The organism is Variovorax soli NBRC 106424, assembly GCF_001591385.1.
Classification (GTDB): domain Bacteria; phylum Pseudomonadota; class Gammaproteobacteria; order Burkholderiales; family Burkholderiaceae_C; genus Variovorax; species Variovorax soli.
This window is the reverse complement of the sequence record NZ_BCUU01000035.1, coordinates 1-47,924: the sequence shown is the minus strand read 5'-3', so window position 1 is coordinate 47,924 and position 47,924 is coordinate 1. Positions and strand designations below refer to the sequence as shown.

Annotated in this window: 51 protein-coding genes and 1 riboswitch; of the genes, 25 read left to right on the top strand and 26 right to left on the bottom strand. The window is 68.5% G+C overall.

The features are described from left to right. From infB to VSO01S_RS12540, 7 genes are all read left to right on the top strand, one after another. Nucleotides 1-2,656, top strand: a 2,656-nt coding sequence (infB, locus tag VSO01S_RS12570; protein ID WP_068642840.1) for a translation initiation factor IF-2, incomplete at its 5' end; no start/stop codon positions are given. A gap of 118 nt (nt 2,657-2,774) precedes the next feature. After that, nucleotides 2,775-3,146, top strand: coding sequence for a 30S ribosome-binding factor RbfA (gene rbfA / locus VSO01S_RS12565; RefSeq protein WP_068642838.1), 372 nt, complete (start codon nt 2,775-2,777; stop codon nt 3,144-3,146). A gap of 2 nt (nt 3,147-3,148) precedes the next feature. Beyond that, nucleotides 3,149-4,132, top strand: a complete 984-nt coding sequence (gene truB, locus VSO01S_RS12560) for a tRNA pseudouridine(55) synthase TruB (RefSeq protein WP_068642836.1) — start codon at nt 3,149-3,151, stop codon at nt 4,130-4,132. Beyond that, nucleotides 4,129-5,955: a translational GTPase TypA gene (gene typA / locus VSO01S_RS12555; protein ID WP_068642834.1), complete on the top strand. Its 1,827-nt coding sequence runs from the start codon at nt 4,129-4,131 to the stop codon at nt 5,953-5,955. The genes truB and typA overlap by 4 nt, the downstream gene beginning before the upstream one ends. Before the next feature lie 11 nt (nt 5,956-5,966). Then, complete coding sequence (locus tag VSO01S_RS12550; RefSeq protein ID WP_068642832.1) at nt 5,967-6,872, top strand: DMT family transporter; 906 nt, start codon at nt 5,967-5,969, stop codon at nt 6,870-6,872. Nucleotides 6,873-6,979: 107 nt separating this feature from the next. After that, a complete protein-coding gene (locus tag VSO01S_RS12545) occupies nt 6,980-7,414 on the top strand; it encodes a YXWGXW repeat-containing protein (protein WP_068642830.1) in 435 nt (144 codons plus the stop codon). Nucleotides 7,415-7,447: 33 nt separating this feature from the next. Next, on the top strand, nt 7,448-7,816 hold the full coding sequence (locus VSO01S_RS12540; protein WP_068642828.1) for a YXWGXW repeat-containing protein: 369 nt from the start codon (nt 7,448-7,450) through the stop codon (nt 7,814-7,816). Between the two features lie 52 nt (nt 7,817-7,868). Here VSO01S_RS12540 and VSO01S_RS12535 read toward each other — a convergent pair whose 3' ends face one another. Further along, on the bottom strand, nt 7,869-8,249 hold the full coding sequence (locus VSO01S_RS12535) for a COG4315 family predicted lipoprotein (RefSeq protein ID WP_068642826.1): 381 nt from the start codon (nt 8,247-8,249) through the stop codon (nt 7,869-7,871). A 138-nt stretch (nt 8,250-8,387) separates the two neighbouring features. Then, nucleotides 8,388-8,870, bottom strand: coding sequence for an SsrA-binding protein SmpB (smpB, locus tag VSO01S_RS12530; protein WP_068642824.1), 483 nt, complete (start codon nt 8,868-8,870; stop codon nt 8,388-8,390). Between the two features lie 61 nt (nt 8,871-8,931). Here smpB and VSO01S_RS12525 point away from each other — a divergent pair, with 61 nt between their 5' ends. Both VSO01S_RS12525 and VSO01S_RS12520 read left to right on the top strand, forming a co-directional pair. Beyond that, nucleotides 8,932-9,381, top strand: a complete 450-nt coding sequence (locus tag VSO01S_RS12525) for a type II toxin-antitoxin system RatA family toxin (RefSeq protein ID WP_068642822.1) — start codon at nt 8,932-8,934, stop codon at nt 9,379-9,381. Further along, nucleotides 9,378-9,713, top strand: a complete 336-nt coding sequence (locus tag VSO01S_RS12520) for an RnfH family protein (RefSeq protein WP_068642820.1) — start codon at nt 9,378-9,380, stop codon at nt 9,711-9,713. The genes VSO01S_RS12525 and VSO01S_RS12520 overlap by 4 nt, the downstream gene beginning before the upstream one ends. Before the next feature lie 16 nt (nt 9,714-9,729). On the opposite strand, the gene VSO01S_RS12515 is transcribed toward VSO01S_RS12520, so the two are convergent. Next, the gene (locus tag VSO01S_RS12515; protein WP_068642818.1) at nt 9,730-10,263 is read right to left on the bottom strand and encodes a DUF4124 domain-containing protein; all 534 of its coding nucleotides are present in this window, start codon (nt 10,261-10,263) and stop codon (nt 9,730-9,732) included. Between the two features lie 177 nt (nt 10,264-10,440). Between VSO01S_RS12515 and guaB the strand changes: the two genes are divergently transcribed. The 6 genes from guaB to VSO01S_RS12485 all read left to right on the top strand — a co-directional run bounded on the left by guaB (nt 10,441) and on the right by VSO01S_RS12485 (nt 16,442). After that, nucleotides 10,441-11,910 carry an IMP dehydrogenase gene (guaB, locus tag VSO01S_RS12510; RefSeq protein WP_068642816.1) on the top strand — a complete coding sequence of 490 codons (1,470 nt, stop codon included), beginning with the start codon at nt 10,441-10,443 and terminating at the stop codon, nt 11,908-11,910. Between the two features lie 30 nt (nt 11,911-11,940). Then, nucleotides 11,941-12,684 carry an STING domain-containing protein gene (locus VSO01S_RS12505; RefSeq protein ID WP_068642814.1) on the top strand — a complete coding sequence of 248 codons (744 nt, stop codon included), beginning with the start codon at nt 11,941-11,943 and terminating at the stop codon, nt 12,682-12,684. Between the two features lie 9 nt (nt 12,685-12,693). Next, a complete protein-coding gene (gene guaA, locus VSO01S_RS12500) occupies nt 12,694-14,340 on the top strand; it encodes a glutamine-hydrolyzing GMP synthase (RefSeq protein WP_068642813.1) in 1,647 nt (548 codons plus the stop codon). Nucleotides 14,341-14,362: 22 nt separating this feature from the next. Further along, nucleotides 14,363-14,920, top strand: coding sequence for a 2'-5' RNA ligase family protein (locus tag VSO01S_RS12495; protein ID WP_068642811.1), 558 nt, complete (start codon nt 14,363-14,365; stop codon nt 14,918-14,920). Between the two features lie 150 nt (nt 14,921-15,070). Beyond that, nucleotides 15,071-15,598 (top strand): RNA polymerase sigma factor, encoded by a 528-nt coding sequence (locus VSO01S_RS12490; protein ID WP_068642810.1) that lies wholly within the window; start codon nt 15,071-15,073, stop codon nt 15,596-15,598. Nucleotide 15,599: 1 nt separating this feature from the next. Beyond that, a complete protein-coding gene (locus tag VSO01S_RS12485; RefSeq protein ID WP_068642808.1) occupies nt 15,600-16,442 on the top strand; it encodes an anti-sigma factor family protein in 843 nt (280 codons plus the stop codon). A gap of 72 nt (nt 16,443-16,514) precedes the next feature. Here the strand turns inward: VSO01S_RS12485 and VSO01S_RS12480 are convergent, their stop codons facing one another. Both VSO01S_RS12480 and sorA read right to left on the bottom strand, forming a co-directional pair. Continuing rightward, nucleotides 16,515-17,180, bottom strand: coding sequence for a c-type cytochrome (locus tag VSO01S_RS12480; protein ID WP_068642806.1), 666 nt, complete (start codon nt 17,178-17,180; stop codon nt 16,515-16,517). 17 nt (nt 17,181-17,197) lie between these two features. Further along, nucleotides 17,198-18,490 carry a SorA family sulfite dehydrogenase catalytic subunit gene (sorA, locus tag VSO01S_RS12475; protein WP_084241842.1) on the bottom strand — a complete coding sequence of 431 codons (1,293 nt, stop codon included), beginning with the start codon at nt 18,488-18,490 and terminating at the stop codon, nt 17,198-17,200. A gap of 235 nt (nt 18,491-18,725) precedes the next feature. Between sorA and VSO01S_RS12470 the strand changes: the two genes are divergently transcribed. Together VSO01S_RS12470 and VSO01S_RS12465 are read left to right on the top strand one after the other, a co-directional pair. Further along, nucleotides 18,726-19,898, top strand: coding sequence for an ABC transporter substrate-binding protein (locus VSO01S_RS12470; protein ID WP_068642804.1), 1,173 nt, complete (start codon nt 18,726-18,728; stop codon nt 19,896-19,898). Between the two features lie 27 nt (nt 19,899-19,925). After that, complete coding sequence (locus VSO01S_RS12465; RefSeq protein ID WP_068642802.1) at nt 19,926-20,171, top strand: hypothetical protein; 246 nt, start codon at nt 19,926-19,928, stop codon at nt 20,169-20,171. 27 nt (nt 20,172-20,198) lie between these two features. On the opposite strand, the gene VSO01S_RS12460 is transcribed toward VSO01S_RS12465, so the two are convergent. Genes VSO01S_RS12460 through VSO01S_RS12445 form a run of 4 tightly spaced genes read right to left on the bottom strand, consistent with a single transcriptional unit; the run spans nt 20,199 to nt 23,317 of the window. Continuing rightward, nucleotides 20,199-21,101, bottom strand: a complete 903-nt coding sequence (locus VSO01S_RS12460) for a thiamine phosphate synthase (RefSeq protein ID WP_373282893.1) — start codon at nt 21,099-21,101, stop codon at nt 20,199-20,201. A gap of 23 nt (nt 21,102-21,124) precedes the next feature. Next, nucleotides 21,125-21,943, bottom strand: coding sequence for a thiazole synthase (locus VSO01S_RS12455; protein WP_068642798.1), 819 nt, complete (start codon nt 21,941-21,943; stop codon nt 21,125-21,127). Between the two features lie 28 nt (nt 21,944-21,971). Then, nucleotides 21,972-22,169, bottom strand: a complete 198-nt coding sequence (gene thiS, locus VSO01S_RS12450) for a sulfur carrier protein ThiS (protein WP_068642796.1) — start codon at nt 22,167-22,169, stop codon at nt 21,972-21,974. Beyond that, a complete protein-coding gene (locus tag VSO01S_RS12445) occupies nt 22,166-23,317 on the bottom strand; it encodes an FAD-dependent oxidoreductase (protein ID WP_068642794.1) in 1,152 nt (383 codons plus the stop codon). Before VSO01S_RS12445 ends, thiS begins: the two co-directional genes overlap by 4 nt. A gap of 44 nt (nt 23,318-23,361) precedes the next feature. Between VSO01S_RS12445 and thiD the strand changes: the two genes are divergently transcribed. Then, nucleotides 23,362-24,243 carry a bifunctional hydroxymethylpyrimidine kinase/phosphomethylpyrimidine kinase gene (gene thiD, locus VSO01S_RS12440; protein ID WP_068642792.1) on the top strand — a complete coding sequence of 294 codons (882 nt, stop codon included), beginning with the start codon at nt 23,362-23,364 and terminating at the stop codon, nt 24,241-24,243. On the opposite strand, the gene VSO01S_RS12435 is transcribed toward thiD, so the two are convergent. Further along, nucleotides 24,182-25,534: a purine-cytosine permease family protein gene (locus VSO01S_RS12435; RefSeq protein ID WP_068642790.1), complete on the bottom strand. Its 1,353-nt coding sequence runs from the start codon at nt 25,532-25,534 to the stop codon at nt 24,182-24,184. The two genes, thiD and VSO01S_RS12435, sit on opposite strands and share 62 nt — an antisense overlap. A gap of 94 nt (nt 25,535-25,628) precedes the next feature. Continuing rightward, nucleotides 25,629-25,730: riboswitch (TPP riboswitch) on the bottom strand. Nucleotides 25,731-25,835: 105 nt separating this feature from the next. Between VSO01S_RS12435 and VSO01S_RS12430 the strand changes: the two genes are divergently transcribed. Together VSO01S_RS12430 and VSO01S_RS12425 are read left to right on the top strand one after the other, a co-directional pair. Next, nucleotides 25,836-26,033, top strand: coding sequence for a hypothetical protein (locus VSO01S_RS12430; RefSeq protein ID WP_068642788.1), 198 nt, complete (start codon nt 25,836-25,838; stop codon nt 26,031-26,033). Between the two features lie 61 nt (nt 26,034-26,094). Then, nucleotides 26,095-27,477, top strand: a complete 1,383-nt coding sequence (locus VSO01S_RS12425; protein WP_068642786.1) for a hypothetical protein — start codon at nt 26,095-26,097, stop codon at nt 27,475-27,477. Between the two features lie 17 nt (nt 27,478-27,494). On the opposite strand, the gene VSO01S_RS12420 is transcribed toward VSO01S_RS12425, so the two are convergent. From VSO01S_RS12420 to VSO01S_RS12385, 8 genes are all read right to left on the bottom strand, one after another. Beyond that, the gene (locus VSO01S_RS12420) at nt 27,495-28,514 is read right to left on the bottom strand and encodes an NAD(P)/FAD-dependent oxidoreductase (RefSeq protein ID WP_068642784.1); all 1,020 of its coding nucleotides are present in this window, start codon (nt 28,512-28,514) and stop codon (nt 27,495-27,497) included. A gap of 6 nt (nt 28,515-28,520) precedes the next feature. Further along, nucleotides 28,521-28,850, bottom strand: coding sequence for a ferredoxin FdxA (gene fdxA, locus VSO01S_RS12415; protein WP_068642782.1), 330 nt, complete (start codon nt 28,848-28,850; stop codon nt 28,521-28,523). 66 nt (nt 28,851-28,916) lie between these two features. Beyond that, nucleotides 28,917-30,245 (bottom strand): sulfate adenylyltransferase subunit 1, encoded by a 1,329-nt coding sequence (locus VSO01S_RS12410; protein WP_068642780.1) that lies wholly within the window; start codon nt 30,243-30,245, stop codon nt 28,917-28,919. Between the two features lies 1 nt (nt 30,246). Beyond that, on the bottom strand, nt 30,247-31,200 hold the full coding sequence (gene cysD / locus VSO01S_RS12405; protein ID WP_068642778.1) for a sulfate adenylyltransferase subunit CysD: 954 nt from the start codon (nt 31,198-31,200) through the stop codon (nt 30,247-30,249). 19 nt (nt 31,201-31,219) lie between these two features. Then, nucleotides 31,220-31,840, bottom strand: a complete 621-nt coding sequence (locus VSO01S_RS12400; RefSeq protein WP_068642776.1) for a phosphoadenosine phosphosulfate reductase domain-containing protein — start codon at nt 31,838-31,840, stop codon at nt 31,220-31,222. Between the two features lie 154 nt (nt 31,841-31,994). After that, nucleotides 31,995-32,837 carry a glycerophosphodiester phosphodiesterase gene (locus VSO01S_RS12395; RefSeq protein ID WP_068642774.1) on the bottom strand — a complete coding sequence of 281 codons (843 nt, stop codon included), beginning with the start codon at nt 32,835-32,837 and terminating at the stop codon, nt 31,995-31,997. Between the two features lie 38 nt (nt 32,838-32,875). Further along, entirely contained in the window at nt 32,876-33,277 is a 402-nt protein-coding gene (locus VSO01S_RS12390) for a DUF934 domain-containing protein (protein WP_068642772.1), read from the bottom strand. Further along, on the bottom strand, nt 33,274-35,070 hold the full coding sequence (locus tag VSO01S_RS12385) for a nitrite/sulfite reductase (protein ID WP_068642770.1): 1,797 nt from the start codon (nt 35,068-35,070) through the stop codon (nt 33,274-33,276). Before VSO01S_RS12385 ends, VSO01S_RS12390 begins: the two co-directional genes overlap by 4 nt. 312 nt (nt 35,071-35,382) lie before the next feature. Here VSO01S_RS12385 and VSO01S_RS12380 point away from each other — a divergent pair, with 312 nt between their 5' ends. Further along, the gene (locus tag VSO01S_RS12380) at nt 35,383-36,546 is read left to right on the top strand and encodes an HPP family protein (protein ID WP_068642768.1); all 1,164 of its coding nucleotides are present in this window, start codon (nt 35,383-35,385) and stop codon (nt 36,544-36,546) included. A 13-nt stretch (nt 36,547-36,559) separates the two neighbouring features. Here VSO01S_RS12380 and phnE read toward each other — a convergent pair whose 3' ends face one another. The 4 genes from phnE to VSO01S_RS12360 are packed head-to-tail and all read right to left on the bottom strand — an operon-like array spanning nt 36,560 to nt 40,030. Next, entirely contained in the window at nt 36,560-37,405 is an 846-nt protein-coding gene (gene phnE / locus VSO01S_RS12375) for a phosphonate ABC transporter, permease protein PhnE (RefSeq protein WP_068642766.1), read from the bottom strand. Further along, nucleotides 37,402-38,259 carry a PhnE/PtxC family ABC transporter permease gene (locus tag VSO01S_RS12370; RefSeq protein ID WP_068642765.1) on the bottom strand — a complete coding sequence of 286 codons (858 nt, stop codon included), beginning with the start codon at nt 38,257-38,259 and terminating at the stop codon, nt 37,402-37,404. The genes phnE and VSO01S_RS12370 overlap by 4 nt, the downstream gene beginning before the upstream one ends. 22 nt (nt 38,260-38,281) lie before the next feature. Further along, nucleotides 38,282-39,121 (bottom strand): phosphonate ABC transporter ATP-binding protein, encoded by an 840-nt coding sequence (locus VSO01S_RS12365; protein WP_068642763.1) that lies wholly within the window; start codon nt 39,119-39,121, stop codon nt 38,282-38,284. Between the two features lie 33 nt (nt 39,122-39,154). After that, nucleotides 39,155-40,030, bottom strand: a complete 876-nt coding sequence (locus VSO01S_RS12360) for a putative selenate ABC transporter substrate-binding protein (RefSeq protein ID WP_068642761.1) — start codon at nt 40,028-40,030, stop codon at nt 39,155-39,157. 11 nt (nt 40,031-40,041) lie between these two features. On the opposite strand from VSO01S_RS12360, the gene VSO01S_RS12355 reads away from it, so the two are divergent. Then, on the top strand, nt 40,042-40,488 hold the full coding sequence (locus tag VSO01S_RS12355; RefSeq protein WP_084241841.1) for a universal stress protein: 447 nt from the start codon (nt 40,042-40,044) through the stop codon (nt 40,486-40,488). 20 nt (nt 40,489-40,508) lie between these two features. Here VSO01S_RS12355 and VSO01S_RS12350 read toward each other — a convergent pair whose 3' ends face one another. Continuing rightward, nucleotides 40,509-41,207, bottom strand: a complete 699-nt coding sequence (locus tag VSO01S_RS12350; protein ID WP_218002346.1) for a winged helix-turn-helix transcriptional regulator — start codon at nt 41,205-41,207, stop codon at nt 40,509-40,511. Nucleotides 41,208-41,322: 115 nt separating this feature from the next. Here VSO01S_RS12350 and VSO01S_RS12345 point away from each other — a divergent pair, with 115 nt between their 5' ends. Beyond that, entirely contained in the window at nt 41,323-42,198 is an 876-nt protein-coding gene (locus VSO01S_RS12345; RefSeq protein ID WP_068642757.1) for a class I SAM-dependent methyltransferase, read from the top strand. Between the two features lie 8 nt (nt 42,199-42,206). Here VSO01S_RS12345 and senA read toward each other — a convergent pair whose 3' ends face one another. Continuing rightward, on the bottom strand, nt 42,207-43,451 hold the full coding sequence (gene senA / locus VSO01S_RS12340; protein ID WP_068642755.1) for a selenoneine synthase SenA: 1,245 nt from the start codon (nt 43,449-43,451) through the stop codon (nt 42,207-42,209). A 30-nt stretch (nt 43,452-43,481) separates the two neighbouring features. Here senA and senB point away from each other — a divergent pair, with 30 nt between their 5' ends. After that, nucleotides 43,482-44,468 (top strand): selenoneine biosynthesis selenosugar synthase SenB, encoded by a 987-nt coding sequence (senB, locus tag VSO01S_RS12335; RefSeq protein WP_153305245.1) that lies wholly within the window; start codon nt 43,482-43,484, stop codon nt 44,466-44,468. Then, nucleotides 44,465-45,532, top strand: coding sequence for a selenide, water dikinase SelD (gene selD / locus VSO01S_RS12330; protein ID WP_068642753.1), 1,068 nt, complete (start codon nt 44,465-44,467; stop codon nt 45,530-45,532). The genes senB and selD overlap by 4 nt, the downstream gene beginning before the upstream one ends. Before the next feature lie 135 nt (nt 45,533-45,667). Here the strand turns inward: selD and VSO01S_RS26705 are convergent, their stop codons facing one another. Both VSO01S_RS26705 and VSO01S_RS12320 read right to left on the bottom strand, forming a co-directional pair. Next, nucleotides 45,668-46,819: a CMD domain-containing protein gene (locus VSO01S_RS26705; RefSeq protein WP_084241839.1), complete on the bottom strand. Its 1,152-nt coding sequence runs from the start codon at nt 46,817-46,819 to the stop codon at nt 45,668-45,670. Then, nucleotides 46,816-47,924 (bottom strand): acyl-CoA thioester hydrolase/BAAT C-terminal domain-containing protein (locus VSO01S_RS12320; protein WP_068642751.1); only part of this gene is annotated, 1,109 nt, incomplete at its 5' end. The genes VSO01S_RS12320 and VSO01S_RS26705, both read right to left, overlap by 4 nt.

Below are 47,924 nucleotides of genomic sequence, written 5' to 3'. Positions count from 1 at the left end.
GGCCGAAGCGCCTGCGCCCGCACCGGCGCCCGCCGCCGCGCCCAGCGCGCCCCTGATCGACGAAGCTGAACTGGCTCGCCGCGAGGAAGAAGCGCGCCGCCAGGCCGAACTGCTGCGCCGCCAGGAAGAAGAGCTGGCAGAAAAGCGCCGTGTGCGCGAAGAAGCCGAAGCCCGCGAGCGCGAGCAGGCCGAGCAAGCCGAGAAGGCGGCCCAGGCCGAGCAACAGGCCGCCAAGGCGGAAGCCGAGCGCAAGAAGGCCGCAGAGGCCGCGGCGGCTGCCGCCGCTCCGGCGCCCGCACCTGCGAAGCCCAGCGCCGACAAGGCAGTGGCGGAAGCCGCAGCGGCCAAGGCTGCTGCCGAGAAGGCCGCCGCAGACAGGGCTGCAGCCGACAAGGCCGCCGCCGACGCTGCGGCTGCGCAGGCCAAGGAAGACGCAAAGGCCAAGGCCGCTGCCGAGTCGAAGGCCCGCGCCGACGAAGAGGCCGCTCGTGCGAAGGACCTCGACGAGCGCCGCCGCAAGGCCCTGGCCGAGGCGGAAGCCATCCGCGCCATGCTGGCCCAGCCGGCCCGTGTGCTGGTGCCCCACAAGGCCCCCGAGAAGGAAGTCGCCAAGCCCGCGACCAAGGGCACGCTGCACAAGCCCGCCACGCCGGGCGCGCGTCCTGGCGCGCCTGCGACCGCCGCGGCCCCCGCTGCCGGCGCACCGGGCAGCAAGGACGTCAAGTCGTCCAAGCTGTCTTCCAGCTGGGCCGGCGATCCGGCCAAGAAGAAGGAAATCAAGACCCGCGGCGACGCCAGCGGCGGTGTCGGCCGTGGCAACTGGCGTGGTGGCCCGCGTGGCCGCCGCGGCAACGACCGGGGCCATGAAGAGCATGTGCAGGCGGCACCGGTGGAGGCGCGCGTGCTCGAAGTGCACGTGCCCGAAACCATCACCGTGTCCGAGCTGGCGCACAAGATGTCGGTCAAGGCCGGCGAAGTCATCAAGCAACTGATGAAGCTAGGCCAGATGGCCACCATCAACCAGTCGCTGGACCAGGACACCGCGATGATCATCGTGGAGGAAATGGGCCACAGCGCGGTGGTTGCCGCGCTGGACGACCCCGAAGCCTTCATCACCGAGGAAGCCGACGCACAAACCGCCGAGGCGCTGCCCCGTGCGCCGGTGGTCACCGTCATGGGCCACGTCGACCACGGCAAGACCTCGCTGCTGGACTACATCCGCCGCTCCAAGGTGGCGGCCGGCGAAGCCGGCGGCATCACGCAGCACATCGGTGCCTACCACGTGGAAACCGAACGCGGCATGGTGTCCTTCCTCGACACCCCCGGCCACGAGGCTTTCACGGCCATGCGTGCCCGCGGTGCACAGGCCACCGACATCGTGATCCTGGTGGTGGCGGCCGACGACGGCGTCATGCCGCAGACCAAGGAAGCCATCAAGCACGCCAAGGCGGCCAACGTGCCGATCGTGGTGGCGATCAACAAGATCGACAAGCCCGATGCCAATGCCGATCGCGTGAAGCAGGAACTGGTGGCCGAGGAAGTCGTGCCGGAAGAGTACGGCGGCGACGTGCCCTTCGTGCCCGTGTCTGCCAAGACCGGCCAGGGCGTCGACGACCTGCTCGAGCAGGTGCTGCTGCAGGCCGAAATCCTGGAGCTGAAGGCGCCCGTCGACGCGCCCGCGAAGGGCCTGGTGGTGGAAGCCCAGCTCGACAAGGGCCGTGGCCCGGTGGCCACGGTGCTGGTGCAGTCGGGCACGCTCAAGACCGGCGACGTGGTGCTGGCCGGCTCGACCTTCGGCCGCGTGCGCGCCATGCTGGACGAAGACGGCAAGGCCATCAAGGCGGCCGGCCCGTCGATTCCGGCCGAGATCCAGGGCCTGACGGAAGTGCCGCAGGCCGGCGACGAGTTCATCGTGCTGGGCGACGAGCGCCGTGCGCGCGAAATCGCCACCTACCGTGCCGGCAAGTTCCGCAACACGAAGCTGGCGAAGGCCCAGGCGGCCAACCTGCAGAACATGTTCAGCGACCTCAATGCGGGTGAAGTGCAGACGCTGCGCATCATCATCAAGGCCGACGTGCAGGGTTCGCAGGAAGCGCTTGCGCAGTCGCTGCTCAAGCTGGCGACCGACGAAGTCAAGGTGCAGATCGTCTACGCAGGCGTGGGCGGCATCAGCGAGTCGGACATCAACCTGGCCATTGCCTCCAAGGCGGTGGTGATCGGCTTCAACGTGCGTGCCGATGCCGGTGCGCGCAAGCTGGCCGACAGCAACGGCGTGCAGCTGAACTACTACAGCATCATCTACGACGCCGTGGATGAGGTGAAGGTGGCCATGTCCGGCATGCTGGCGCCCGAGCGCCGCGAAGAGGTCATCGGCTCGGCCGAGATCCGCACGGTGTTCGTCGCCTCCAAGATCGGCACGGTGGCCGGCTCGTACATCACGTCCGGCCATGTCACCCGCAGTTCGCACTTCCGCCTGCTGCGCGACAACGTGGTGATCTATACGGGCGAGATCGAGTCGCTCAAGCGCATGAAGGACGACGTGCGCGAAGTGCGCGAAGGCTTCGAGTGCGGTATCAAGCTCAAGAACTTCAACGACATCAAGGAACTTGATCAACTGGAGTTCTTCGAGATCAAGGAGATCGCCAGAACTCTTTGACCACCCCCAGGCTACCCTGCTTCGCAGGTCCGCCAACCCCCTTCGAGGGGGCAACACCTGCGGCCCGGCAAAGCCGGTTCCGCGGTGTTCCCCGCGAAGAGGAGGGTGAAACAACCATATGCCAAAGAAGAAAGCTGCAGCTCCCAACCGCGCGTTCAAGGTGGCCGATCAGATCCAGCGCGATCTGACGGAGCTGATCGCGCGCGAGTTGAAGGATCCGCGCGTGGGCATGGTGACCATCCAGGCGGTGGAGGTCACGCCCGACTACGCGCACGCCAAGGTCTTCTTCAGCCTGCTGGTTGGCGACCCGGTGGAGACTACCGAGGCGCTCAACCAGGCGGCGGGTTTCCTGCGCAACGGCCTGTTCAAGCGCCTGCACATCCACACGGTGCCGACGCTGCATTTCCACTTCGACCGCACCACCGAGCGAGCAGCCGACATGAATGCGCTGATCGCCCAGGCCGTCGCTTCCCGCTCGAAAGAAGAGTAGGCATGAACGCGCCACGCACCAGGGTGCAGCGGCGCCCTGTGCATGGGGTGTTGCTGCTCGACAAGCCGCTGGGGTTTTCCAGCAACCAGGCCTTGCAGAAGGCCAAGTGGCTGCTGCGCGCCGAAAAGGCGGGGCATACCGGCACGCTCGACCCGCTGGCCACCGGCGTGCTGCCGCTGTGCTTTGGTGCGGCGACCAAGTTCAGCCAGCTGCACCTGGATGCCGACAAGACCTACGTAGCCGTGGCGCAGCTGGGTGTGCGCACCACCACCGCAGACGCCGAAGGCGAGCGGCTGTCCGAGCGGCCCGTGAACGTGACGCAGGAAGACCTGGCGCGCGTGGCCGCGCAGTTCACCGGGCCGATCCGCCAGGTGCCGCCCATGCACAGCGCCCTCAAGAAAGACGGCAAGGCACTCTACGAGTACGCCCGCGAAGGCGTGGAAGTGGAGCGCGCGCCGCGCGACGTGGTCATCCATGAACTCGCGCTGGCCTTCGAGCCGGACTTCGCGCAATCCAGGCGCATCCGCATCACCGCCCGCGTGAGCAAGGGCACCTACATCCGCACGCTGGGCGAGGACATCGGCGAGGCACTGGGCTGCGGCGCACACCTGGCCAGCCTGCGGCGCACCGAAACCGGCGGCTTCACGCAGGACCAGTGCGTGAGCGTCGAGGCGTTGGAAGCCATGGACGAGGACGAGCGCCTGGCGCACCTGCTGCCGCCGCAGGCCCTGGTGGCCGATCACGCGCGCGTCACGCTCGAGCCCGAAGATGCGGGCCGATTCCTCTCCGGGCTGCGCCGGCGCGGCAGCTGGCCCGATGCCCCGGCGGTCGCCGTGTGGGGCAGCCGGCCCGCCAGCTTCCTGGGCACGGCCCACGTCAAGGCCGGCGAACTCATTCCGGGGCGGCTGCTGAGCCCCATCGAAATCCAGCAAATCCTTCAATTCGATCAGAAGAACGCAACCACCACCTGCGAAACGACACCATGACACAACAGATCCGCAACATCGCCATCATTGCCCACGTCGACCATGGCAAGACCACCATGGTCGACCAGCTGCTGCGCCAGTCCGGCACCTTCGCCGAGCACGAGAAGGTGGTCGACACGGTGATGGACAACAACGCCATCGAAAAGGAACGCGGCATCACCATCCTGGCGAAGAACTGCGCCGTGACCTGGAAGGGCACGCACATCAACATCGTTGACACCCCTGGGCACGCGGACTTCGGCGGCGAGGTGGAGCGTGCGCTGTCGATGGTCGACGGCGTGGTGCTGCTGATCGACGCGCAGGAAGGCCCCATGCCGCAAACGCGCTTCGTCACGAAGAAGGCGCTGGCCCTGGGCCTCAAGCCGATCGTGGTGGTCAACAAGGTGGACAAGCCGGGTGCGAATCCCGACAAGGTGGTGAACGCCGCCTTCGATCTGTTCGACAAGCTGGGCGCCACCAACGAGCAGCTGGACTTCCCGGTGGTGTACGCCTCGGGCATCAACGGCTGGTCGTCGCTGGAAGAAGGCGCACCGGGCGAGCAGTGGGGCCCGGACATGTCGGCGCTGTTCGAGACCGTGCTCAAGCACGTGCCGGCGCACCAGGGCGACGCCTCGGCGCCGCTGCAACTGCAGATCTCGGCACTCGATTTCTCGACCTTCGTCGGCCGCATCGGCGTGGGCCGCGTGAATGCGGGCACCATCAAGCCCGGCATGGACGTGATGGTGATGGACGGCCCTGACGGCCAGTCGCTCAAGGGCCGCGTCAACCAGGTGCTGACCTTCCAGGGCCTGGACCGCGTGCAGGCCACCGAAGCCGGCCCCGGCGAGATCGTGCTGATCAACGGCATTTCCGAGATCAACATCGGCACCACCATCACCGACGTGGCCAACCCGCAGCCGCTGCCCATGCTGCGCGTGGACGAGCCCACGCTGACGATGAACTTCTGCGTGAACACGAGCCCCTTGGCCGGCCGCGAAGGCAAGTTCGTCACCAGCCGCCAGATCTGGGACCGCCTGCAGAAGGAACTGCAGAGCAACGTGGCCCTGCGCGTGAAGGAAACTGACGAGGACGGCATCTTCGAGGTGTCCGGCCGCGGCGAACTGCACCTGACCATCCTGCTGGAGAACATGCGCCGCGAGGGCTACGAGCTGGCCGTCTCCAAGCCGCGCGTGGTGTTCCGCGAAGAAGGCGGCGTGCGCCTGGAGCCGATCGAGCTGGTCACGGCCGACATCGAGGAAGGCCACCAGGGCGGCGTGATGCAGGCACTGGGCGAGCGCAAGGGCGACCTGGTGAACATGGAGCCGGACGGCCGCGGGCGCGTGCGCCTGGAATACCGCATTCCGGCGCGCGGCCTGATCGGCTTCTCCAACGAGTTCCTGAACCTCACGCGCGGCTCGGGCCTGATCGCCAACATCTTCGACGGCTACGAGCCGCACAAGGGCGAGATCGGCAGCCGCAAGAACGGCGTGCTCATCTCCATGGACGACGGCGAGATCTTCACTTACGCCCTGGGCAAGCTGGACGACCGCGGCCGCATGTTCGTGCGTGCGGGCGACCCGGTGTACGAGGGCATGATCGTGGGTATCCACAGCCGCGACAACGACCTGGTGGTGAACGCCACCCGCACCAAGCAGCTGACCAACTTCCGCGTCTCGGGCAAGGAAGATGCGATCAAGATCACGCCGCCGATCGAGCTCACGCTGGAATACGGCGTGGAGTTCATCGAGGACGACGAACTGGTCGAGATCACGCCCAAGAGCGTGCGACTGCGCAAGCGCTTCCTGAAGGAGCACGAGCGCAAGCGGGCCAGCCGCGAAGCCTGATCGGCGGAACCATGACAGGGCTGACGCACGGACGCGCGGTCTGGCTCATGGTGGCCGTGACCCTCATGTGGGCCACGGCCGGCGTGGTGACGCGCCACCTGGAGCACGCACGCAGCTTCGAGGTGACGTTCTGGCGCAGCCTCTTCACCGCCATCTCGCTCGCGGTGATCCTGCCCGTGTGGCAGGGAAGGGCGCAGGTGGTTCGCAAGGTGCGCGAAGGCGGCCGGGAGATCTGGCTGTCGGGTGTGTGCTGGAGCGTGATGTTCACCGCCTTCATGGTGGCGCTCACGCTCACCACCACGGCCAACGTGCTGGTGACCATGGCGCTCGGGCCGCTGTTCACTGCTCTCACGGCGCGCATCTTCATCGGGCACCGCCTGCCGACGCGCACCTGGGCCGCCATCGTCGTGGCCGGGGCGGGCATCGCCTGGATGTATGCCACCAAGCTGGAACAGGGCCAAGGGCTGGGCACGCTCGTGGCGCTGTGCGTGCCGCTGGCGGCCGCCTGCAACTGGACCGTGGTGCAGCATGCCAGCGCGCACGGCCACAAGATCGACCTGGTGCCCGCGGTGCTGATCGGCGCGGTGATCTCCGCCGCCGTCACCTTGCCGCTGGCCTGGCCGCTTCAGGCCAGCGCGCACGACATCTCGCTGCTGGCCTTCCTGGGCCTGGTGCAATTGGCCATCCCCTGCACGCTGTCCGTGATCTGCGCCCGCGTGCTGAAGGCACCCGAGGTGTCGTTGCTCGCCTTGCTCGAAATCATCTTCGGCATTGCCCTGGCATGGCTCGGTGCCGGCGAGGTGCCCGCAACGCAGGTACTGACCGGCGGCGCGCTCGTGATCGGCGCCCTGGTGGTGAACGAGTGGCTCGGCTGGCGCGCACGCGCCAGCGTTTCGCGCGGGCTGATGGCCGAGTGACGGCCCGGTAATGGCCGAGCGATGGCTGATGGATGCGCCTTTGTCTGACAACGCATGGCATGGCTGATGCGTTCCAGTCCAAGGCGTTCAGAAGAAAAGGACAACTGATGCGAACTTTCGTGGTGGGTCTGGCTTGTGCCAGCGCTGCGGCGGCACTGCCGCTGGCAGCGTCGGCGCAGGTGTCGGTCAACATCAACGTTCCCGGCGTCGTGGCGGTGGCACCGCCGGCGCCGCGTGTCGAATACATTCCCGCGCCGCGCCCGGGCCACATCTGGGTGCAGGGCAACTGGTACTGGCGCCAGGGCGACTACGCCTGGCGGCCCGGCTACTGGCAGCCGTCACGGCCCAACTACGCCTGGGCGCCCGGCCGCTGGGTGCCGGTGGGCGGCGGCTACCGCTGGGTCGAGGGCGGCTGGAAGCCGCACAAGGGCGACAAGTACTACAAGCACTACAAGAAGCACGACGACTGGGACGATGACCATCACCATGGCCACAAGAAGGGCCACGGGCATGGACATGGTCATGGCCGTGGCCACGATTGACGCTACAACCCGAACTGTTCGAGGAGAAGTTCCATGCGAGTTTTCGTTCTGACCGCAGCCCTGGCTGCCGCCGTCATCCCGCTGGCCGCGCCGGCCCAGGTGTCGGTGAACATCAACGTGCCGGGCATCATCGCCGTGGCGCCGCCGGCGCCGCGCTACGAACCTGTGCCCGCGCCGCGCTCGGGCCAGATCTGGATCCAGGGCAACTGGTACTGGTCCAACAACAACTACGCCTGGCGCCCCGGGCGCTGGGAGACTGCGCGCCCCGACTACGATTACGCGCCCGGCCGCTGGGTGCGCGCGGACGGCGGCTATCGCTGGGTGGAAGGCGACTGGAAGCCCAAGGGCGGCCACGGCAACGGCCACTGCCCTCCGGGCCAGGCAAAAAAAGGGCGCTGCTGAGCAGCGCCCTTGCGGATTGGAGGGATGACGGCCGCAGCCGTCATCCGGTCGCTCAAGGCCGGGCGATCTTCCAGGCGCCGGCCACGCCGTCGCCGGTGCGGTCACCCGCCTTGGTGTCCTTGACCCAGTAGTACAGCGGCGAGCCCTTGTAGGCCCACTGCTTCTTGCCATCGTCGCGCGTCACGACGGTGTAGCCGCCCATCGGCTTGGCCGACTCGGGCGCGAAGAGCGGGGGCCAGTTGGCGGCGCATTGGCCGTTGCAGGCCGACTTGCCGCTGCCCACCGTGTCCTTGTTGAAGGTGTACAGCGTCATGCCGTTGGGGCCGATCAGCACGCCGTCGACGGTTTTGGTCGGCGTGTCGGGCGCGGTGGACATGCTGCCGCAGCCGGCCAGCAGGGCCGCCGCGAGAATGGAAGCGCTGAGCAGTTTCATGAGGTCTCTCCTTTGTAGACGACGAACAAGAGCTTGACGCCAAAGTGTATGCGCTGATCGACGGCCGGCGCACCGCTTGGCGCTCCTGCATGGACGGATGCCGGCGCGGGACTATTCCGCCTGCTCGAAAAAATTCTGCTAGCGGTTGCGGCTCTTCATCGCCCGCTCCACCTCGCGCTTGCCTTCGCGGTCTTTGATGGTGTCGCGCTTGTCGTGCTCGGCCTTGCCCTTGGCCAGGGCGATCTCGCACTTCACCTTGCCGGCCTTCCAGTGCAGGTTGAGCGGCACCAGCGTGTAGCCCTTCTGCTCGACCTTTCCGATGAGGCGGCGGATCTGCTCCTTGTGCATGAGCAGTTTCTTGGTGCGCACCGAGTCCGGGTTGACGTGCGTGGACGCGCTCTTGAGCGGATTGATCTGGCAGCCCAGCACGAACAGCTCGCCATCGCGGATGACCACGTAGCCGTCGGTGAGCTGCACCTTGCCTTCGCGCAGCGCCTTCACTTCCCAGCCTTCGAGCACCATGCCGGCCTCGAAGCGCTCTTCGAAGAAGTAGTTGAAGGCCGCCTTCTTGTTGTCGGCGATGCGGGAATTGGTGTCGGTTTTCTTGTTGGAGGAGGCCATGGTCTGTGAGATGGGGTCTGCATGGCTTCAATACAATGCTTCGGGCCTGCCACGTGATTCTATGAAAACAGTCCACAAGTCCGTCCTCATCTGGTTCAGCGCCGAAGAGATGTATTCGCTGGTCACCGACGTGGCGCGCTACCCCGAATTTCTCCCCTGGTGCGACAAGGCCCGCGTCATCGAGGAAGACGAGGCGGGCATGACGGCGGAGGTCGGCCTGGCCTTCAGCGGTTTTCACCAGTCCTTCACCACGCGCAACACCCATGTGCCGGGTCGCGAGGTGCACCTGAAGCTGGTCGACGGGCCTTTCTCGCGGCTGGACGGCGTCTGGAAGTTCACGCCCGTGGGCGGCGAAGGCGAGCGCGCCTGCCGGGTCGAGCTCGAACTGCATTACGGCTTCAACAGCGTCACGCTGCAGACGCTGGTGGGGCCGGTGTTCGACAAGGTGGCCTCCACGCTGGTGGATGCCTTCGTGAAGCGCGCCGAACAGGTGTATGCGGAGGTGCCATGAGCATCCAGGTGACGCTGGTGTGCTCGCCGGCGGCGCGGGTGGTTCACGAGGAACTGCTTTCGCTGCCTGACGACGCCAGCGCGCAGGACGCGGTCCTGGCCAGCCGCTTGCCTGCAAGCTATCCGGCGCTCGACTGGCATGCGCTGCAGCCGGGCGTGTGGGGCAGGGCGGTGACGTGGGATGGCGGCCTGAAGAACGGCGACCGGCTCGAGCTGTGCCGCGGCCTCCTGGTCGACCCCAAAGTGGCGCGCCGCGAGCGCTTCGCGCGCCAGGGTGTGCGCGGCACCGGCCTGTTCGCCAAGCGCCGCGCCGGCGCCAAGGCTGGCTACTGAGCTGCCGGGCCTGCCGCTACTTGCAGTCGCTGTCGATCACCGCCTGCAGGCGCTTCGTTTCCTGCGCCCGGATGTTGTCGTCGACGATTTCGCGCTCGCCCTGGGCATTGAGGCGCGCCACGCGGATGCCGCTGTCGTAGGTCGCCTTGGCCTGGCGGGCGCGCGAGCAGTTCTCGGCCCGGGCCTTGGCGACGCGCTGTTCCTCGGCGGCTTTCTTGGCCTTTTCCTCTTCCTCGGCCTTCTTGACCTTTTCGTCCAGTTCCTTGTCGACGCGCGGCTTGGCTTCCGGCGCCGGTGCGGCGACAGCAGGGGCCGCGCCCGGCGCCTTGTCGTCGGCGCCCAGGTTGACGACGCCGGGGTTCGGGCGCGGTGGCGGCAGGTTGCCGCGGCGCAGGATGTTCTTCTCGGGAATGTCGGGGGGCGGCGCGGTGTCGCTGAACACCGGCTTGCCGCTCTTGTCGATCCATTGCCATTGGGCCTGCGCTGCCAGCGGGAGCAGCAGGCAGCAGCCCAGCAGGCAGGGCAACAGACGACGCGGGGCGAAATTCATGGCTGGCAGTTTAGCGCCGGCTTACCTTTTGCAACGTATTTGGGGCGCAGCGCCCGGGGCGGGCGCTGTGATTTCGCCACATACCTTTGTTTGACTGGCGCCGCGTAGGCCCATGCCGCGAACGGGCGCGGGTAAGTACCCATCAATCGTTACAATCCTTCTTTTGGAGCTTCACCCATGCGCCTTCTCGGCAAAGCGCTCACCTTCGACGACGTGTTGCTGGTGCCAGCGTTCTCCCAGGTCCTGCCCAAGGACACCTCCCTCGCCACCCGTCTCTCGCGCAACATCACGCTGAACCTGCCGCTCGTCTCCGCGGCCATGGACACGGTGACCGAAGCGCGCCTCGCGATCGCCATCGCGCAGGAAGGCGGCATGGGCATCGTCCACAAGAACCTCACCGCCCAGCAGCAGGCGGCCGAAGTGGCGAAGGTCAAGCGCTACGAGTCGGGCGTGCTGCGCGACCCGGTGGTCATCACCCCCTCGCACACCGTGCTGCAGGTCATGCAACTGTCGGAGGAACTGGGCATTTCCGGCTTCCCGGTGATCGACGGCGGCAAGGTGGTGGGTATCGTCACCGGCCGCGACCTGCGATTCGAGACCCGCTACGACGTGCCGGTGAGCGAGATCATGACGCCGCGCGAGCGCCTCATCACCGTGGCCGAAGGCACCTCGCCGGCCGAAGCCAAGGCGCTGCTGAACAAGCACAAGCTCGAGCGCCTGCTGGTGATCGACAAGGACAACGTGCTCAAGGGCCTGATCACCGTCAAGGACATCACCAAGCAGACCAGCTTCCCCAACGCGGCACGCGACCCGTCGGGGCGCCTGCGCGTGGGCGCGGCGGTGGGCGTGGGTGCCGGCACCGAGGAGCGCGTCGAGGCGCTGGTGAAGGCCGGCGTCGACGCCATCGTGGTCGACACCGCCCACGGCCACAGCGCCGGCGTGATCGAGCGCGTGCGCTGGGTCAAGCAGAACTACCCGCAGGTGGACGTGATCGGCGGCAACATCGCCACCGGCGATGCCGCCCGCGCGCTGGCCGATGCCGGCGCCGATGCGGTCAAGGTGGGCATCGGTCCCGGCTCCATCTGCACCACCCGCATCGTGGCGGGCGTGGGCGTGCCGCAGATCATGGCCATCGACAACGTGGCCACCGCGCTGCAGGGCACCGACGTGCCGCTGATCGCCGACGGCGGCATCCGCTACTCGGGCGACATCGCCAAGGCCATTGCCGCCGGCGCCAGCACGGTGATGATGGGCGGCATGTTCGCCGGCACCGAAGAGGCGCCGGGCGAGATCGTGCTGTACCAGGGCCGCAGCTACAAGAGCTACCGCGGCATGGGCTCCATCGGCGCCATGCAGCAAGGCAGCGCCGACCGCTACTTCCAGGAAGCGACCACCGGCAACCCCAACGCCGACAAGCTGGTGCCCGAAGGCATCGAAGGCCGCGTGCCCTACAAGGGCTCGATGGTCTCCATCGTCTACCAGATGTCCGGCGGCCTGCGCGCGAGCATGGGCTACTGCGGCTGCGCCACCATCGAAGAGATGAAGAGCAAGGCGGAGTTCGTCGAGATCACCGCCGCCGGCATTCGCGAAAGCCACGTGCACGACGTGCAGATCACCAAGGAAGCGCCCAACTACCGGGCTGAGTAAGGCAAGGCCGCGTGACCAGGGTCTTGCGCCATGTCTTCCGGGCCTTCCTACCGCAACTACCTGAGGCTGCTGTGGAAGCGTTTTCGCGGACGTGGGCTGATAACCGCCATCCTGGCGAGCGCGGCCTTCCTGCTGGCGGTGACCTGGGCCGCGACCGGAGACGGTCGGTACGAGCCCTGGGCCAACCTTGCCACCGTGGGCGCGGCCATTGCCGGCGTGCTGGCCACTGTGTGGGCTTCCATGCAGAACCGCGTGGACACCGGCAACGAACGCGACCGGTATTCGCTCAGCTACGCGCTGGCCTATGGCTACGTGCACAACTTCCTGGCGGGCGCGGTGGATGCCCTGAAGGCAGAGGCGCGGCCGGGCAAGATCTACGTCTACCGCCCGGCCAATCTCGAACAGCTCGATCCGCAGACGCACGAGGCCTTCAAGAAGGAACTGGAGCGTCGCGGCTTTCAGCTCACCACCCGCACACTGGACAAGGCCAGCAACCGGCCGCGCGGCCTCCTGTCGGTCTACCTGCCGGCCAATCCAGGCAGCCCCACACACTTCGTCGACTTCCCCACCACGCTGCTCACGCTGTCCAGCCTCATCGCCTACCAGGCCGCACGTGCCCAGGAAGAGGATGACGAGCCCTGGAGCGACGAATACCGCAACGAGATGGCCCGCACCTACATCGACCACTTCTTCAGGGAACTGAGCACTCAGGCAGACAAGGCCGGCGTGCGCGAGTGGATCGATTTCACCGATACGAACTTCAGAAATCTTTGAGTTGACGCCATGCAGCACCAGAAAATTCTCATCCTCGACTTCGGTTCCCAGGTCACCCAATTGATTGCCCGGCGCGTGCGCGAGGCGCACGTGTTCTCCGAAGTGCATCCCTGCGATGTGAGCGACGAGTGGATCCGCGAATATGCGAAGGACGGCACGCTCAAGGGCGTGATCCTGTCGGGCAGCCATGCCAGCGTATACGAGGAGTCCACCGACAAGGCGCCCGCCGCGGTGTTCGAGCTGGGCGTGCCGGTGCTGGGCATCTGCTACGGCATGCAGACCATGGCGCACCAGCTGGGCGGCAAGGTGGAAGGCGGCCACAAGCGCGAGTTCGGCTTTGCCGCGGTGCGCGCGCACGGCCACACGGCGCTCTTGAAGGACATTGCCGACTTCACCACGCCCGAGGGCCACGGCATGCTCAACGTGTGGATGAGCCACGGCGACAAGGTGACCGAGCTGCCGCCCGGCTTCCGGCTGATGGCCTCCACGCCTTCGTGCCCGATCGCCGGCATGGCCGACGACGAGCGCCACTTCTATGGCGTGCAGTTCCATCCCGAAGTCACGCACACCGTGCAGGGCAAGGCGCTGCTCGAGCGCTTCGTGCTGGGCATCTGCGGCGCCAAGCCCGACTGGGTCATGTGCGACCACATTGCCGAGGCGGTGGAGAAGATCCGCGAGCAGGTGGGCGACGAGGAAGTCATCCTGGGCCTGTCGGGCGGCGTCGATTCCAGCGTGGCCGCGGCGCTGATCCACCGCGCCATCGGCGACCAGCTCACCTGCGTGTTCGTCGACCACGGCCTGCTGCGGCTGAACGAGGGCGACATGGTCATGGACATGTTCGAGGGCAAGCTGCACGCCAAGGTGATCCGCGTGGATGCCAGCGAGCTGTTCCTGGGCAAGCTGGCCGGCGTGAGCGACCCCGAGGCCAAGCGCAAGATCATCGGCGCCGAGTTCGTCACCGTGTTCAAGCAGGAAGCGGCCAAGCTCAAGGCGGGCGGCGCCGGCAGTCAAGGAATTGACGGCCGACCGGCCGTCAAGGGCGCCACCTTCCTGGCCCAGGGCACCATCTACCCCGACGTGATCGAATCGGGCGGCGCCAAGAGCAAGAAGGCCGTCACCATCAAGAGCCACCACAACGTGGGCGGCCTGCCCGAGCAGCTGGGCCTGAAGCTCCTGGAGCCGCTGCGCGACCTGTTCAAGGACGAGGTGCGCGAGCTTGGGGTGGCCCTGGGCCTGCCGCCGGAGATGGTGTATCGCCACCCCTTCCCGGGCCCGGGCCTGGGCGTTCGCATCCTGGGCGAGGTGAAGAAGGAATACGCCGACCTGCTGCGCCGCGCCGACGCGATCTTCATCGAGGAACTGCGCAACTTCCGCGACGAAGCCACGGGCAAGACCTGGTACGACCTCACCAGCCAGGCCTTCACCGTGTTCCTGCCGGTCAAGAGCGTGGGCGTGATGGGCGACGGCCGCACCTACGACTACGTGGTGGCCCTGCGCGCGGTGCAGACCAGCGACTTCATGACGGCCGACTGGGCCGAACTGCCTTATGCGCTGCTCAAGAAGGTGTCGGGGCGGATCATCAACGAGGTGCGCGGCATCAACCGCGTGACCTACGACGTGTCGAGCAAGCCGCCGGCGACCATCGAGTGGGAATAAGTTCAGCCAGAGCGAACGGCACATGGCGTTCGCGGCTGAACGTCTCTTCTTCGCCGTGCGGCCCGACGCCGCGACGGCGCAGCGCATCGAGGTGCTGGCGCAGGAACTTCGCCGCCATCACGGCCTGCGCGGCAAGTCGCTGGGCCCGGAGCGCTTTCATGTCACGCTGCACCTGATCGGCGATTTCGCAGGCGGCATTCCGCAGGACGTGCTGGCCCGCGCGCTCGATGCCGCGCGTCCCGTCGCCCAGAGCGCTTCGCCTTTTCGCATCGGCTTCGATACGGTGGCGAGCTTCACGCGCAAGCGGCGCAACATGCCGCTGGTGCTGCTCGGCCGGGACGGCGTTCAAGGTGTGGCCGCGTTGCAGCAGGCGCTGCTGGCCTCGCTGGTGGCCGCGGGCTTGGCGGGCCGGCCCGAGCCGCACTTCACCCCGCACCTGACGCTGCTCTACGACGACCGGCCGGTGGCCGCGCAATCCGTCGACGCGCTGACCTGGCAGGTCGATGAACTGCTTCTGGTGCGCAGCCTGCTGGGCCGCGGGCGCCACGAGGTGCTGGCCAGGCTGCCGCTCGAGGCGTGAGCCGAGGCTGCGGGGCAGGAAGGCCTCGATCACGAAAAAGGCCACCGAGTTCTTCGCGGCCGGGAATACGGGGCGGGGATGATGCGTCCATGCCGGTGTGTTCAACTCAGGCCCTGATCGTTTCCGCGGGTAGCCGCAGATAACCTCCCCATGCGCAGCCAGGACGAAACAGCCATCGTTGCCTGCATCCCCAGCCTGCGGCGCTACGCGCGCGGGCTGGTCTCCGACGCGCAGCGCGCCGACGACCTGGTGCAGGACACGCTGGAGCGCGCATGGGGCCGGCTGCCGCAGTGGCAGCGGCGAGATGACATCCGGCCATGGTTGTTCGGCATCTTGCACAATCGTTTCATCGACATCGTCCGGGCGACGCGCAGCCGTCCCGAAGACAGTGCGGGCGACGAACTGCCCGACGCGGTGCAGCGCGCCGAGCAGTCGGACCGGCTCGAGGTGCGCGACCTGGACCGGGCCTTGCAGCGCCTGGCCCCCGAGCAGCGCGAAGTGCTGCTGCTGGTGGCCGTCGAGGAAATGAGCTACCAGGAGGCCGCCAGCGTCATCGGCGTGCCCATCGGCACCGTGATGTCCAGGCTTGCGCGGGCACGCGAGCGCCTGCGCCGGGAGCTGCAGAACAGGGCGCCTGCCGAGCAGCAGGGCGCGTCGGCGCTGCATCGGATCAAGTGACATGGATTTCTCGCACATCAAACCCGTACCGGGAAGCAGCGACGGCACCCCGCCGGTGACGGAGGCCGACCTGCATGCCTTTGCCGACGGCTTGCTGCCGCCGGTGCGCCGCGCAGAGATCGAGGCCTACCTGGCACGGCATCCCCATGAACTGCAGCGCGTCAATGACTGGCGGGCGCAGAACATCGCGCTCAAGGGATTGCTCGACCCCGTGCTGGACGAGCCCCTGCCGCTTCGGCTGCCCATGAGCAGGACACGCGTGGCATGGCCCTGGCGCGCCATCGCGGCCGGCGTGAGCATCGCATTCGTCAGCGCGGGCTCGGCCTGGTGGCTTCGCGGCGTGGCCGACGAGCGGGCGCTGCACATGGCACGTGCGCCGTCGATGCCGTCCGCTGCAAGTGCCCAGCCGCTGACCGGGTTCGCGCACCGCGCCGCCGTGGCGCATGCGGTCTACAGCCCGGAGGTGCGCCGGCCTGTCGAAGTCGGCGCGGATGATGAAAAAGGCCTTGTCACCTGGCTGACCAAGCGCATGGGCGCCCAGGTGCGGGCGCCCGATCTGCGGCCGCTGGGCTACACGCTGATCGGCGGCCGCCTGCTGCCGGGCGACAAGGAGCCCGTCGCGCAGTTCATGTTCGACGACTCGAAGGGCCAGCGCCTGACCCTGTACGTCACGCGCGAAGACGCCGGCCGGGAAACCGCCTTCAAGTTCGGGCAGGACGGGCCGGTGAACGTCTTCTACTGGGTCGACAAGGACATGGGTTACGCGATCTCCTCCAGCGCCGGCCGGCAGGAGATGCTTCGCGCGGCCGAGGCGGTCTACAGCCAGCTGAACCAGAAGCGCTGAACCGGAAAGACAGGAAGGAAAAAGGCGCCGCGCAGATCTGATGGTCTGCGCGGCGCCTTTTGCTGATGGAGACTACTGTTCCAGAACGAAGGTCGAGAGCGCCTTGATCTCTTCAGGCTTGAGCGTCGCGAACGGCGGCATCACGCCGCTGCCCCATTTGCCGGAGCTGCCGGTGCGAATGCTGTGCTCCAGCATGGCCTGGCCCTTGGCCTCTGCCTTGTACTTTTTGGCGACGTCGTTGAAGCCCGGGCCGACGATCTGCTGCTGCAGGCCGTGGCAGCTCAGGCAGGCATTGTTGGCCAGCAGTGCCTTCACATCCACCTTGGGACCTTGCTGCGCCGGCGCGGACGATGCCGCGGCTTCTGCCTGGGCGGGGGCCGAGGCGGCCACGATCGCGGCATCCGTGGCCTTGGCCGAGCCGTACGCCACGGCCAGGTAGGCGCCGATCTGCCTGACCTCGATGTCGTTCAGGGGCGCGCCATAGGTGCGCTGCATCTTCTGGACTTCGGCCGTCCATTGCGCCTGGCTGAGGCCCGGCGGCTGATAGCTCACGTAGTCGACGGAATGGCAGATGACGCATTTCTGCGTGGCCACGGCGTAGCCGGCCAGGTCGGAGCGGCGCAGCTTCATCGTGTCTTCGGGCAGCACGATGCCGGGCGATGCCGCCATGGCGCTGGTGCCCACCAGGGTGCCCAGGAGCAGGGCGGTGCAGTGCGAGAGGAGGTTCAGAGGTTTCATGGATCGGCCCTCCATCCTCAGGCGACGACGACGGACGTCGACTCGACCACGTTGCGCCGGTAGCCGGCAGGATTCCAGCTGGCGGTGGCAGGCTGGACCTCGCCCTTGTTGCTGGTGGCGCGCACCATCAGCAGTGCCGGTCCCTTCTTCGGGAAGGACACCGGCGCGCGCCATTCCCTGAAGGAGAAGCGGCCGAGGTCCCGCCCCAGCGTCGCGGCCTTCCAGCTCTGGCCGCCGTCCTGCGACACCTCCACCTGCTTCACGCCCGAGCCGCCGTCGAAGGCAATGCCCTTGAGCTCCACGGTCTTGCCCACCGGCAGCACGCTGCCGTTGTGCACGCTCGTGATGAAGCTGCGCACCGCCAGGGTGGTGATCGGGCGGGTGCTGGCCGGCGCCGTGCCGGGTTCGACGCACTGGCAGTCGTTGTCGGGCACGCGGTAGCCCTTGGTCATGTAGAAGGCGTCATGTCCATCGAAGGCATGGTCGAGCACTTCGATCTCCGACAGGTGCTTGACCCAGTAGGTGCCGAAGTAGCCCGGTACCACCAGCCGCAGCGGATAGCCGTTGAGAAAGGGCAGGTCCTGCCCGTTCATGCCCCAGGCGAGCATCGGCTCGTCCTGCAGCGCATGATTAATTTCAAGCGACTTGCGGAAGTCGGGCGTGGCCGGCAGCACCGGCGCGTCCAGCCCGTTGAAAGTGACCTGCTTCGCCCCGGCGGACACGCCGGCCTTTTCCAGCACCTTGCGCAGCGGAACACCCACCCAGCGCGCATTGCCCATGGCGCCATTGGCGAGCTGGGCGCCGAACACGCGCGGCGACGAAAAGCCGCGGCTGTTGCCGGAGCACTGGTTGACCGCCACCACTTCCACCGGTTCGGCCATCGACTTGAGCTCGGCAAGCGACAGTTCCAGCGGCTGCTTGACATGGCCCTTGACGGCCAGCCGGTACGTGGCCGGGTCGATGGCGCGCGGAAAGTCGGCGAGGTGGTAGCGCACGAAGAAGGCGTCGTTGGGCGTGATCGGCCCTTCGTTGAAGACGCCGAAGGGTGTTTCCAGGTGCGGCGGGCGGGTATGCACGCGGATCATGGGCCGCTTGCCCGGGTACTTCACCAGCGGCCGCGGGCCGTCTGCGAAGGTGACTTCTTCGCTGGAGGACTTCGCGGCCAGCGCCGCGACCGGTGAGGCGGCCAGGGCCAGCGCGGCCGCGTCCTGCACGAATCGCCTTCTGGATGGGGTGCCATGCGCTGGCAGGCTTTCGCCGCTGCGAATCTTCTGGTTCTGGCCGAGCAATGGGCGCTTGCTTCGATTCATCGGGACTCCCTTGATGTTGTTGAGAAGTGCCACGAAGTAGACGCGGGTCTCGTGCTCCTTATTCCACCCGCCTTTCAGGCAGCGCAGGCGTTCGGGCAGAAGTTAACGCTGCGTCGAGAATTCCCATCGGCTTGTAGTTGGTTGGTTCTATTTCTTGCTCGGCTGGAGCGAGAACCTCACCTTCGGATCGGCATCTTGCGTTACATTCCGTCGCAATTTTGATCAAGGTTGCAGCATGAACACGTCGGAAGAAGCGAGCGTCACGTCCAGCCTGCGGGCTGCCCCAGGCAGCACCCGCCGCCAGATACTCACGCGCGCCGCCGGCGCCACGGCCGCCGCCGTGCTGGGCATGCCGGTTCTTGCGCAGGCCAAGGCGATCCGCATTGGCGCCAGCTTCGACAACAGCGGCGTCGAAAAGGCCAACGGCAGCGGCCTGTTCGCCGGCTCCAGTGCCTGCATCAACGCGATCAACAAGGCTGGCGGCATCCACGGCAGCAGGATCGAGCTGGTGATGGCCGACGACCAGTTCAAGCCCGATGTCGCCAAGTCCAACGCGCTGGCCTTCAATGCCGACGCCTCCGTGCTCGCCATGCTGCACCCGCTGGGCACGCGGCAGACGGCGGAGATCATGGACGCGGTGCCGGGCCTGGCGGTGGTGGGTCCCAACACCGGCACGGTGGCGCTGCGCAAGAAGAACGCGCCCAACACCTTCTGGGTGCGCGCGAACTACGACCAGGAAATCGACAAGCTGATCGCCACGGCCGCCGTGCTGGGCATCAACAAGATCGGCATCGTGCATTCCAACGATCCGCTGGGCCAGTCGGTGCTGGCGGCCAGCAAGGCCTCGCTGGCCAGGCACAAGCTGGAGCCGGTGGTGGTGGCCACCACGCCCAGCACCATCAGCCTGGAAGTGGAGCCCGCAGCGGCGGCCATTGCCAAGGCGGCGCCGCAGGTGGTGATCACCGGCCTGGCCGGAACGGCCCCCGCCTTCATCAAGGCCATGCGCAAGGCCGGCGGCAACAGCACGGTGTATGGCCTGTCGATCATGGCCAGCTCGCTCACGCCCATGGGCGACGATGCGCGCGGCATCGGCTTCGCGCTGATCGTGCCGTCGCCGCAGTCCACCCGCTTCGAGGTGGTGCGCCGCTACCAGGCCGACATGGAGGCCAGCGGCAGCAAGCAGTTCTCGCTGCCCAGCCTGGAGGGCTACATGGACGCCTGCGTGCTGGTGGAAGGTCTGCGCCGCGCGGGCCCGGCGCCCACGCGCGCGGGGCTGATGGCCGCACTGGCCAGCATCGAGGCCTTCGACATGGGCGGCATCAAGATCAACTTCGGCCGCAGCAATCGGGAAGGCAACCAGTTCGTCGACGTGGCGGTGATCGGAAGCAACGGGCGTTTGGTGAGCTGAGCGCCGCCCGCTTATAGTGCGCAGGCCATGTCACTGGTCCTGTTGCACAAGCTGTCGCTGGTTGATCTGCCCGTTGCCTTGTCCGTGGGCGACGACGTGGACGGTCTTCGCATCCTGAAGATGGCCGGCCATGTGAAGGCCCAGATTCCGCCGCCCATCCGGACGCTCTCGGGCTACGACCAGCCGCCGGCGGTGGCCCTGGAGATCACGCCGCTGGGGCGCCGCATGCTGGAGCGCTTTCCGATGTCGCCGGGCAGCGCGCTGGCATCCTGATCGGCCCGCGCTCCCTCTCGCTGTTTCTCAAGCCTTGTTGCCGGCGATGGCGGCCTGCCAGCGCGCCGCCGTGCCTTCGGGATCTTGCGCCGTGATGATGGCGCGCACCACCGCCACCGAGCCCACGCCGGTGGCCAGCACCTGGTCCAGCCGCGCTTCGTCGATGCCGCCGATGGCCACTTGCGGGTAGCCGCGGGTCAGGCGGGCATAGGCGTCCAGTCGTGCCACGCCCTGCGGTGCGGTGGCCATCTTCTTGAGCGTGGTCGGAAACACCGCACCCATGGCGATGTAGCTCGGGCTCACCGCATCGGCGCGCAGCATCTCGGCATAGCCATGGGTGCTGACGCCCAGGCGCACGCCGGAGCCGCGCAACTCGCGCAGTTCACCGGCGCTCAGCGCATCCAGGTCTTCCTGGCCCAGGTGCACGCCGTACGCACCGGCGGCGATGCCCATGCGCCAGTGGTCGTTGATGAACAGCAGCGAGCCGGTGCCGCGCACGGCGTCGACCGAGGCGCGCACCTCGCGCTCGATGGCCACCGGGTCGGTGGATTTGAAGCGCAGCTGCACCGTGGGCACGCCGGCACGTGCGCAGCGGCCCACCCAGGCCGCATCCGGCAGCACGGCATAGAGGCCCAGGTTCCTGGGGCAGGCGGCGAACGCATCCGGCCGCTCGCCAAGCGGAAGGCTGCGCATGCCGAAGTCCTGCGGCTCGACCGGCCACGCGGCGGCGTCGAAGCGCCCGGTGCGCTGCGTCTGGGCCTGCCAGGCCCGGCCGAGCACGTCGGCGTCGATGTCGATGAAGCCCAGTTGCAGGGCCGCCAGCTTGGCGGCGCGGTACACCGGATCTTCGCGGCCGAAGGATGGCTGCACATCGGCATCCGCTGCGGCGCCGAAGCGCTGCGCGTGGGCCTGCACGATGGCCCGGGCCATGGCTTGTGTCGATGGCGTGTTGGTCATTGCTGCTGAGCGTGGTGCCAGAAGGGCGTGCCGAGCACGGGCGTGCTGGGCTGGGCGGATTCCTGCGCCGTCATGGCGCCGGCCCGATAGGCGGCGCGGCCTGCCGCCACGGCATCGGCAAAGGCGCCGGCCATGGCCACCGGATCCTGCGCGAGCGCCACCGCGGTGTTGAGCAGCACGCCGTCGTAGCCCCATTCCATGACCTGGCAGGCATGCGAGGGCAGCCCCAGGCCGGCATCGACCAAAAGCGGCACCTTCAGCCGCTCGCGCAGCGTGCGCAGCGCGTACGGGTTGACGGGGCCCTGGCCCGTGCCGATGGGCGCTGCCCACGGCATGACCGCCTGGCAGCCCACGTCCACCAGGCGCTGGCACAGCACCAGGTCCTCGGTGCAGTAGGGCAGCACCTGGAAGCCGTCGCGGATCAGCGTCTCTGCCACGCCGACCAGGTTGAGCGTGTCGGGCTGCAGGGTGTAGTCGTCGCCGATCAGCTCCAGCTTGATCCAGGGCGTGTCAAACAGTTCGCGCGCCATGTGGGCGGTGGCGATGACTTCCTGCGCGTTGTGGCAGCCGGCGGTGTTGGGCAGCACCGGCACCTTCAGCTCGCGCAGCATGTCCCAGAAGCCGTTGTCGCCGCCCGCGCCGCCCGGCTTGGCGGTCTGCCGGCGCAGCGAGGCGGTGAGCATGGCGGGCCTGGCGCGGCGCACCGCGGCTTCCATCACGTCGGGCGAGGGGTAGCGCGCCGTGCCCAGCAGCAGGCGGCTCTCGAAGGTCTGGCCGTACAGGACGAGGGCGTCCGTGGCAGGGGTGTTGCTCATGGCTTGTCTCTTTCTCTCACTGTCTCTCTCAGCCGCCGGTCACGGGGCGGATCACTTCGATGCGGTCGTCCGCCTGCAGCACGCGCTCGGCGTACTGCGAGCGCGGAACGAACTCGCGGTTGACCGCCACCGCGAAAGGCGGCACGGCCTGGATGGCCTGGAGCGCATCGGGCAGCCGGGCGTCCGGCGCCAGCTCGTGCGGGGTGTCGTTGATGAGGACCTTCATGCGGGAGTGCCTGCTTCCTGGCAGTCTTGGCAGGGATGGTGGGGCAGCGCCTGCATGCCCGGCAGGCCGAAGCGCGCCGCCAGCGGCGAGCGGCCGCCGTGCAGCAGTTCGAGCACGATGTCGAGCACCGCGGGCGCGATCATGAATCCGTGGCGGTACAGGCCGTTGACCTGCAGCACGCGCGGCTGCGGCTGCTGCACATCGGGCAGGTTGTCGGGCAGGGTGGGACGGCACTGCGTGGCGATCTCGACGATGCGCGCCTCCGCAAAGCCGCTGTGCACCGCATAGGCGGCCGACAGCAGCTCGAGCGTGGAGCGCACGCTGGCCGGCGACATGTCCTCGGATTCGATTTCGGTGGCGCCGATCACGTACAGGTCGCCCGGCTTGGGCGCGATGTAGAGCGGATAGCGCGGATGCACCAGCCGCGTGGGCCGCGTGAGCTTGACCTCGGGCGCATGCACGCGGATCACCTCGCCGCGCACGCCGCGCAGCGCGCGCCATTGCGGCTTGGCGCCCAGGCCCCGGCAGTCGATCACCCAGTCGGGCTGGCCCGCTGTGCCGGGCCGGAAATCGCCCGGCTCGCGCGGCGACTGCCAATGCAGCCTGACGTTCGGGTGCGCCTGCAGGCTGGCCAGCAGCGAGGCCAGCAGCGCGCGGTTGTCGAGCTGGCCTTCCTGCGGCAGGAACAGGCCCTGCGCGAAGCGCGTGCCCAGCGTGGGCTCCAGCGCCGCGATTTCTGCGCCGTCGACCCGCTGCATGGCGGGAAGCTCGGGCACGACGTCGCAGGTGCCCTGGAGGATGCGCGCCAGGCGCGCGGCCTCCGGCGCGTCCTGCCGGTGCCACAGCACCAGCGTGCCTTCGCGCTGGAAGAACACCGGCTCGGCCAGCGGGGCCAGCAGCTCAGGCCAGCGCGTGAGGGCATAGTGGCCCATGCGCACCAGCGGCGCGGGCGCCACAGCGGATTCGGCCAGCGGCGCCAGCATGGCCGCGGCCACGCGCGCGGCGGCGCCTTCCGCCTGCGCACTGCCAGCCTCGTAGACGTCCACCTGGCAGCCGGCCTGCGCCAGGCTGGCGGCCAGCAGTCGGCCCATCAGCCCGGCACCGAGGATGGCGGCCGATTCGAAGGGCAGGGCACGAGAAGAATTCATGGGCTCAAGCAAACGCGTGCAACGCGTGACAGATAATTTTCAGCATGACGACAACATTTTCCGGCGGCGGCGCCAGCGCTTCGACCGCCACCCGCTATGCGCGGGTGCTCACCATCGCGGGTTCCGACAGCGGCGGCGGCGCCGGCATCCAGGCCGACCTGAAGACCTTCGCCGCCCTGGGCTGCTACGGCATGAGCGCCATCACCGCGCTCACGGCGCAGAACACGCTGGGCGTGAGCGGCATCCACGGCGTGCCGCCGCAGTTCCTGAAGGCGCAGATCCAGGCCGTGGTGGAAGACATCGGCGTGGATGCCGTCAAGCTCGGCATGCTGCATGCGCCGGAGGTCGTCGAGGTCGTGGCCTGGGCCATCGACCACTACCAGCTGCCCAACGTGGTGCTGGACCCGGTGATGGTGGCCACCAGCGGCGACCGCCTGATCGCCGCCGAGACCGTGAACGTGCTGGTGCGCGAGCTGTTTCCGCGCGCCGTCGTGGTCACGCCCAACCTGGACGAGGCCGCGCTGCTGGTGGGGCACCCCATCGAAGCGGCCCATGCGCTGGAGCCGGCGGCTGCCGAGCTGCTGGCCATGGGCGCGCGCGCCGTGCTGGTCAAGGGCGGGCACCTGCCGGGCGACGAGGTGGTCGACCTGCTGGCCCAGCGCACGGGCCACCCGCTGCGCCTGACGTCCGAGCGCATTGCCAGTCGCAACCTGCACGGCACCGGCTGCACCCTGTCGTCGGCCATTGCCGCGCACCTGGCGCTGGGCGCCGAGTTGCCCGAGGCCGTGGCCAGCGCACGCGATTACGTCATCGGCGCGATGCGTGCCGGTGCGCAGGTGCAGGTGGGCCAGGGCCACGGGCCGCTCAACCACGGTTTTGCGCCAGTGCCGACGCACCGCCTGCCGTTGAGGCCGACGGACGCGTAAGCCAGGCCAGCACGAAGGTCGCCACCAGCGCGGGCAGGGCCGCGCCCCATTGGGGCGCGAGCTTGCCGCAAGTGTGGAAGACCACGATGCCGGCCACCCAGATGATGGCCGCGCTCCAGTCGATGCGGCGCTCGCCCTGCTGCTGCGTCCAGCGGGCGCCCAGGCCGAGGCGGCCCAGGATCACGCCGTACAGCGGCACGAACACCGAGCTGAGCAGCAGCAGGAAGGGCTCCAGGCTGTGCATGGGCAGCACCAGCGCAAAGGCGATGCTCACCAGGGCGATCACCAGGCCCCAGCGGCGAACGCTCCAGCGCGGCTGCAGGCTGTGGGCCGACACCGAGCTGGAATACACGTCGCCGTAGGCATTGTCGAGTTCGTCGATGAGGATCAGGCCCAGCGCCACCAGGCCGCCCTGCGCCAGCAGCAGCGCCGTCACCAGCGAGGTGCCCGGCTGCGCCACGCTCACCACCATCACCCCCAGCGCATAGCACCAAATGTTGGCCAGGGCGTAGCCCAGCCAGGTGCCGCTCAGCGCCGCGCGGGCGCCGCGCGCGCCGCTTTGGCCATGGCGGGCATAGTCGGCCACCAGCGGCAGCCACGACACCGGCATGGCGATCACCAGGTCGAGCGCGCTGAACAGGCCCATGCTGCCGTCGCCCTGGCGCGACCAGAAGGCGCTGAAGCCCTGGGCGTTGAGCTGGGCGGCGAATTGCCAGGTCAGCCACAGCAGCGACAGCACCACCAGCGGCAGCCCGAAGCGGCTGACGAAGCGGCGCACCAGCTTCACCATGGAACCCGCCAGCAGGGCCAGCAGCACCGCGCCCCACAGCAGCGTGGTGAGCACGAAGCCCAGGCCGCCGCCCAGTTCGAGGCCGAAGGCCTGCTGGCCGATGGCCTGCGTGCCTTCGCGCATGATCACCAGCTCGAAGGTGGTCCAGCCCACCAGCTGCACGATGTTGAGAATGACCGGCAGCCGCGCAAAGGCGCTGCCGTAGGTGCGGTGCATGAGGCCGGCGCTGGCCAGGCCGCTTTCGCAGCCCACGCGCGCGGTCCAGGCCAGCAGGCCCGCGCCCACCACCGAGCCCAGCACGATGGCGATGACCGCGTCGCGCGTGCCCACCGCCGGCACCAGGTAGGCGCCGACCTGCATCACCAGCAGGCCCACGCCCAGGCTGAACCACAGCGATAGATGGTCGTGCCAATGGAACACGCGGGCGCTGTCGGCCAGGGGCATAAGCGCTTCATTGTCGGCGGTGGTGCCGCCCTGGATGTTGTTGTCTGGAAGTGCCATTCAATTGCTCCGCAAAGCGTCTCAGCCGCAAATGTTTGGCAGGTGGGCGAGGGCCCGGGAGCAAAAGCCGTCAGAGGCGAGAAAAGGCATGACGGCCACCGGACACCAGCTTCCCTGCGCGAGGATGACCTCAATCAGGTTCAAAGGGTTTTTTCTCAGCCAGGCCGCAAGCAGCCCGGCACCCCTAGCAGTTGACATTCTAGGCGCCTTCGGCGCGCCCCCATTGCGTGCGGGTTCCTACGCCGGCGACGCGCCCCGGACGACATGCACCGCGGCCCCGAGCGCGTCCAATGGAACGACCATGAAGCGCCAAGACAACGCACGCTCGCAACGGGTTCGTCCGACCCGTGACGCGAACACTGGCGCGACCGGCGACACCGGCCGCACCGCCGTCAAGGACCACAAGCCGGTGCCCTTCTACAAGGAGGGCGCATCCACCGGCAAATCGGGCAACTCGAAGGCCGGCGGGGCGGCTGGGCAACTGACGCCCAAGGATTGAGCGGCCGGCCCCCGAGTGCACTGCGCCGGCGCGGCAGTGCCCGTTCGGCGAGACTCCCGGCATGGATGACCACCCGGCCGAGTTGCACCGCGTCCTGCGCACCGCGAAGCGCCGCTTTCTCCTGCCGCCGCTGCCGAGCAGCTTGCAGGCAGCGGCCGATGCGGGCGAAGACGTGCTGCTGGCCTTCTGCCTCGAGTCGGCCCGGCTGGCGATGGCGCGGGATGGCGTGCCGTCCGCGTCCGTCGAACAGGCCTTCGGCGATGCGCTGGCGCAATTGATCCGCCGAGCGATGGACGCCACCCATGGAGACCCGACGTTCCAGGCACAAGTCCTGCACTGGCGTGATGCCGGCATCCAAGAGTGGGCAGCCTTGTCGGCAACCGCCGCGGGCGATGCGCGCGAACTGCGCACGGCGCTCGACGCCTTTGCGCATCCGGGCAAGCTGCGCGGGCTGCCGGAAGACGCCCTGCGCGGGGCCCTTTTGCAGCTGCACGACCTGGCACACGCGGCCGATTGGGCTGCGCTGCGGGCCGCGGCCGAGACCGTGGCCGAAGCGCCAGCGGGGCGCGATCCGGCGCTGAGTGCTTGGGTGCGCGCGCTCGTGGCGCACCCCGCGCTGAATCGCCGGCTGCGCGCGCTCGAACTGGATCGCCTGGAGGCGGTGCGGCATTACAAGGCCCTGCGCTTCATGCGCTCGCCCGCGGTCGGCAGCAGCGCAGCCGTCGAAAACGGACGCACTTCCGCACGCGAGGGCACGCGGACAGAGCAGGCGGCTGCCCATGCACTCCAGGACATGGCTGACTGCCTGAACGCGGCCGTGCCCGGCGGCGCTGCGCCCTATCGCGTGCTACGCAGCCTGCTGACGCCGGCCGCGCTGGCAGGCGCCGATCGATCGAAGCTGGAGTGGGATGCGGCCATCGTGCGCAGCGATGGCGCGAAGTCCGGCATCGACGATGTCGTGCTGCTGGCGGAAGCCAAGGCGGCGCCTGCGGCTGCGACCACCGATCTGCCACGGCTGCTGCGAGGCCTGGCGGGCCTGGCTCAGGCGCGGGAAGGCGCTCACCACGACTTTGCCTGTGCCGGGGGCACTGTCCGCGTTTCGGGCACTTCGCTGCGCGCATTGCGGCCGCAAGGCCAGTCGATTCCGGCCCAGGTCATCTACCTGTGCGCGGCGCGGCCGGAGCCACGGCCGGCGCTGCTCGGCGCGGCCGCCAAGGCGCTGCTGCTGGCGCAGCCGCCGAGCCTTGGATTTGCAGCCGAAGTGGCCCAAGGCCAGGTGCCTGCCACCGACATGCTGGCGCCTGTCTGGCACGCCCTGCTCAACGAGGGCAGGCTGCGCGCCGTGCTGAACCAGTACGACACCGCTCGCCGCGCGCGGGAGGCGATGCTGCATCCGGATGATCTGTCCGCCGCCGTGCAGGACCTCCGGCGCGAACGCGCGTAGCCTCCGGCGGCCTGAAGCTAGTGCGAAACCCCGAGCAGCTCGTGCAGCCGGGTGCTGGTGGTGGTGTATTGCAGCGGAATCGCCTTGTCCGGAAACACGACAGCCGTCGCTCCCCAGGCGGCCAGCGTGGCCTCGTGGAAGCCGCACACGATCAGCTTCTTCTTGCCCGGGTAGGTGTTGATGTCGCCCACCGCGAACACGCCGGCCTCGCGCGTCTGGTACTTCTCGGTGTCCACCGGCACCTGCTTGCGCGCCAGCTCCAGGCCCCAATCGGCAATGGGGCCCAGGCGCGGCGAGATGCCGGGGTAGGCCAGCCAGGCGTCGCATTCGAGGGTGAGCGGCTGGCCTTCGGGCGTCGTCACCGTGAGCTGCCGGCCATCGAAGGCCTGGGGCTGGCCGATGGCCAGGCGGATCCGGCCCTGGGCGATGTTGTCGCGCACCCGGGCCTGGGTTTCTTCCTCGGCCTGGAAGGCATCGCGCCGGTGCAGCAGGGTGATGCTGCGCGCCTTGCCGAGCAGGGCCAGCGCGGCGTCCAGCGCCTCGTCGCCGCCGTGCACGATGACCGACTGGCCGGCGAAGCGCTCCAGCGATTCGGGGTGATAGAAGAGGCGCGTGCCCTCGAAGGCTTCGAGTCCGGGCACTGCGATGTGCTTGGGCAGGAAGGCGCCGACCCCAGCCGCGATGAACACCGTCCTGGCCAGGAACTGCAGGCCGCGCGAAGTGCCCAGCAGCAGGCGCCCGTCAGCCTGGCGGGCCAGCGTGGCCACCTGCTGGCCGAAATGGAACTCGGGGGCAAAAGGCTCCACCTGCCGCAGCAGCGACTCCACCAGGCCGCGGCCGGTGGTGACCGGCGTGCCCGGAATGTCGTAGATGGGCTTGTCGCCGTAGAGCTGCACGCACTGGCCGCCCGCGAAGGGCAGTGCGTCGACGACGTGGCAGGAGATTTCGAGCAGGCCCAGCTGGAAGACCTGGAACAGACCGACCGGGCCCGCGCCGATGACCAGCGCGTCGCATTCGGTCGGTGCTGAAGCCTGCATCAAAGCTTATTTAATGAGTTCGGAGATCTTGCCCGTCTTGTCTTTCCACTCTTCCGCGTCGGGCAGGGCGGGCTTGCGCTTGGTGATGCTCTTCCAGCCGTCGGCCAGGGCCAGCTCGGCGTTGAGCTTGATGAAGGCGATCTGGTCCGCCGGCAGGTCTTCTTCGGCGTAGATGGCGTTGACCGGGCATTCGGGAATGCACACCGCGCAGTCGATGCACTCGTCAGGGTCGATGACGAGCATGTTGGGGCCTTCGCGGAAGCAGTCCACCGGGCAGACATCGACGCAGTCGGTGTACTTGCAGCGGATGCACGATTCGGAAACGACGTGAGTCATTGGTCTTCTGGCCAGTTCTTATTCGGGGGAACCCTGGATTTTACGTTTTTCGAGAATGCTTGCGACTCAGCGCACCAAGACCGCGGCCGCAGTGCGGTGGGAGGCGGTGTCGACCAGCACCAGCGAACCCAGCGCACGCGAGCGCGTGAAGGGCTGCACGGCCAGCGGCTGCTGCAGCGCCAGCACCACGTCGCCGATGGAGTTGGCATCGAGCTGCTGCGCCTCTTCGGCATCCAGCGTGTTGATGTTGAGCCGGTCCACCACGCGGGCGACCTTGGCCTTGACCCAGCGGTGGCCCTGCAGCGCCCAGTACACGCGCCCGGCCACCAGCGGCTCGTCGTCCAGCCAGGCCACGGTGGCGGTGATCTCGCGGGTGGGGGTGAAGGCGTCGGGCGCCAGCAGCCAGTCGCCGCGCGACACGTCCACTTCGCGGTCCAGCACGATGCCGGCGCTGTGGCCCGCATGCACGACCTTGGGGTTGCGCGCATGGTCCAGCACCTGGGCCACGGTGGCGGTCTGGCCGCTGGGCAAGATGCTGATTCGCTGGCCCGGCTCCACATGGCCGCTGGCCACGCGGCCCCAGAACACGCGGCGGCCGCGCGAGGTGTCGGCCGACGAGGAGAACTTCTCGACCCACTGCACCGGGAAGGCGAAGGGCACGGCTTCGTCCTGCCTGGTCACCGGCAGGGCTTCGAGCACTTCGAGCAGGCTGGGGCCTTCGTAGCCGCACCAGTCGGCATGGCGGGTGGCCACGTTCCAGCCCTTCAGGGCGGAGACCGGCACGGTGGCCGTCACCTCGACGCCGGCGGCCTCGGCAAAGGCATCCAGCGCGCCGGAGATGCGCTCCAGCGCCAGGGCCGCGTCAGGCACGGCATCGAGCTTGTTGATGGCGAACACGATCGACTGCACGCGCAGCAGGTGCGCCAGCAGGGTGTGGCGCCGGGTCTGCGGCAGCAGCTCGCGCTTGACCACTTCGGCTTCATCGACCTGGCTGGCCCAGGGCAGCTTGGTGGCGTCGACCAGCACCACGGCCGCGTCCGCGCTCGATGCGGCGGTGACCATGTTGCGGGTGTACTGCTCGTGGCCCGGCGCGTCGCCAATGATGAACTTGCGCTGGGCGGTCGAGAAATAGCGGTAGGCCACGTCGATGGTGATGCCCTGCTCGCGCTCGGCCGAGAGGCCGTCGGTGAGCAGCGCCAGATCCGTCTCGCCGCCGCGCTGCACGCCGGCCAGCTGGTCCTGCAGCACGGTCTTGCTGTCCACCAGCAGGCGGCCGATGAGCGTGCTCTTGCCGTCGTCCACGCTGCCGCAGGTGATGAAGCGAAGGGCGGTGCCGGTATCGACTTCGGCGCCGGCGGTGCCGTCGGTGGTGGGGTTCAAGGTCGTCGTGCTCATTTCAGAAATACCCGTCTTTTTTCCGCTTCTCCATGGAAGCATCCGATGTCTTGTCGTCCATGCGCGTGGCGCCGCGCTCGCTCACGTCGGCCGCGAGCGTCTCGATGACCACGTCGCCGGCGTCGGCGGCCAGGCTTTCCACCGGGCAGGTGCAGGTGATGTCGCCCACGGTGCGAAAGCGCACGTCGCGCACCTCGACCTGCTCGCCGTCCTTGGGCGGCGTGAGCTCGGTCACCGGCACCAGCAGGCCACGGCGCTCCACCACCTGGCGCTTGTGGGTGTAGTAGATCGAGGGCAGGGCGATGTTCTCGCGCTCGATGTACTGCCACACGTCCAGCTCGGTCCAGTTGGAAATCGGGAACACGCGGAAGTGCTCGCCCGGGGCCAGGCGGGTGTTGAACAGGGTCCACAGCTCGGGGCGCTGGTCCTTGGGCTGCCATTGGCCGAAGCTGTCGCGGTGCGAAAAGATGCGCTCCTTGGCGCGGGCCTTTTCCTCGTCGCGGCGGGCGCCGCCGATGAGCGCGTCGAACCGGAATTCCTCAATGGCTTCGAGCAGCGTGACCGACTGGTGCACATTGCGCGATTCCAGCGGATGGGCCAGGCGCACCGTGCCGCGCTTCATCGAGTCTTCCACGCTGCGCACGATCAGCTCAGCGCCCAGTTCCTTCGCGCGCTGGTCGCGGAACTGCGTCACTTCCGGGAAGTTGTGGCCGGTGTCGATCATCAGGAGCGGGTAGGGCAGGCGGCCTGCGCCAAAGGCCTTCTCGGCGCACTTGAGCAGCACCAGTGAGTCCTTGCCGCCGGAAAACAGCAGCGTGGGGCGCTCGAAAGCGGCTGCGACTTCGCGCAGCACGAAGATGGCTTCTTCCTCGAGCGCGTCGAGGTGCGTGTTGGAAAGGCGCGCGGGAGAGTGCATCGGCGGCGACAGCAGTTCAGGTTCGGTGCGTGCGTTCATGGCGGGGGCTGCTTCTTTTTCAGTGCGCGAGATGCAAGCCGCATTCGCGGTTGTCCTCGCCCTTGGTCGGGTCGACGTAGTCGAAGTTGTTGGGCAGGCCGTGGGCCTGGCAGTACTCGTACAGGTCCTTGGACGTCCAGTGCAGCAGCGGCGCCACCTTGATCAGGCCGTCAGGGTTGATGCTGACCGGGTCCATCTGCGCGCGCACGGCGGTGTCGGTGGCGCGCAGGGCGGTGAACCACACCTGCGGCGCGGTTTCGCGCAGGGCGCGGGCAAAGGGCTCCAGCTTCACTTCTTCCGTGAAGGCGGCGTGGCGCGGGTCGTCCAGCGCGGGCGTCGGGCCGTCCACGGCCTCGCGGTGCGCGCGCGAGCGCAGCGGCAGGTAGATCTTCAGCTTCAGGCCCAGCTGCTTCGTCACTTCGTCGGCGAAGCGGTAGGTGGCCTCGGTGTTGTAGCCGTTGTCCATCCAGACCACCGGCACGTCGGGGTTGACGCGCGTGACCATGTGCAGGATGACCGCCTCGAAGGGGCGGAAGTTGGTGGTGACGATGGCGGGCTTGCCCAGGCCGAGGGCCCAGTCCACCAGGCCCTGGGCGTTCCTGCCCAGTTCGGCGTTGATGCGTTCGAGGTCGATGCTCATGTTGAAAGAGACTGTAGGGACGAGCCTTATGGATCCCAACGATTTTTTGGTTCGCGCTTTATGCGGATAAGCAAATGCGCCAGTGTTCATGCGGGTTCCGGCGCGGTTTGCGCGGTGTTCCGGATATGGCGCGAATGAATCGGCCCGAGCGCATTCAGGGCGATGCGCGGCCGGCGCAGGCAGAAAGCTCGAAGTGGTCGTGGTCCGACAGGATGACCCTCACCTCGGGAACGCCGCTCAGGCGCAGCAGTGTGCCGGGGTCGTTGACGGTCGAGAGCAGGACGGCGGCCTTGTCGAAGGTGGCGGCCGCAACCGGCGTGTACCGCGAGATGTCCATGGAAATGGCGCTCGCGCCCGCCAGCGCATAGCCCAGCTTGGTCACGGCCGCATGCAGGCGGTAGACCGGCGCGGCGTATTTCCTGTCGTTGGGGCTGACCGCATAGCTCGTGTGGACACCGCGGCTTGCCAGCCAGGACAGGTACAGCGGGTTGCCCGATTCCACCAGCGCACGCTCGCCCAGCCCGTAGTGCTGGATGAGCGCTGCGAGCCGTTGCGTGGCCTTGCGGGCGGCCAGGGGCGAAAGCTTGCGGAGGTCCTTGGCATCGAGCCAGAAGAAGCCGCTGCCGTGCGTGTGGCGCGACAGCACCGTCTCCAGCCGCAGGGGTTTGCCGTTGAACAGGGTGAAGGGCCTGTCATGGGAGACCACGAAGTCCTGCAGTTCGTGGTCGAAAAGAATGTCGATCTCCACGCCGGCGGCGCCTCGTTCGAAGGCGCCCTGGACGCTTTGCAGGCTGTTCTCGCCGCCGGCGGGTGCCCAGCCGCGGTGCGCCCAGACTTTCTGGCAGGCGGGAAAGGGAAATGCCGGCGCCCGGGCGGCGGCTCGGCGGTAGAGCAGGTCGCTCGCGAACAGCAGCGCGGTGGACAGCAGCACCGCGGGCAGCAGAAACACCGCCAGCAGCCATGGCCACCGGCGGCGTCCGCGAGCCTCGGGTTGCATTGCCGAGGCGCCGCTTCTCGATACTGCGCCGCGCGCGATCAGGCCTTCTCGGCCGCCAGGAAATGCGGCGCCGTGTGGACCGCATCGCCCTGGTAGAACGCGGCAAAGCGGTCGAACTGGCGCTGTGCGTCGGACACGTCCACGCCTTCGCGCAGCACCGCGCTCGAAAAGCCCGTGCGCTCCATCTGCACCAGCTGGTCGATCAGCACGTCGCCGGTGGCGCGGATGTCGCCCTTGAAGCCCAGGCGCCGGCGCAGCAGGAAGGCCTGGCTGTACGCACGCCCGTCGGTGAACTTCGGAAAGTTCAGGTCGATGCGCTCGATGTCCTGCAGGTTTTCCTCGATGGCCAGCGGGTCGGCATCGTTGGCCAGTTGCAGCACGCTGGGCGAGCCGTCGTCCACATGCTCTTCGGCGGACAGGATGCGAAGGTTGCGCTTCATGCCGCCACCTCCTCGGCCTTGGCAAAGCGGGCCGCATTGGCTGCCGCCTTGAAGGGGTCGATGCCCACGCGGCGCAGCGTGTCGATGAAGTTCTCACGCTTGCCGTCGACGACTTCGCGGGTGTCGCGGTAGGTGCTGAGCACCGCCTCGATCACGTCCGGCACCTCGGCCGCCGAGAAGGAGGGGCCCACCACCTTGCCGGCCACCGCCGGACCGGAGAGGTCGGAGCCGTCGGAGCCGCCCAGCGTCACCTGGTACCACTCCTTGCCGTCCTTGTCGACGCCCAGGATGCCGATGTGGCCGCTGTGATGGTGGCCGCAGGAATTGATGCAGCCGCTGATGTGCAGGTCGATCTCGCCGATGTCGTCGAGCTCGTCCAGGTCCTGGTAGCGCTCGGTGATGGCCTCGGCAATGGGGATGGAGCGTGCATTGGCCAGCGCGCAGAAGTCGCCGCCGGGGCAGGCGATCATGTCGGTGAGCAGGTGCACGTTGGTGCTGGCGAAGCCGGCCTCGCGGGCGGCCAGCCACAGCGCATGCAGGTCTTCGGCATGCACCCAGGGCAGCAGCAGGTTCTGGTCGTGCGTGACGCGCGCCTCGCCGGCCGAGAAGCGGTCGGCCAGCAGGGCGGCGGTGTCGAGCTGGCTGGCCGATGCGTCACCGGGCGCCTGCAGTCGGCGCTTGAAGGACAGCGTGACCGCACGCAGCTGCGGATTCTTGTGCGGCGCCACGTTGCGCTGCAGCCAGCGGGCGAAGAGCGTGTCGTCCTCGGCCTGGGCCTTCAGTTCGGCTTCCGTCTGCTCCAGCGGCTGGTACGTGCGGCTGGCGAGCGCCGGCGGCACGAAGGAAGCGGCCACGCGGTCCAGCTCGGCCTGCGGAATGGTGTGCGGTGCGCCGTCGTGCGCGAGGATCTGCCTGTATTCCTCTTCCACGTCGTCGATGTAGCGCTGGCCCTCGGCCTTCACCAGGATCTTGATGCGCGCCTTGTACATGTTGTCGCGCCGGCCGTAGCGGTTGTAGACGCGAACCACGGCCTCCAGGTAATTCATGATCTGGTTCCACGGCAGGAACTCGCGCAGCACGGTGCCCACGATGGGGGTGCGGCCCATGCCGCCGCCCACGCGCACCTGGAAGCCCAGCTCGCCGGCTTCGTTCTTCACCAGGCGCAGGCCCACGTCATGCCAGCCGGTGGCGGCGCGGTCTTCGGCGGCGCCGGTGATGGCGATCTTGAACTTGCGCGGAAGGAATGCGAACTCGGGGTGCAGCGTGCTCCACTGCCGCATGATTTCGGCATAGGGGCGCGGGTCGGCCACTTCGTCCACCGCCACGCCGGCGCGCTCGTCGCTGGTGATGTTGCGGATGCAGTTGCCGCTGGTCTGGATGCCGTGCATGTTCACCGTGGCCAGCAGGTCCATCACGTCGGCGCTCCTGGCCAGCGGAATCCAGTTGAACTGGACGTTCTGGCGCGTGGTGAAGTGCGCGTAGTGCGTGGGCAGCTTGTGCGTGCCCAGCAGGCCCTGCGTTTCGGTGGCCTTCTTGTAGACCTCCGCTTCGGGCTCGTCGTACTCGCGGGCGATCTTGGCCAGCACGCGCAACTGGGCGCTGGAGATTTCGCCGTAGGGCACCGCCACCCGCAGCATGGGGGCGTAGCGCTGCACATACCAGCCGTTTTGCAGCCGCAGGGGTCGGAACTCGTCTTCGGAGATCTTGCCCTTTTGCCAGCGTTCGAGCTGGTCGCGGTGCTGCGCTGCGCGTTGGCGTACGAACTGGCGATCGAATTCTGTGTATTGGTACATCGTGAAAGGTCTTGGCTTGCGGCAACACCAATGCGCGGCCTCGCCACGCGGCTGCAAGCGAGCAACGACTGTAGAAGTCGGGCTTATGGAAACAAACTATTTTTTGGTTCTTGCCTTATGCGGATAAGCATATTCGCCAGCATTCATGCGGGTCGCGAGGCGATTGCCGGCGTGATCCGGATAAGGGCCGCGTCGTGGGCAGCCCCTGTTCGAGGCCTGTGAAACAGGCGGGGATTCTAGGGACTCGGAGCGAGCCACGAAACGATGGGCAACAATGTGCACCGTTTTGATGCATGGAGACAACGACAAGTCATGAGTTCCAGACCCGTTGCGGAGAACGCGCCGATCTTCCCGGTGACCTGGCTGCGCGCGTTCAAGCCCGCGCGCATGCAGGTGGACGGACGCGAGCGATTGCGCGTCACGGTGGGCGCCTTCGTCGGCATCCTGCTCACGGCGGTGCTGTGCCACATGCTGGGCCTGGGCACCCAGGCCGCCTGGATCGTCGCGCCCATGGGTGCCAGCGCCGTGCTGGTGTTCGGCGTGCCGGCCAGCCCGCTGGCGCAGCCCTGGGCCGTGCTGGCCGGCAACACGGTCTCGGCGCTGGTGGGTATTGCCTGCGCACGCTGGATCGGCCATACCGACATGGCCGCGGGCCTCGCGGTGGGCCTGGCCATCGGCGCCATGTTCGCCCTGCGTTGCCTGCACCCGCCCGGCGGCGCCAGCGCACTGCTGATGGTGATGGGCGGCGTGACGGACTTCCACTTCGCGTTCGCGCCCGTCTTCGTCAACTCGTTGCTGCTGGTGGTTGCGGGCCTGGTCTGGAACAACGCCACCGGCCGGCGTTACCCCCACGCCCAGGGCCCCGGCAGCGCCGGCGCCACGGCGGCGACCCAGCACGACCTGGATGCGGCGCTGGCGCGCTACAACCAGATCCTGGACGTGCCGCGCGACGACCTGCTGGCCCTGATCGGGCAGACGCGTCTGGCCGGCTACCAGCGCATGCTGGCGCAGACGCGCTGCGCCGACGTGATGTCCGACAAGGTGATCACCGTCTCGTTCGGCACGCCGCTGCAGGATGCGTGGCAGCTGCTGCGCGACAAGCGCATCAAGGCGCTGCCGGTGGTCGACCGTGTGAACCGCATCGTCGGCATCCTGACGCTGGCGGACTTTCTCAACGCGGCCAACCTCGACCTGCACGAGGGCTTCGAGGCCAAGCTCAAGAAGCTGATCCGCTGGACCTCGACGGTCAACTCCGCCAAGCCCGAGGTGGTGGGCCAGATCATGACCCGCCGCGTGCGGGTGGCGCGTGCAGAGAATCCGCTGGTGGACCTGGTGCCGCTGTTCGCGACAACTGGCCACCACCACATTCCCATCGTCGACAACGACAACAAGCTGGTGGGCATCCTCACGCAGTCGGACCTGGTGGCGGCCGTGTTCCGCGCCGAGCGCGAGGAGATGGCGGCAGCAGCAGCCTGACCTTGCGGCGCGATCAGCGCGTGAGGAGCCGGCGCAGCGCGTAGCTGAGCGCGTCCACGCCCGTCACCAGCAGCAGCATGGCCGCCACGATGGTGGCGGTCTTGCCCATCTGGAAAAGGCCCATGTGGAAGGCCAGCATCTGCCCCAGGCCGCCGGCGCCCACCACGCCGAGCACGGTGGCGGCGCGGATGTTGTTCTCCCAGCGATAGAGCGTGTAGCTCACCAGTTGCGGCAGCACCTGCGGCAGCGTGGCGTAGAGAAAGACGCGCACCGGGCCGACGCCTTGCGCACGCAGCGCGGCGCCGGGGCCCGGCGGGGCGTTCTCGACGGCTTCGGCAAACAGGCGGCCCAGCACCCCGGCGGTGTGCACCGCCAGCGCCAGGGTGCCGGCGAAGGGGCCGAGTCCGGCGGCGATCAGCAACAGCGCCGCCCACACCAGTTCAGGCACGGCCCGCAGGGCGTTGAGCACGAAGCGCATCGGCGTGCGTAAGCGCGCAGCGTCGCCCAGGTGCATGCGGCTGGCGGGCACGGCCAGCACCACGCCGGCGAGCGCGGCCAGCAGCGTGCCCAGCGTGGACATGGCGAAGGTCTCCCATGTGCCCCGGGCCACATTGGCCAGGAAGGCGGCGGAAGTGTCGGGCGGGAAAAACTCCGCCACGAAGCGGCCCATGTCGCGCAGCGCCTGCAGCGACAGGAAGCGCGCCCACTGCAGGTCCAGGCTCCAGAAGCTGGCCGCCACCAGCGCCAGCACCGCCACCACGCACCAGCACGCGCGGCAGCGCGCGTCGAAGATGGGCGGCGGCAGGCGATAGGGCGCGTTGGCCGCGGCGGGCAAGGGCCTCTGTCGGCGGGCGCTCATCCCAGGCTCCTGCGCAGCTCGGCGCTGATGCGGTCCGCCAGGGCCACCAGCGCCACGAAGACCAGCAGCATGGTCAGCACCTCGGCGCCGGCGAACATCTTCATCGAGCCGTCCATCAATTGGCCCAGGCCCCCGGCGCCGACGAAGCCCAGCACCACGGAGCTGCGGATCGCGCATTCCCAGCGGTACACCGTGTAGCTGATCAGCTCCGCCGCGTTCTGCGGCAGCAGGCCGAAGAAGAAAGCCTGCAGGCGTGAGCCGCCGTTGCGCAGCAGCGTCTCGGTGGCATGCGTCTCGCCGCTTTCGAGGATGTCGCCGTAGACCTTGCCCAGCATGCCACCGTAGGTCAGCGCAATGGCCAGCACGCCGGCCGTGGGCCCCAGGCCGACCACCCGCACGAACACCAGCGCCCACACCAGCTCGGGGATGCTGCGCAGCACCACCAGCGCGCCGCGCACCGCCTGGCGCAGCCAGAACGGCCCGCGGGCCATGCGGCCGGCCAGCGCCGAAACCGACAGCACGCGGGTCGATGCCAGCGTGGCCGGCACTGCGATCAGCAGGGCCAGCACCAGCCCGGCCGTGGCCATGGCCACGGTGCGCCAGGTTTCGGCGGCCACCAGCCGCAGGAAATCGGGCGAATGCGCCGGCGGCCAGAAGCTGTGCAGGAAGCGGCCCGTGACTTCGAGGCTGCGCGCATCGAACAGCGCCCAGGGTTTGAATTCGGTGGCCACCAGCAGCGGCCACAGCATCACGCAGGCGGCCAGCAGCCAGAACACGCGCCCGATCCAGGCCGGATCGCGCTGCGGCGCGGCCGATGCGTGCGGCGGAGGCAGGCGCGGTGCCAGGGCGCTCATGGTTTCTTTTCTTTTTCTCGAGTCACCGGCAGTGCATCACCACCGGCGCGGGCACCGCCGCCTGCGGCTGCGATGCGTGCTGCGGACCGGCGCCCCCGTCCAACTCGTCCTCGTGCTGGGCGTACAGGCGCTCGAGCAGCGCGCGGTCCACCTGTTCGGTGGGCAGGTCGAACAGCAGGCGGCCTTCGCGCAGCCCGAGGATGCGCGGGAAGGCGGCCAGCGCCAGGTCCACCTGGTGCATGGTGGTCACCAGCGTGGCGCCGCGCTCGCGCGCGGCCTGCGTCATGGCGTCCAGCGCCTGCCGGGCATGCACCGGATCCAGCGCGGACAGGGGCTCGTCGACCAGCCACAGGCGCGCCGGCGACACCAGCGCGCGGGCCAGCCCGACGCGCTGGCGTTCGCCGCCCGAGAGCCGGTCGACGCGCTCGAAGAGCTTGTCGGCCACATCGAAGCGGTCGAGCGCATCGTGCGCGGCCGGAATGTCGCTGGGATAGAACAGCGAACGCACGCTGGCCAGCAGGCTCATGGCCGGCAGGCGGCCAGCCAGCACGGCCGTCACCACGCGCTGCCGGGGGGGCAGCGGCGGCAACTGGGGCGCCAGGAAGAGCTGGCCGCGCAGGCGCTGCAGTGCGCGGCGGGGCAGCGCCCAGGGCTTGAGTTCACCCACGGACAGCGTGCCGGCCGCCGGTCGCATGGCCAGCGCCAGCACCTGCAGCAAGGTGGTCTTGCCCGCGCCCGAGGCACCGATGACCGCCACCTGCTCGCCGGCGCCGATCTTCAGGTCCAGCGGCTGCAGGGAGGGGTCGGCCTCCGGCCGGGCCGCCGGATGGCGTGCCGCTACGCCTTGGAGCTGCAGGTCCACGTCATCGGCTCCGATCGAGACAGGGTTGGGTGATCAGAGCAGCCCCGCGCTGCGCGCGGCCGCCTCGATGCCCTTGTAGTTGCCTGCCTCGGTGGGAATGAAGCGCGTGGCGCGCTGCAGCTCGAGCACTTCCTTGCCCTCAGGGTTGTCGCGGCTGAGCGCCAGCATCGCGGCCTTGATCTTGTCCTGCAATTGCGCGGGCATGTCGGCATGCACCGTCCAGTTGTAGTCGTGGTAGGTGGGCGTCGTGTAGAAGACCTGGACCTTGGCCGTGTCGACCCGTTTCTCGGCCACGAACTTTTCCCACACCGAGATGTTGAGTGCGCCGGCCTGCACCTTGCCCGCCGCCACGGCCGCGATGGTCGCGTCATGCGCGCCGCTGTAGGCCACGCGGCGCAGGTCCTTGTCCGGATTGATGCCCGCCTGCAGCATGAAGCTGCGCGGCATGAGGTGGCCCGAGGTGCTGCTCTGCGCGCCGAAGCTCAGATCCTTGCCCTTGAGGTCGGCCAGCGAGCGAATGGCCGGATCGGCCGTGATGAACACCGAGCGGAACTTCGCGTCTTCCTCGCGCTGCACCAGCGGAACCACCTTGCCGCCCGAGCGCGCCTGCGCCTGCACGAAGGTGAAGCCGCCCAGCCAGGCCAGGTCGATCTTGCGGTTGGCCAGCGTCTCGACCGCGGCGGCGTAGTCGGTGACGGGGGTGAACTCAACCTTCATGCCGAGCCTGGATTCGAGGTAGCGCACCAGCGGAGCGGCCTTGCGGGCCAGCTCGGTGGGGGCTTCGTCCGGGATGGCGGTGAGGCGCAGGACTTGTTGTTGCTGGGCTTGGGCGGGCAGGAGGCCGCCGGCCAGCAGCGAGGCGCCGAGCAGGCGGAGGAAGCGGGAGCGCGACAGGTAGTGGCGGGACATGGGAGTGGGGCGTGGGAGGGGGCTTGGGAGGGGCTGGGACTATAGCCCGGAGGCCGCGGCATTTCGTCACGGCTGCCATTGATCTTGCGTTGCTGGCCGGAGCCGAACTGGTAAGCGTCACTGTCGCTCACCTGCACGCATACAGCGCCTTTGAAGGCGCGATGGTGCTGAATCAAACGGAAACTGAACGTGCCCAAGAGGAAGCGAACATTGCGGCTCAGCGCCTCGTCGACTCCGTCACGTCGATCGCGACCGCCAAGGGGGTTCGCCGCGCCGAGGCGATCGTCGTGAAGTCGAATCAGGTGGGAGAGGCCATCATCGCCACAGCCAAGAACGAGCAGTGCGATGTGATCGTGATGGCTTCGCATGGGCGGCGCGGCTTTGCGCGGCTGCTGATGGGCAGCGAAACGCTGCACGTGCTGACGCACTCGCACACTCCCGTGCTTGTGCTGAGATAGCGCCACTCGCAGCGATCGCATCATCTGGAATCCGCAAGGGCCGCCTCGCGAGTCTGGGCGAAGGCGCTGCGGCCCAGCCAGCGCCACAAATCACGAGCATCGCGCGCTGGGCCGATGACGCGCAGCTTGCGCTGGCGAACCATCTCTTGTGCATCGCGGTCCCCCGTCCAGATCTCGGTGAGCGCCAGTACCGACGATTCGACGATGAGCGTGACGTCCTCACCCGGGTCGTCACGGCACAGGTTGGCGCCGCCTTCGTCCACCACCAGCCACCAGCGTCTTTCGCCCTCGGCCGCATCGGTAAAGCGGAAGTGAATCACGATACGGCGTCCGGAGGGACACTCGTCCACGCGCACGAAGCGGCGCATGTCCCACATCAGGAAGCCGGCGTCGAGTTGGCCGCGCTTGAGGCGGCTGCCGATCCAGCGCGCGCCCCAGTGCCCGAGCGCCATCACGATGGGCCGCAGTTCTTCGCCGGCACCGGTCAGGTGGTACTCGGCCGACGCACCCTTGCCCTGCACCCGCTTGACGACACCCACTTCCTCCAGCTTGCGCAGGCGCTGTACCAGCAGCGACCCCGACATTCGCGGAACGCCGCGCCGGATGTCGTTGAAATGAGTGCTGCCGCACATCAGCTCGCGCACGACCAGAGGCGTCCAGCGCTCGCAAAGCACTTCGGCGCCGCGTGCAACGGTGCAGAACTGGCCATAGTCGATCATGGTGGCACCAATCTAACCGGTTGACGATCCCGCAGCCAGTGCAATTTCTGGACTGGAACGTGCCGCCGGACGGGGCGATGCTTTGCGCATGCAAACCACCCGATGGAGTCTCACCATGAATACCGTTGTGCAACCCTCGTTCGACGCAATCGCCTTCAAGTCGACCACGCGCGCCCAGTGGCAAGCCGCTGCCGACGCATGGCACCGCTGGGGTCCCTTCATCGGGAACTGGCTTGGAGAGGCAACCGAAACCATGTTCGATCTGGCCCGCATCGGCCCTGGCTGCAGGGTGCTCGACGTGGCCGCAGGCGCGGGTGAGCAGTCGATCTCGGCGGCTCGGCGCGTGGGAGCGACTGGCCATGTGCTCGCCACCGATATCGCGCCCGCACTCCTCGAGCGGGCGGCATCCGACGCCAGGAAAGCAGGCCTCTCGAACCTGGAAACCCGCGAGATGGACGGCGAATCGCTGGACGCGCTGCCTGCCGGGTCCTTCGACGCAGCCATCAGCCGTGTCGGCCTGATCTACTTTCCGGACCAGCAGCGTGCGCTGACCGGCATCTGCCGAGCTCTCAGACCGGGCGGAAGATTTGCCGCCGTCGTCTATTCGACACCGGACAAGAACGGCTTCTTCTCCATCCCGGTGAGACTCATCCGGGAGCGCGCCCAACTGCCTGCGCCGCTGCCCGGTCAGCCAAGCCCGTTCTCACTTGGTGCAGAAGGCGTGCTTGAAGCGGCATTCGCCAAAGCCGGATTGCGCGAAATCGAAGTGCGCAAGGTGGCTTCGCCCGTCAAGTTGCCGACAGCGGCCGAATGCGTTCGTTTCGAGCGAGAGTCGTTTGGTGCCTTGCATCAAATGATGTTCAAACTGAGCGATGCCGAAAAGGCCGTGGCCTGGCAAGACATCGAGAAGGCGCTGGGCGAGTTTGAATCCGCCCGCGGCTTTGTCGGTCCTTGCGAAATGCTGGTCGGCGTGGGCGTCGTTCCGCACTGATTCCCGGCTCACACGCCACAACTGCGAAACCCCGCTGGCACATCACTCCGATGCGCGGGAAAGAAGTTTCGATACCGCGCATGCCGCATGCGCGGTTGCGTCAGGAACGACGCCCCGCGCAGCACCGGCCGCCCGTCGAACCAGGGCGCCGAATAGTCTCGGTACGGATGCGCCTCGAAGCCGGGGTAGGGCGCGAAGGGACTGGCGGTCCATTCCCACACATCGCCCCAGCGAAACGCATCGGACCGGCTCAGCGCAGCGCGTTCCCATTCCGCTTCGGTCGGCAGGCGCCGGCCGGCCCAGCGGCACCAGGCCTGCGCTTCGTACCAGCTCAGGTGGCAGGCGGCTTCGTCGCGGCGCAGCGGCTGCCAGTGGCCATTTCTCCAGCATTCCCAGTCGGCGCGTGAGCCTGCACCACGGCGCAGGTACCGCGGCGACGACGGGTCCGAAGAAGACCCGCGCCCCGCGCGCCATGCCAGGCCCGCGTCGGACCACCAGTGCGCCTGCGCCCACGCGCCGCTTTCGACAAAGGGCAGATACTCCTCCCAGCGCACCGCCTGGGCGTCGATGGACGTCGGACCTACATCGACCTCATGCGCGGACAACTCGTTGTCGAAGGCGAAGCCTTCATCCGCCATGCTGCCCAGTCGCCAGCGCGTGGCCTCGAAGGCCAGCGCAGGCGGCGGCTCCGGCAGCGGCGACGGCTGCCAGCGCGGGTCGTCGATGGGGATGCCCAGCGCCCGCGCCATGTACAGCGCGGCTTCGTGGTGCATGTCCTCGTGCAGCAGCACCAGCCGGAAGAAGTACAGTGCGTCGTCATCGGAACCGGCGGAGTTCAGCAGGCTCAGCGTGCCTTCGAGCTGTCGTGCCAGATCGTCCCGCGTGCGCGCGGCATCCGGCAGCGGCAGGCTCCAGCGCGTGTCGTGCGGCACCTCGCTGGAGTTGTAGAGCCGGTCGGCATCCGCGCGCAGCGGCGCGCCGCGCGGCGCCAGCGGATCGGCGCGCGCGCCGGCCTGCCGCAGCGGGTTGCGCGCCACCCAGTATTCCTGGAACCAGCCGATATGGCCCAGCTCCCACACCGGCGGGTTCAGGTCGGCGCGCAGCGGCACCTGCAGGCCGGGCAGGGCGTGCTCGCAGGCCGCGAAGGTGGCCAGCGTGTCGCGCCGGCTGTCCTGCAGCGCCTGCGCCAATACCCCGGGTCCGCCCCGGCGTGCCGCCACGGCGGCCGGCGCTATGCTCGTTTCGTGCTGCATCTTCAACGAAGAAAAGATTCCCTGGTCATCGTGACGCCCGCGCTCGCCGACGCGAACAACGGCAATTGGCAGACGGCGCACCGCTGGGCCCGCATGCTGCAGCCAGCTTACCGCGTCCGGCTGGCTTCGCACTGGGACAAGGAAGATGTCGGCGCCGACGACGAGGCTTCGATGATGATCGCGCTGCATGCCCGCCGCTCGGCGCCCTCCATCGCCGCCTGGCGCGCAGCGCATCCCCGGCGCCCGCTGGTGCTGGCGCTGACGGGCACCGACCTGTACCGCGACATCGACGTCGACGCCAGCGCGCAGCAGTCGCTGGCCGCGGCCGACCTGCTGATCACGCTGAACGAACGCGGCGCGCAGCGCCTGCCGCCCCAGTTGCGCGCCAAGTGCCGGGTGGTGCTGCAGTCGTGCAGCGCGCGGGCGCCGCTGGCCAAGACGGACAAGCACCTGCGCGTCATCGCAGTGGGCCACCTGCGCGCGGAGAAGGACCCGCGAACGCTGTTCCGAGCCGTGCAGCGCCTGGCCGACCGCACGGACATCCTCTTCGACCACGTGGGCACGGCGCTTGACCCGGCCCTGGGGCAGGAGGCCGCCGCGCTGGCCGCATCGAACCCCCAGTACCGCTGGCTGGGGGGCCTGCCGCACGACGCGGCGCGCCGCCGCATCCAGGCCGCGCACCTGCTGGTGCAGCCCAGCGTGATGGAGGGTGGGGCGCACACGGTCATCGAGGCGATCCGCAGCGGCACGCCCGTGCTGGCTTCCCGCATCGACGGCAACCTGGGCCTGCTGGGCGACGACTACGAAGGCATCTTCGAAGTGGGCGACGACGCGGGCCTTTGCGAGCTGATCCGACGCGCGCGGGACGATGGCACTATGCTTGCCCGCCTGCAGCAGCAGTTGGCGCGGCGCGCGCCCCTGTTTTCTCCGGAAGCGGAGCGCGCCTCGCTGCTGCGAATCCTGCTCCAGGACTTGCCGGCCCTTTCCCAGGCATCAGGAACCCCATCACCATCATGAACGCACCCGCCAACTCCACTTCCCTCGAACCGCGCCTGACCTCGCTCTCGCATGGCGGCGGCTGCGGCTGCAAGATCGCCCCCGGCGTGCTTTCGGAAATCCTCAAGGGCACCGCGGCCATGCCGATCCCGAAGGAACTGCTGGTGGGCATCGAGACGGCGGACGATGCAGCCGTCTACCAGCTCAACGACGAGCAGGCGCTGATCGCGACCACCGATTTCTTCATGCCCATCGTCGACGATCCCTTCGACTTCGGCCGCATTGCCGCCACCAATGCCATCAGCGACGTCTACGCGATGGGCGGGCGGCCCATCCTGGCGCTGGCGCTGGTGGGCATGCCGATCAACGTGCTGTCCACCCAGACCATCGGCCGCATCCTGGAAGGCGGTGCCAGCGTGTGCCGCGCAGCCGGCATCCCGATCGCGGGCGGCCACACCATCGATTCGGTCGAGGCCATCTACGGCCTGGTGGCGCTGGGCCTGGTCCATCCCAGGCACGTCAAACGCAATGCCGACGCCCAGCCGGGCGACGTGCTGGTGCTGGGCAAGCCGCTGGGCGTGGGCGTGATGAGCGCGGCGCTCAAGAAGGAACAGCTGGGCGAAGCGGGCTACGCGCAGATGATCGCGACCACCACCCGGCTGAACACGCCCGGGCCCGATTTGGCGGCGCTGCCGGGGGTGCATGCCCTGACCGACATCACCGGCTTCGGCCTGGCCGGCCACGCGCTGGAACTGGCGCGCGGCTCGCGCTGCGAGATCGCCATCGACTGGAAGCGTGTGCCGCTGCTGGGCGGCGTGCGCGAGCTGGCGGCGCAGGGTTTTGTCACGGGTGCGTCGGGGCGCAACTGGGCCGGCTACGGCAAGGATGTGGCGCTGCCCAACGGCTTCGCGCCGGAAGACCAGGCGCTGCTGACCGATCCGCAGACCAGCGGCGGGCTGCTGGTGTCGTGCACGCCGGCGGCGGTCGACGAGGTGCTGGCCACCTTCCGCAGGCATGGGTTCGAGAACGCGGCCGTCGTGGGCGAGGTGGCGGCTGCCGCGGCGCCGCGTGTCGTGGTCGCTTGACTTGCTCCTCTCCCCGCTGAGGAGAGGTTGGGTGAGGGGCACGCGCTGCGTCGGCGTGGCGGCGCCGTTGCGAAGGGGCAATGGGCGCGCGTGCCCCCATCCCGACCTTCCCCCAGAGGGGGAAGGAGTCTTGAGTCAAGCCGGGAACACGGGCTCGCCCAGGTTCAGCATCAACCGGTTCGCCCAGGCGAAGATGGCGACGGCGTGCACCAGGTCCAGCATCTCCAGCGCCGACAGCCCGGCCGCGCGCAGCGGCTGGACCTGCGCCGCGCCGAAGCTGGCCGGCGACTGGGTCAGCTCGATGGATGCCTGCACGATGGCCCGCTCCCGTGCGTTGGTGCCCGCGCCTTGCGGCTCCTGGAACACCTGGGCGATCACGTCGTTGCGCTTGGCCAGCTGCTCGAAGCGCTGGGCATGCACCGAGCCGCAGTACACGCAGCCGTTGATGCGCGAGACCACCGTGCTGGCCAGCTCGCGCTCCGCGCGCGACAGGCCGCCGGGCGCGTACATGATGGCGTTGAACACCGTGGAGCGCTCCTCGAGGATGCGTGGCTGGTGCGCCAGCAGCAGGTAGTAGTCGCTGCTCTTGGCCTTGGGATGGCTGGCTTCCAGGATCGCGATCTGCGCGGGGCTGGCCTTGTCCAGTTCCAGCACCGGCAGCCAGGCCTTCCAGTCCAGGCTCTCGCTGGTGAAGCCGTTGATGCGCAGCGGCTCGCCCACGCGCGGCAGGTTGGCTGGGTGGACGAAGGGCGCGGCGGGCTCGGCATCGGCCGTGCGCGTGTCGGCGGCGTCACCCAGCGCGGCGATGGCCTGCAGGCCGGCCACTACGCGCGCCTGGAAGGCGACGAAGGCGATCAGCTGCGCCAGGGCGATGGCCGAAGGCGTGTCCAGCCCGGCGGCGGGAAGGCGCAGGATGGCGGCCTGATCGCCTTCCACGGGGCGCTCGGCCAGCGTGGTGGCGAAGCGCAGGATCTCGGCCAGGCGCGTATCGCCGGCGGGTTCCTGGCCGTTGAGTGCGGCCTGCTGCGCGCTGCTCAGCGCGCCCAGCGCAACGAGGCGTTCGCGGTAGTGCTCGAACAGCCCCACGGTGCCGGCCAGCTGCGCGATGCGGCAGGCGACCAGCAGGCGTTCGGCCAGCGTCAGGCCCGGCAGCTCGGGGTCGAACAGGGCGTTGTAGCTGCCCTGTGTCGCGTCCACCACCTTGCTGCGCTGGTGGCGCACGGCATGCAGGGGCGTGCCTTCGGCCAGCGGCACCAGGCTGTCGATCAGATCGGTGGAAGAAGTCATGTCAGCTTACTCGTGGCTTGTTGGAGGAATTCGCGCACGCCAGCCCAGGAGGCTTCGTCGGCATGCGCGTTGGCGGCGGGGGCGCCGCCGGTGGTGCTCAGGCGGCCGGACACCGGGTGCCGGTAGGTGAGCTGGGTGGTGGGCACATAAGGGAACACGATGGCATGGCCGGCCCCCTCGAAGTCCAGGTGCCGAACCGGATGCGGATGGCCGTGCGCGGCCAGCCGTTCGCTCACCATGCGGCTGTAGAGGCTGGAGGGCCAGGAGCCGTCGTCGGTGGCCGACAGCAGCATCACCGGGCCGTTGATGCGCTCCACGCGGATGCGCGCGCGCTCCACCGCCTGCTCGTCGCCCAGCGCGGTCAGCATGGCCTGCGTGTGGCGGCGCGGCTCGGGGCCTTCGTCCCAGGGCGCCCAGGTGGCGGTGCGGTTGTCTTCCCATTGGTGGGGCAGGGGCTGGCCGCGGAAGATCCAGGCCGGGCCGTTGCGGCTGTCCGGGCCGTTGGCCGGGTCGCAGGCGTTTTGCGCGCTGTGCACCAGCGCGGAGGGCACATAGCCGATCACGGCCGACACCATCTCCGGGAACAGCGAGCCCAGCAGCAGCACCAGTTCGCCGCCGCGCGACTGGCCCGACAGCGCGATGAAGCCGCCCTTGGGTTTCAAGGCCTCGTGCATCCACTGCAGCGCGGTCTCGAAGTATTCCAGGTGCGTGTCGGAGATGTAGTCCGAGCGCCCCGGCGACTTGAAGTAGCCCAGCGCCAGCGCCGCATAGCCGTGCGATGCATACAGGGCCGCGCGCGGCTCGTTGATGCCGCCGCCGGAGCCGTTGAGCACCATCACCGCCGGATGCGGGCCCGGGCCAGCCGGCAGGAACAGCGTGCCCGACAGGCCGCGTTCGCGCACCTCGCGCCGCGTGACGCCGGGTGCGGCCAGCTGCTGCACCATCGACGCGTTCAAGCGCGTGCCGTCGGCGCGCTCCAGCGTGAATTCGGTGGCGAGCGGCGCCGCCAGCTCGGCGCCGAAGACCTCGCGCGGCGCGCCGGGCTGCTCGGGCGCCTGCGACCACAACAGGCCCATGGCCGAGACGCCCTCGTAGCTGCCGCCCG

Excerpts from the sequence above, each read along its gene's own strand:
- rbfA (WP_068642838.1), top strand. The coding sequence starts at position 2,775 with ATGCCAAAGAAGAAAGCTGCAGCTCCCAACCGCGCGTTCAAGGTGGCC.
- truB (WP_068642836.1), top strand. The coding sequence starts at position 3,149 with ATGAACGCGCCACGCACCAGGGTGCAGCGGCGCCCTGTGCATGGGGTG.
- typA (WP_068642834.1), top strand. The coding sequence starts at position 4,129 with ATGACACAACAGATCCGCAACATCGCCATCATTGCCCACGTCGACCAT.
- VSO01S_RS12550 (WP_068642832.1), top strand. The coding sequence starts at position 5,967 with ATGACAGGGCTGACGCACGGACGCGCGGTCTGGCTCATGGTGGCCGTG.
- VSO01S_RS12545 (WP_068642830.1), top strand. The coding sequence starts at position 6,980 with ATGCGAACTTTCGTGGTGGGTCTGGCTTGTGCCAGCGCTGCGGCGGCA.
- VSO01S_RS12540 (WP_068642828.1), top strand. The coding sequence starts at position 7,448 with ATGCGAGTTTTCGTTCTGACCGCAGCCCTGGCTGCCGCCGTCATCCCG.
- VSO01S_RS12535 (WP_068642826.1), bottom strand. The coding sequence starts at position 8,249 with ATGAAACTGCTCAGCGCTTCCATTCTCGCGGCGGCCCTGCTGGCCGGC.
- smpB (WP_068642824.1), bottom strand. The coding sequence starts at position 8,870 with ATGGCCTCCTCCAACAAGAAAACCGACACCAATTCCCGCATCGCCGAC.
- VSO01S_RS12525 (WP_068642822.1), top strand. The coding sequence starts at position 8,932 with ATGAAAACAGTCCACAAGTCCGTCCTCATCTGGTTCAGCGCCGAAGAG.
- VSO01S_RS12520 (WP_068642820.1), top strand. The coding sequence starts at position 9,378 with ATGAGCATCCAGGTGACGCTGGTGTGCTCGCCGGCGGCGCGGGTGGTT.
- VSO01S_RS12515 (WP_068642818.1), bottom strand. The coding sequence starts at position 10,263 with ATGAATTTCGCCCCGCGTCGTCTGTTGCCCTGCCTGCTGGGCTGCTGC.
- guaB (WP_068642816.1), top strand. The coding sequence starts at position 10,441 with ATGCGCCTTCTCGGCAAAGCGCTCACCTTCGACGACGTGTTGCTGGTG.
- VSO01S_RS12505 (WP_068642814.1), top strand. The coding sequence starts at position 11,941 with ATGTCTTCCGGGCCTTCCTACCGCAACTACCTGAGGCTGCTGTGGAAG.
- guaA (WP_068642813.1), top strand. The coding sequence starts at position 12,694 with ATGCAGCACCAGAAAATTCTCATCCTCGACTTCGGTTCCCAGGTCACC.
- VSO01S_RS12495 (WP_068642811.1), top strand. The coding sequence starts at position 14,363 with ATGGCGTTCGCGGCTGAACGTCTCTTCTTCGCCGTGCGGCCCGACGCC.
- VSO01S_RS12490 (WP_068642810.1), top strand. The coding sequence starts at position 15,071 with ATGCGCAGCCAGGACGAAACAGCCATCGTTGCCTGCATCCCCAGCCTG.
- VSO01S_RS12485 (WP_068642808.1), top strand. The coding sequence starts at position 15,600 with ATGGATTTCTCGCACATCAAACCCGTACCGGGAAGCAGCGACGGCACC.
- VSO01S_RS12480 (WP_068642806.1), bottom strand. The coding sequence starts at position 17,180 with ATGAAACCTCTGAACCTCCTCTCGCACTGCACCGCCCTGCTCCTGGGC.
- sorA (WP_084241842.1), bottom strand. The coding sequence starts at position 18,490 with ATGAATCGAAGCAAGCGCCCATTGCTCGGCCAGAACCAGAAGATTCGC.
- VSO01S_RS12470 (WP_068642804.1), top strand. The coding sequence starts at position 18,726 with ATGAACACGTCGGAAGAAGCGAGCGTCACGTCCAGCCTGCGGGCTGCC.
- VSO01S_RS12465 (WP_068642802.1), top strand. The coding sequence starts at position 19,926 with ATGTCACTGGTCCTGTTGCACAAGCTGTCGCTGGTTGATCTGCCCGTT.
- VSO01S_RS12460 (WP_373282893.1), bottom strand. The coding sequence starts at position 21,101 with ATGGCCCGGGCCATCGTGCAGGCCCACGCGCAGCGCTTCGGCGCCGCA.
- VSO01S_RS12455 (WP_068642798.1), bottom strand. The coding sequence starts at position 21,943 with ATGAGCAACACCCCTGCCACGGACGCCCTCGTCCTGTACGGCCAGACC.
- thiS (WP_068642796.1), bottom strand. The coding sequence starts at position 22,169 with ATGAAGGTCCTCATCAACGACACCCCGCACGAGCTGGCGCCGGACGCC.
- VSO01S_RS12445 (WP_068642794.1), bottom strand. The coding sequence starts at position 23,317 with ATGAATTCTTCTCGTGCCCTGCCCTTCGAATCGGCCGCCATCCTCGGT.
- thiD (WP_068642792.1), top strand. The coding sequence starts at position 23,362 with ATGACGACAACATTTTCCGGCGGCGGCGCCAGCGCTTCGACCGCCACC.
- VSO01S_RS12435 (WP_068642790.1), bottom strand. The coding sequence starts at position 25,534 with ATGGCACTTCCAGACAACAACATCCAGGGCGGCACCACCGCCGACAAT.
- VSO01S_RS12430 (WP_068642788.1), top strand. The coding sequence starts at position 25,836 with ATGAAGCGCCAAGACAACGCACGCTCGCAACGGGTTCGTCCGACCCGT.
- VSO01S_RS12425 (WP_068642786.1), top strand. The coding sequence starts at position 26,095 with ATGGATGACCACCCGGCCGAGTTGCACCGCGTCCTGCGCACCGCGAAG.
- VSO01S_RS12420 (WP_068642784.1), bottom strand. The coding sequence starts at position 28,514 with ATGCAGGCTTCAGCACCGACCGAATGCGACGCGCTGGTCATCGGCGCG.
- fdxA (WP_068642782.1), bottom strand. The coding sequence starts at position 28,850 with ATGACTCACGTCGTTTCCGAATCGTGCATCCGCTGCAAGTACACCGAC.
- VSO01S_RS12410 (WP_068642780.1), bottom strand. The coding sequence starts at position 30,245 with ATGAGCACGACGACCTTGAACCCCACCACCGACGGCACCGCCGGCGCC.
- cysD (WP_068642778.1), bottom strand. The coding sequence starts at position 31,200 with ATGAACGCACGCACCGAACCTGAACTGCTGTCGCCGCCGATGCACTCT.
- VSO01S_RS12400 (WP_068642776.1), bottom strand. The coding sequence starts at position 31,840 with ATGAGCATCGACCTCGAACGCATCAACGCCGAACTGGGCAGGAACGCC.
- VSO01S_RS12395 (WP_068642774.1), bottom strand. The coding sequence starts at position 32,837 with ATGCAACCCGAGGCTCGCGGACGCCGCCGGTGGCCATGGCTGCTGGCG.
- VSO01S_RS12390 (WP_068642772.1), bottom strand. The coding sequence starts at position 33,277 with ATGAAGCGCAACCTTCGCATCCTGTCCGCCGAAGAGCATGTGGACGAC.
- VSO01S_RS12385 (WP_068642770.1), bottom strand. The coding sequence starts at position 35,070 with ATGTACCAATACACAGAATTCGATCGCCAGTTCGTACGCCAACGCGCA.
- VSO01S_RS12380 (WP_068642768.1), top strand. The coding sequence starts at position 35,383 with ATGAGTTCCAGACCCGTTGCGGAGAACGCGCCGATCTTCCCGGTGACC.
- phnE (WP_068642766.1), bottom strand. The coding sequence starts at position 37,405 with ATGAGCGCCCGCCGACAGAGGCCCTTGCCCGCCGCGGCCAACGCGCCC.
- VSO01S_RS12370 (WP_068642765.1), bottom strand. The coding sequence starts at position 38,259 with ATGAGCGCCCTGGCACCGCGCCTGCCTCCGCCGCACGCATCGGCCGCG.
- VSO01S_RS12360 (WP_068642761.1), bottom strand. The coding sequence starts at position 40,030 with ATGTCCCGCCACTACCTGTCGCGCTCCCGCTTCCTCCGCCTGCTCGGC.
- VSO01S_RS12350 (WP_218002346.1), bottom strand. The coding sequence starts at position 41,207 with ATGATCGACTATGGCCAGTTCTGCACCGTTGCACGCGGCGCCGAAGTG.
- VSO01S_RS12345 (WP_068642757.1), top strand. The coding sequence starts at position 41,323 with ATGAATACCGTTGTGCAACCCTCGTTCGACGCAATCGCCTTCAAGTCG.
- senA (WP_068642755.1), bottom strand. The coding sequence starts at position 43,451 with ATGCAGCACGAAACGAGCATAGCGCCGGCCGCCGTGGCGGCACGCCGG.
- selD (WP_068642753.1), top strand. The coding sequence starts at position 44,465 with ATGAACGCACCCGCCAACTCCACTTCCCTCGAACCGCGCCTGACCTCG.
- VSO01S_RS26705 (WP_084241839.1), bottom strand. The coding sequence starts at position 46,819 with ATGACTTCTTCCACCGATCTGATCGACAGCCTGGTGCCGCTGGCCGAA.